The organism is Streptomyces sp. NPDC050145 (assembly GCF_044460245.1).
Classification (GTDB): Bacteria; Actinomycetota; Actinomycetes; order Streptomycetales; family Streptomycetaceae; genus Streptomyces.
Genome location: NZ_JBITJS010000005.1, coordinates 165595 through 221290, shown reverse-complemented (window position 1 = coordinate 221290; position 55696 = coordinate 165595). Strand labels below are relative to the sequence as shown.

52 protein-coding genes (2 of these 52 running past the window's edge) are annotated in these 55696 nt (G+C 72.9%); 18 read left to right on the top strand and 34 right to left on the bottom strand.

Annotated elements, in window-relative coordinates:
• The 3 genes from ACIBTU_RS12525 to ACIBTU_RS12515 form a co-directional block, all read right to left on the bottom strand.
• Positions 1–948, bottom strand: the 5' portion of a protein-coding gene (locus ACIBTU_RS12525) for an AAA family ATPase (protein ID WP_399126017.1). Its footprint begins 54 nt before the window's first position; the window shows 948 of its 1002 coding nt (coding positions 1–948); the start codon lies at positions 946–948; its stop codon lies off the left edge, out of view.
• 90 nt (positions 949–1038) lie between these two features.
• A complete protein-coding gene (locus tag ACIBTU_RS12520; protein ID WP_399126016.1) occupies positions 1039–2691 on the bottom strand; it encodes a trypsin-like peptidase domain-containing protein in 1653 nt (550 codons plus the stop codon).
• A complete protein-coding gene (locus ACIBTU_RS12515) occupies positions 2688–3044 on the bottom strand; it encodes a CU044_2847 family protein (RefSeq protein ID WP_399126015.1) in 357 nt (118 codons plus the stop codon). The genes ACIBTU_RS12520 and ACIBTU_RS12515 overlap by 4 nt, the downstream gene beginning before the upstream one ends.
• Positions 3045–3240: 196 nt before the next feature.
• On the opposite strand from ACIBTU_RS12515, the gene ACIBTU_RS12510 reads away from it, so the two are divergent.
• From ACIBTU_RS12510 to ACIBTU_RS12490, 5 genes are all read left to right on the top strand, one after another.
• Entirely contained in the window at positions 3241–6921 is a 3681-nt protein-coding gene (locus ACIBTU_RS12510; protein WP_399126014.1) for a S8 family serine peptidase, read from the top strand.
• A gap of 412 nt (positions 6922–7333) precedes the next feature.
• On the top strand, positions 7334–8428 hold the full coding sequence (locus tag ACIBTU_RS12505) for an LLM class flavin-dependent oxidoreductase (protein WP_399126013.1): 1095 nt from the start codon (positions 7334–7336) through the stop codon (positions 8426–8428).
• Positions 8425–9279 carry an ABC transporter permease gene (locus ACIBTU_RS12500; RefSeq protein WP_399126012.1) on the top strand — a complete coding sequence of 285 codons (855 nt, stop codon included), beginning with the start codon at positions 8425–8427 and terminating at the stop codon, positions 9277–9279. The genes ACIBTU_RS12505 and ACIBTU_RS12500 overlap by 4 nt, the downstream gene beginning before the upstream one ends.
• Positions 9280–9317: 38 nt before the next feature.
• Positions 9318–10355 carry an ABC transporter substrate-binding protein gene (locus tag ACIBTU_RS12495; protein ID WP_399126010.1) on the top strand — a complete coding sequence of 346 codons (1038 nt, stop codon included), beginning with the start codon at positions 9318–9320 and terminating at the stop codon, positions 10353–10355.
• On the top strand, positions 10342–11109 hold the full coding sequence (locus ACIBTU_RS12490) for an ABC transporter ATP-binding protein (RefSeq protein ID WP_399126009.1): 768 nt from the start codon (positions 10342–10344) through the stop codon (positions 11107–11109). Before ACIBTU_RS12495 ends, ACIBTU_RS12490 begins: the two co-directional genes overlap by 14 nt.
• Before the next feature lie 348 nt (positions 11110–11457).
• On the opposite strand, the gene ACIBTU_RS12485 is transcribed toward ACIBTU_RS12490, so the two are convergent.
• The gene (locus tag ACIBTU_RS12485) at positions 11458–12819 is read right to left on the bottom strand and encodes a carboxyl transferase domain-containing protein (RefSeq protein ID WP_399126008.1); all 1362 of its coding nucleotides are present in this window, start codon (positions 12817–12819) and stop codon (positions 11458–11460) included.
• Positions 12820–12999: 180 nt separating this feature from the next.
• On the opposite strand from ACIBTU_RS12485, the gene ACIBTU_RS12480 reads away from it, so the two are divergent.
• A complete protein-coding gene (locus tag ACIBTU_RS12480; protein ID WP_399126007.1) occupies positions 13000–13881 on the top strand; it encodes a RimK family alpha-L-glutamate ligase in 882 nt (293 codons plus the stop codon).
• Here ACIBTU_RS12480 and ACIBTU_RS12475 read toward each other — a convergent pair.
• The 10 genes from ACIBTU_RS12475 to ACIBTU_RS12430 all read right to left on the bottom strand — a co-directional run bounded on the left by ACIBTU_RS12475 (position 13878) and on the right by ACIBTU_RS12430 (position 26017).
• Positions 13878–14507 carry a hypothetical protein gene (locus tag ACIBTU_RS12475; RefSeq protein ID WP_399126006.1) on the bottom strand — a complete coding sequence of 210 codons (630 nt, stop codon included), beginning with the start codon at positions 14505–14507 and terminating at the stop codon, positions 13878–13880. The two genes, ACIBTU_RS12480 and ACIBTU_RS12475, sit on opposite strands and share 4 nt — an antisense overlap.
• Complete coding sequence (locus ACIBTU_RS12470; protein WP_399126005.1) at positions 14458–15306, bottom strand: FkbM family methyltransferase; 849 nt, start codon at positions 15304–15306, stop codon at positions 14458–14460. The genes ACIBTU_RS12475 and ACIBTU_RS12470 overlap by 50 nt, the downstream gene beginning before the upstream one ends.
• A complete protein-coding gene (locus ACIBTU_RS12465; RefSeq protein WP_399126004.1) occupies positions 15303–15524 on the bottom strand; it encodes a Trm112 family protein in 222 nt (73 codons plus the stop codon). Before ACIBTU_RS12465 ends, ACIBTU_RS12470 begins: the two co-directional genes overlap by 4 nt.
• Entirely contained in the window at positions 15514–16440 is a 927-nt protein-coding gene (locus tag ACIBTU_RS12460) for a hypothetical protein (protein WP_399126220.1), read from the bottom strand. Before ACIBTU_RS12460 ends, ACIBTU_RS12465 begins: the two co-directional genes overlap by 11 nt.
• Positions 16441–16455: 15 nt before the next feature.
• Positions 16456–17226 carry a class I SAM-dependent methyltransferase gene (locus tag ACIBTU_RS12455; protein ID WP_399126003.1) on the bottom strand — a complete coding sequence of 257 codons (771 nt, stop codon included), beginning with the start codon at positions 17224–17226 and terminating at the stop codon, positions 16456–16458.
• Positions 17223–18536 carry a condensation protein gene (locus ACIBTU_RS12450; protein WP_399126002.1) on the bottom strand — a complete coding sequence of 438 codons (1314 nt, stop codon included), beginning with the start codon at positions 18534–18536 and terminating at the stop codon, positions 17223–17225. Before ACIBTU_RS12450 ends, ACIBTU_RS12455 begins: the two co-directional genes overlap by 4 nt.
• A 151-nt stretch (positions 18537–18687) precedes the next feature.
• A complete protein-coding gene (locus tag ACIBTU_RS12445; protein ID WP_399126001.1) occupies positions 18688–22788 on the bottom strand; it encodes an alpha-(1->3)-arabinofuranosyltransferase family protein in 4101 nt (1366 codons plus the stop codon).
• On the bottom strand, positions 22785–23522 hold the full coding sequence (locus ACIBTU_RS12440; RefSeq protein ID WP_399126000.1) for a class I SAM-dependent methyltransferase: 738 nt from the start codon (positions 23520–23522) through the stop codon (positions 22785–22787). The genes ACIBTU_RS12445 and ACIBTU_RS12440 overlap by 4 nt, the downstream gene beginning before the upstream one ends.
• Entirely contained in the window at positions 23519–24673 is a 1155-nt protein-coding gene (locus ACIBTU_RS12435; RefSeq protein ID WP_399125999.1) for a glycosyltransferase family 4 protein, read from the bottom strand. Before ACIBTU_RS12435 ends, ACIBTU_RS12440 begins: the two co-directional genes overlap by 4 nt.
• A gap of 285 nt (positions 24674–24958) precedes the next feature.
• Positions 24959–26017, bottom strand: coding sequence for a DUF3068 domain-containing protein (locus ACIBTU_RS12430; protein WP_399125998.1), 1059 nt, complete (start codon positions 26015–26017; stop codon positions 24959–24961).
• Positions 26018–26199: 182 nt separating this feature from the next.
• Between ACIBTU_RS12430 and ACIBTU_RS12425 the strand changes: the two genes are divergently transcribed.
• From ACIBTU_RS12425 to ACIBTU_RS12410, 4 genes are all read left to right on the top strand, one after another.
• Positions 26200–26352: a DUF2613 family protein gene (locus ACIBTU_RS12425; protein ID WP_188339108.1), complete on the top strand. Its 153-nt coding sequence runs from the start codon at positions 26200–26202 to the stop codon at positions 26350–26352.
• 3 nt (positions 26353–26355) lie between these two features.
• Complete coding sequence (locus ACIBTU_RS12420; protein ID WP_399125997.1) at positions 26356–27600, top strand: helix-turn-helix domain-containing protein; 1245 nt, start codon at positions 26356–26358, stop codon at positions 27598–27600.
• 114 nt (positions 27601–27714) lie between these two features.
• Positions 27715–28488, top strand: coding sequence for an IclR family transcriptional regulator (locus tag ACIBTU_RS12415; RefSeq protein WP_399125996.1), 774 nt, complete (start codon positions 27715–27717; stop codon positions 28486–28488).
• Positions 28485–29330 carry an SMP-30/gluconolactonase/LRE family protein gene (locus ACIBTU_RS12410; protein WP_399125995.1) on the top strand — a complete coding sequence of 282 codons (846 nt, stop codon included), beginning with the start codon at positions 28485–28487 and terminating at the stop codon, positions 29328–29330. Before ACIBTU_RS12415 ends, ACIBTU_RS12410 begins: the two co-directional genes overlap by 4 nt.
• 65 nt (positions 29331–29395) lie before the next feature.
• Here ACIBTU_RS12410 and ACIBTU_RS12405 read toward each other — a convergent pair whose 3' ends face one another.
• The 7 genes from ACIBTU_RS12405 to ACIBTU_RS12375 form a co-directional block, all read right to left on the bottom strand.
• Complete coding sequence (locus ACIBTU_RS12405) at positions 29396–30550, bottom strand: aldose epimerase family protein (RefSeq protein WP_399125994.1); 1155 nt, start codon at positions 30548–30550, stop codon at positions 29396–29398.
• Between the two features lie 30 nt (positions 30551–30580).
• Complete coding sequence (gene mmsB / locus ACIBTU_RS12400) at positions 30581–31813, bottom strand: multiple monosaccharide ABC transporter permease (RefSeq protein ID WP_399125993.1); 1233 nt, start codon at positions 31811–31813, stop codon at positions 30581–30583.
• On the bottom strand, positions 31810–33360 hold the full coding sequence (gene mmsA / locus ACIBTU_RS12395; protein ID WP_399125992.1) for a multiple monosaccharide ABC transporter ATP-binding protein: 1551 nt from the start codon (positions 33358–33360) through the stop codon (positions 31810–31812). The genes mmsB and mmsA overlap by 4 nt, the downstream gene beginning before the upstream one ends.
• 62 nt (positions 33361–33422) lie before the next feature.
• Positions 33423–34529, bottom strand: coding sequence for a multiple monosaccharide ABC transporter substrate-binding protein (gene chvE / locus ACIBTU_RS12390; protein WP_399125991.1), 1107 nt, complete (start codon positions 34527–34529; stop codon positions 33423–33425).
• Positions 34530–34590: 61 nt separating this feature from the next.
• The gene (locus ACIBTU_RS12385; RefSeq protein ID WP_399125989.1) at positions 34591–35547 is read right to left on the bottom strand and encodes a hypothetical protein; all 957 of its coding nucleotides are present in this window, start codon (positions 35545–35547) and stop codon (positions 34591–34593) included.
• A 120-nt stretch (positions 35548–35667) separates the two neighbouring features.
• Positions 35668–36672: a zinc-binding dehydrogenase gene (locus tag ACIBTU_RS12380; protein WP_399125988.1), complete on the bottom strand. Its 1005-nt coding sequence runs from the start codon at positions 36670–36672 to the stop codon at positions 35668–35670.
• Positions 36669–37826 carry a mandelate racemase/muconate lactonizing enzyme family protein gene (locus tag ACIBTU_RS12375; protein ID WP_399125986.1) on the bottom strand — a complete coding sequence of 386 codons (1158 nt, stop codon included), beginning with the start codon at positions 37824–37826 and terminating at the stop codon, positions 36669–36671. Before ACIBTU_RS12375 ends, ACIBTU_RS12380 begins: the two co-directional genes overlap by 4 nt.
• Before the next feature lie 189 nt (positions 37827–38015).
• On the opposite strand from ACIBTU_RS12375, the gene ACIBTU_RS12370 reads away from it, so the two are divergent.
• Positions 38016–38675, top strand: a complete 660-nt coding sequence (locus ACIBTU_RS12370) for a hypothetical protein (protein ID WP_399125985.1) — start codon at positions 38016–38018, stop codon at positions 38673–38675.
• Between the two features lie 201 nt (positions 38676–38876).
• Here the strand turns inward: ACIBTU_RS12370 and ACIBTU_RS12365 are convergent, their stop codons facing one another.
• Positions 38877–39314, bottom strand: coding sequence for a MarR family winged helix-turn-helix transcriptional regulator (locus tag ACIBTU_RS12365; RefSeq protein WP_399125984.1), 438 nt, complete (start codon positions 39312–39314; stop codon positions 38877–38879).
• A gap of 119 nt (positions 39315–39433) precedes the next feature.
• On the opposite strand from ACIBTU_RS12365, the gene ACIBTU_RS12360 reads away from it, so the two are divergent.
• From ACIBTU_RS12360 to ACIBTU_RS12345, 4 genes are all read left to right on the top strand, one after another.
• Positions 39434–40459, top strand: coding sequence for an NADP-dependent oxidoreductase (locus ACIBTU_RS12360; protein ID WP_399125983.1), 1026 nt, complete (start codon positions 39434–39436; stop codon positions 40457–40459).
• A gap of 134 nt (positions 40460–40593) precedes the next feature.
• Positions 40594–41016 carry an organic hydroperoxide resistance protein gene (locus ACIBTU_RS12355; protein WP_399125982.1) on the top strand — a complete coding sequence of 141 codons (423 nt, stop codon included), beginning with the start codon at positions 40594–40596 and terminating at the stop codon, positions 41014–41016.
• Between the two features lie 62 nt (positions 41017–41078).
• Positions 41079–41921, top strand: coding sequence for an EI24 domain-containing protein (locus ACIBTU_RS12350; RefSeq protein ID WP_399125981.1), 843 nt, complete (start codon positions 41079–41081; stop codon positions 41919–41921).
• On the top strand, positions 41918–42247 hold the full coding sequence (locus ACIBTU_RS12345) for a YrdB family protein (protein ID WP_399125980.1): 330 nt from the start codon (positions 41918–41920) through the stop codon (positions 42245–42247). The genes ACIBTU_RS12350 and ACIBTU_RS12345 overlap by 4 nt, the downstream gene beginning before the upstream one ends.
• A 15-nt stretch (positions 42248–42262) precedes the next feature.
• On the opposite strand, the gene ACIBTU_RS12340 is transcribed toward ACIBTU_RS12345, so the two are convergent.
• Positions 42263–43288: an aldose epimerase family protein gene (locus ACIBTU_RS12340; protein WP_399125979.1), complete on the bottom strand. Its 1026-nt coding sequence runs from the start codon at positions 43286–43288 to the stop codon at positions 42263–42265.
• Positions 43289–43318: 30 nt separating this feature from the next.
• The gene (locus tag ACIBTU_RS12335) at positions 43319–44233 is read right to left on the bottom strand and encodes an SGNH/GDSL hydrolase family protein (RefSeq protein ID WP_399125978.1); all 915 of its coding nucleotides are present in this window, start codon (positions 44231–44233) and stop codon (positions 43319–43321) included.
• A gap of 309 nt (positions 44234–44542) precedes the next feature.
• On the opposite strand from ACIBTU_RS12335, the gene ACIBTU_RS12330 reads away from it, so the two are divergent.
• Positions 44543–45037 (top strand): DUF3145 domain-containing protein, encoded by a 495-nt coding sequence (locus ACIBTU_RS12330; protein ID WP_399125977.1) that lies wholly within the window; start codon positions 44543–44545, stop codon positions 45035–45037.
• An 82-nt stretch (positions 45038–45119) separates the two neighbouring features.
• Here ACIBTU_RS12330 and ACIBTU_RS12325 read toward each other — a convergent pair whose 3' ends face one another.
• The 5 genes from ACIBTU_RS12325 to fasR all read right to left on the bottom strand — a co-directional run bounded on the left by ACIBTU_RS12325 (position 45120) and on the right by fasR (position 50029).
• Positions 45120–46391 carry a beta-ketoacyl-[acyl-carrier-protein] synthase family protein gene (locus ACIBTU_RS12325; RefSeq protein ID WP_399125976.1) on the bottom strand — a complete coding sequence of 424 codons (1272 nt, stop codon included), beginning with the start codon at positions 46389–46391 and terminating at the stop codon, positions 45120–45122.
• An 87-nt stretch (positions 46392–46478) separates the two neighbouring features.
• On the bottom strand, positions 46479–46727 hold the full coding sequence (locus ACIBTU_RS12320; RefSeq protein ID WP_018530896.1) for an acyl carrier protein: 249 nt from the start codon (positions 46725–46727) through the stop codon (positions 46479–46481).
• A gap of 74 nt (positions 46728–46801) precedes the next feature.
• Positions 46802–47833 (bottom strand): ketoacyl-ACP synthase III, encoded by a 1032-nt coding sequence (locus ACIBTU_RS12315; RefSeq protein WP_399125975.1) that lies wholly within the window; start codon positions 47831–47833, stop codon positions 46802–46804.
• 18 nt (positions 47834–47851) lie between these two features.
• The gene (locus ACIBTU_RS12310) at positions 47852–48766 is read right to left on the bottom strand and encodes an ACP S-malonyltransferase (RefSeq protein ID WP_399125974.1); all 915 of its coding nucleotides are present in this window, start codon (positions 48764–48766) and stop codon (positions 47852–47854) included.
• 99 nt (positions 48767–48865) lie between these two features.
• A complete protein-coding gene (fasR, locus tag ACIBTU_RS12305) occupies positions 48866–50029 on the bottom strand; it encodes a fatty acid biosynthesis transcriptional regulator FasR (protein WP_399125973.1) in 1164 nt (387 codons plus the stop codon).
• Positions 50030–50190: 161 nt separating this feature from the next.
• On the opposite strand from fasR, the gene ACIBTU_RS12300 reads away from it, so the two are divergent.
• Positions 50191–50847 carry a pirin family protein gene (locus ACIBTU_RS12300; RefSeq protein WP_399125972.1) on the top strand — a complete coding sequence of 219 codons (657 nt, stop codon included), beginning with the start codon at positions 50191–50193 and terminating at the stop codon, positions 50845–50847.
• A 172-nt stretch (positions 50848–51019) separates the two neighbouring features.
• Here the strand turns inward: ACIBTU_RS12300 and ACIBTU_RS12295 are convergent, their stop codons facing one another.
• Positions 51020–51829, bottom strand: coding sequence for a serine hydrolase domain-containing protein (locus ACIBTU_RS12295; protein WP_399125971.1), 810 nt, complete (start codon positions 51827–51829; stop codon positions 51020–51022).
• A gap of 10 nt (positions 51830–51839) precedes the next feature.
• Complete coding sequence (locus tag ACIBTU_RS12290) at positions 51840–52307, bottom strand: GNAT family N-acetyltransferase (RefSeq protein ID WP_399125970.1); 468 nt, start codon at positions 52305–52307, stop codon at positions 51840–51842.
• 71 nt (positions 52308–52378) lie between these two features.
• On the opposite strand from ACIBTU_RS12290, the gene ACIBTU_RS12285 reads away from it, so the two are divergent.
• Complete coding sequence (locus tag ACIBTU_RS12285) at positions 52379–52831, top strand: MerR family transcriptional regulator (protein WP_399125969.1); 453 nt, start codon at positions 52379–52381, stop codon at positions 52829–52831.
• Positions 52832–52837: 6 nt separating this feature from the next.
• On the opposite strand, the gene ACIBTU_RS12280 is transcribed toward ACIBTU_RS12285, so the two are convergent.
• From ACIBTU_RS12280 to ACIBTU_RS12270, 3 genes are all read right to left on the bottom strand, one after another.
• Positions 52838–53695 (bottom strand): DUF4429 domain-containing protein, encoded by an 858-nt coding sequence (locus ACIBTU_RS12280; RefSeq protein ID WP_188341580.1) that lies wholly within the window; start codon positions 53693–53695, stop codon positions 52838–52840.
• Between the two features lie 91 nt (positions 53696–53786).
• Positions 53787–54974, bottom strand: coding sequence for an alpha/beta hydrolase (locus ACIBTU_RS12275; protein WP_399125968.1), 1188 nt, complete (start codon positions 54972–54974; stop codon positions 53787–53789).
• A gap of 130 nt (positions 54975–55104) precedes the next feature.
• Positions 55105–55696 carry the 3' portion of a TetR family transcriptional regulator gene (locus tag ACIBTU_RS12270; RefSeq protein ID WP_399125967.1) on the bottom strand. 56 nt of this gene lie beyond the right edge of the window, so 592 of the gene's 648 nt are visible here — the last part of the coding sequence; the start codon falls outside the window, past its right edge; it ends in the stop codon at positions 55105–55107.

The following is a 55696-nucleotide window of genomic DNA, read 5'->3' as shown; positions in this document are numbered from 1 at the left end:
CTCCTCGCGGGACGCCGTGTCCAGGCCCGCCGCGCCGGTCAGGTACAGCGCGTTGAGCAACTGGTCCGTGGCCAGCTCGCCCGCGTCGGCCCGCCGCAGGAACCGGCCGATCAACTCCTCGGCGTACCCGTCGGTCTCGCCCAGATGCGCGTCGACGATCGCCGCCAGCTGGTCCCGGCCCGGGCGGCGCAGCCGCAGCCGGACGCAGCGGCGCAGGAACGCGGGCGGGAACTCCCGCTCCCCGTTGCTGGTCAGCACCACGAACGGGAACGCGCGGCAGCGCACCCGGCCCGCCGCGACCGGCACCGTCGCGTCCGTGCCGTCGGCCCGCACCCGCGCCTCCGTGCCCGCGCGCAGCAGCTCGGGGATCTCGTACTGGCCCTCCTCCAGCACGTTCAGCAGGTCGTTCGGCAGGTCGAGGTCGCCCTTGTCGATCTCGTCGACGAGCAGCGCGCGCGGCCGCTCGTGCGGAAGGAGCGCGGTGCCGAGGGGGCCGAGCCGCAGATGGTCGGCGACGTCCGCCACGCCTTCCGCGGTCGGGCGCCGCTCGCCGCGGGCCGCGTACAGACGGGAGAGCGGGTCGTAGCGGTACAGGCCGTCCGCGAGCGTCGAGCGGCTCGTCACGTTCCAGCGCAGGACCGGGCCGAGCCGCAGCTCGCGGGCGACGGCGTAGGCGAGGGAGGACTTGCCGGTGCCGGGCGGCCCGGTGACCAGGAGCGGGCGGCGCAGGTACAGCGCCGCGTTCACCAAGTCCACGCTCTCCGGTGTGGGCCGGTAGGTGTGGGCGCGGTGCAGCCGGTCGGGCGAGACGGCCGCCGTGTCCGCGTCCTCCGCCGGCGGCGGCAGCACCGGTCCGCCGTCGAACGTCCGCCAGGGCGGCGGTGCGGGCAGCCCGTCGATGCCGTCGTGCGGCGCGGACGCTCCCGTGTACACGGACCACTGCGGCATGTTCGGCTCGTCTCCGTACGTCGTTCGGTTCGTCGTTCGGTTGGTCGTCGTTCGCGGATGATGCGGGGCGGTGCGGGTCGGTGCGGGTGGTCAGGCGACCGGGCAGTGGCGGTGCAGCGCCTCCCGGTCCGGGGCCGGGAAGCAGCGCGGGGAGTCCCACAGCAGCTGGATGTCGTGCGCCCAGTGCTGCTCCTGCGCGCTCGCCCGCTCCCGCAACGCCATGATGTGCTGCGGGAGTTCGTCGAGCGGCAGGCCGGACACGTACGTGCCGAGAGCGTCGAGGAAGGCCGTGCCCGGGCACGGCGTGCCGTCCTCGTGGCCGCCCGCGCAGCCGGAGCGCGGCCACAGCAGCACCGGGACCGGCTTGGCGAGCGCCGTGTCGAAGTGCGGCCGCGGACCGGGGCCCGGCGGCGCGGCGAACCCCACCACGTCGGCCCGCGCCAGGTCCGACTGGCTGGGCGGCGGCCCGCCGGAGCAGTCGACGCGGTGCACCCCGGACGCGGGCCGGTCCCCGCGCGCCCGCCAGCTCTTCGCGAGCCGGCGCCGCCGCCCGCCCTCGCGCCGGCTGTGCGCGGTGACGACCACCGGGTAGGCGCAGCCGAGCGGTGTCGGGTCGCCGTCTCCCGCGGGCCAGCGGTCCACCGGCCAGTTGAGGAACGGCCGGGGCAGCTCGAAGGCCACCAACTCGTCGGTGTCGTCCGGGAGATGGTCGATCGCGGTGTCGATGACGGACTCGACGTAGCCGGGCACCTCGGAGCTCGGCAGCGTGCGCGGCTCCTCGACCAGATGCGGATGGCCCTCGTGGTACGCGGACACCGTCACCCGCACCTCGTCCTCGCCGGCCCCGCTGTGCTCGACGGTGAACACCACCGGCGTCCAGGCCGCCGGCGCCGCCCGCGGCCGGTCCCGCGCGCTCTCGCCCAGCAGTTCGTCGAGCCGGTCCGCGAACCGCTCGGCGACCTCCGGCTCCGGCGCGTTCAGCGCGTGCCACGCCGCCATCGGCAGGGAACGCAGCTCGTGTGAGGGGACCGGCGGCGCCCAGGGGCCCGCCGCCTGCCGGTACAGCCGCTCGGGGCGGCAGTCGAGGCCGGTCCGCAGCGCCTTCTCCACCAGCGCGTTCAGCCGGGCCGGGCCCGGCAGGTGCAGGACGAGGTCCTCCCAGTACCGGACCATGACGGACAGCGGCATCATGCGGCCCGTCATCGTGCCCGCGTCGCCCGTCACGCTCGTGACGATGCCCACGACCCGGTTCGTGCCCGCGACGGTGAGGGCGGCGCCGCTGAACCCGGAGCGCAGCGGCTGCCCGTGCGCGAGGTCCGCGACCAGCTCCACCCACTCGTCGCGCACCCGGGTCGGGCTCACGGCCCGGTACGCGATCTGCGTGCCCTCGTCGAACTTCTTCGGGAAGCCGTACGCGTGCAGGGTCGGCGCCCGGCCGTCGGCGCCCGCGTAGGCCTCGCTCTCGGCGCCGAAGCGGGCCGGTGTCACGTCGACCTCCCGGGCCAGCTCCAGCACCGCCAGGTCGCCCGGCGCGGTCGCGTCGCCGCGCCAGCCGGCGCCCACCAGGACCCGGGCCTCCACCGGCCGTTCGGCCCGGTCGTTGGGGAACGTCACCGTCAGCGGCGCGCCCTCGCCGGCGACGACGTGCGCGCAGGTCAGCACGGTGCGTCCGGCGATCAGGAAACCGGACCCGAGAACCCGCCCGGCCCGCTCGATGCGGGCCTGCCACTGGCAGTCGTTCATCGGCCGGCCGTGCCCTCCTCCGCCGGGCCGGGCGCGGAGGACCAGCTGAGCTTGACCACCAGATGCCCCTCGGCCGCGCCCTTCGTGATGACGGCCCCGACCTCCGCCGACATCTTCACGCCGAACTCGATCTCCACCGCGTCCGGCTTCAGCGCGCCGTCCCGCAGCACCCGCAGCGCCGACTCGGCCGCCGAGCGCACCGCGCCGAGGGACTGCTCGAAGGTGCGGGACGCCCGGAGCGCGTCGTTGTCCCGGTTCACATGCCGGGCGCCGCCCGGCTCCGCGTCCTCGCCGGCCGCCTCGAACAGCACCGGCGCACCCTCGGTGACCTCGAACTCCACCAACCCGTCCACGAACTGTGGTCCCCCGCCCTGCCCTTGTGCTCGACGTGCCTCGTGCTCCCCGCCATTGTGCTGCCCCCTGGCGGGAAAACGCCAGGGCATCTTCCCGCCAGCCCCTGCCAACTCCCTTGGAGCACAGGGACCGTGACACTCGTCCCAGCACTCGCGCACCACCCCTTTCCGAGGCGTACGACGAGAGGCGACGACGATGACCAGAGGACCAGCCGCGAGACGTGGAGCGGCCCTGCTGTCGGCAGGGCTCACGCTCGCCCTGCTGCCGCTCGCGGGCGCGCACGCCGCACCGGACGACGGGGCAGGACCGCCCGGCCCGGAGCGGCGGACCACGAAGACCGCCCGCGCCACCCACACCGTGACCCTGGTGACCGGCGACAAGGTGACCGTCACCGACATCGGCGGCGGCAGGAAGACCGTCGACGTGAAGCGGCCCGCGGGCGCCGACGGCGCCGTGCGCACCCAGGTGAGCGACGGACGGATCACCGTCATACCCCAGGAGGCCCAGCGGTATCTGGCCGCCGGGACCCTCGACCCCCGGCTCTTCGACGTCAGCGCCCTGATCGAGCAGGGCCTCGCGGACGGCAAGGCCGACGCGACCCCGCTGATCGTGACGTACAAGGGGAAGAGCGCGCGCTCCGCAGCCGTCACCCCCAAGGGCGCCGAGCGCCGCCGGAAGCTGTCCAGTGTCGGTGGCGCCGCACTCGCCGCCGCCAAGGGGCGCACCTTCTGGAACGCGGCCACGGACAAGGGCGCGTTCGCCGACGGCATCGCCAAGGTGTGGCTCGACGGCCGGGTGAAGGCCGACATGGAGCAGTCCAACGCGCAGATCGGGACGCCGAAGGCCTGGGAGGCCGGACTCACCGGCAAGGGCGTCAAGGTCGCCGTCCTCGACACCGGCTACGACACCACGCACCCCGACCTCGCCTCGCGGGTCGGCGAGTCGAAGTCCTTCATCGCCGGGCAGGAGGTCGCCGACCGGGCCGGACACGGCACCCACGTCACCTCGACGGTCGGCGGCTCCGGTGCCGCGTCCGACGGCAAGGAGAAGGGCGTCGCCCCCGACGCCACGCTCGCCGTCGGCAAGGTGCTCAGCGACGAGGGCTTCGGCACCGAGTCCGAGATCATCGCCGGTATGGAGTGGGCCGCCAAGGACATCAAGGCGAAGGTCGTCTCCATGAGCCTCGGCTCGCAGGAGGGCAGCGACGGCACCGATCCGATGGCCGCCGCCGTCAACTCCCTCTCCGCCGAGACCGGCGCCCTGTTCGTCATCGCGGCCGGCAACTCCTACGGCCCCGGCACGATCGGCTCGCCCGGCGCCGCCGACTCCGCCCTCACCGTCGGCGCCGTCGACGACCAGGACGAGCGCGCCTACTTCTCCAGCCAGGGCCCGCGCCTCGGCGACAACGCCCTCAAGCCCGACGTGTCGGCCCCGGGCGTCGACATCCTCGCCGCCCGCTCCTCGCTGGTCGAGGGCTCCGGCTCGTACACCACCATGAGCGGTACGTCGATGGCGACGCCGCACGTCGCCGGTGTCGCCGCACTCCTCGCGCAGGCCCACCCGGACTGGACGGGCGCCCAGCTCAAGGACGCCCTGATGTCGACGTCGAAGCAGCTCGGCGACTCGGCCTACGCGGTCGGCTCGGGCCGCGTCTCCGTGCCCGACGCGATCGCCGCGAAGATCACCGCGACCGGCAGCGCCGACCTGGGCTTCTTCAAGTGGCCCTACGAGAGCAACAAGCCGGTCACCAAGACCGTCACCTACTCCAACTCCTCCGACCAGCCGGTGGAGTTGAAGCTCTCGGCGGAGGGCGCGCCCGACGGCGTCGTCAGCCTCGCCGACAGCACGCTGACCGTGCCCGCGCACGGCACCGCCGCCACCACCGTCACCGGCGACGGCAGCAAGGCGCCCGTCGGCACCGTGAGCGGGCGGATCGTGGCGAGCGCCGCCGGGACCCCCGTCGCGCACACCGCGTTCGGCCTGGTCAAGGAGGAGGAGCGGTACACGCTCACCGTCCACGTCAAGGACCGGGACGGAAAGCCGACCGCCGCGAACCTCGTCATGCAGGAGCTCGCCGAGCGCACCGACCCGGGTGTCGTCGCCGTCGGCGACTCCGGCACCGTCGAGGTGCGCCTGAAGCCGGGCACGTACACCGCCGACACCTTCCTCGACGTGCGCGGCGCCAGCGGCCCCGACTCGCTCGGCCTCGCCTACCTCTCGAACCCGGAGATCACCCTCGACCGGGACCGCGAGATCACCCTCGACGGGCGCACCCTGCGCGAGGCCGGGCTCAAGCTGCCCAAGGACACCGACCCGCGCCAGCGCCTCATGGAGTACGACCGCAAGGCGAACGGCGCCGACGTCCTCGGCATCGTCCAGGTCCCGATCAAGTACGACTCGCTGTTCGTCGCGCCCACGAAGAAGGTCACCGGCGGCAGCTACGAGTACCGCACCGTCTGGCGTCAGGGGCAGCCCCGGGTCGCCGTGGACGGCATCGCCGAGACGTACGAACAGCCCGGATCCACGCTGATCGAGGGCCGCAGCAGGCTCGGCGTGATCGACGCCGGGAACGGCGCGCCCGGCGCCTACGCGGGCCAGGACGCCCGGGGCAAGGCCGTCCTCGTGGACGCCGACGGCACCCTCACCGAGGCGCAGATCGCGCAGGCCGCCCAGGACGCGGGCGCGAAGGCCCTGTTCGTCACCGACGACGCGCCCGGCCGTCTCAACACCCTGTTCTACGACGACGACCACAACGACCGCCCGATCCAGATCGCGAGCGTCACCCGGGCCGACTTCGCCCGACTGAAGGACCGCGCCCGCGACCACCGCTCCCTCGACATGACCGGCACCGACGACGCCTCGTACGTGTACGACGTGTCGAAGGGCTTCGCGGGCGCCGTGCCCGACCGGGGCCTCGCCTACGCGCCGGACACCGACGACCTCGCCACCGTCGACACCACCTACTACGGCGACCGCAAGACCGAGGGCGGCGAGTTCCGTTACTCCCTCACCGACACCTTCAAGATCGGCGTCGGCTTCCAGGAACGCCACACCTTCCCCGGCAAGCGCACCGACTACGTGTCGATGGAGCCGGGCCAGAAGTGGCACGAGTCCGTCAACCTGCCGAGCCTGGAGGAGCGTTCTGGCCTGGTCGGCTACCGGACCGGCCGGCACACGGAGCTGAACTGGTTCAAGCCCGTCTGGCACCCGTGGCTCGGCACCGGGCTCGGCTGGGGCCAGCAGCGGCGCGGCGACCAGATCCAGTTCAACGTGCCCGGCTGGGGCGACTCGGGCCCCGACCACACCGGCTTCGGTGACCCGTACGACTCCGAGAGCGGCATGAAGCAGTACACCGAGGTCTTCGCCGACGGCGTCAGCCAGGGCCGCCGGGTCAGCTCCGCCGGATACGTGTGGCAGGCCGACCCCGCCGAGAAGACGTACAAGGTCGTCACCGACACGGCCCTCGACCCCGCCAAGTGGGGCCTCGGGAGCACCGGGCACACCGAGTGGACCGTCCGCTCGGCGCGGCCCGCGACCGACGAGCAGGTCTTCCTGCCGCTCATCAACCTCGGCTTCGACGTCGACACCGACCTCGCCGGAAAGGTCGCCGCGGGCAGCCGACTGCCCGTCGGTCTGTACGCCGAGTACGTGAAGGGCGCCGTCGGCACCGGAACCCTCGGCGGCGGCAAGCTGGAGGTCTCCTACGACGACGGCAAGACCTGGCAGTCCGTCGCCCTCGACGGCCGCGGCGCGTCCTGGACGGGCGAACTGCGGATCCCGGGGGACGCGGCGTCCGTCTCGCTGCGGGCCTCGGCGAAGGACGACAAGGGTGCGACCGTGACCCAGGAGATCGTCCGGGCGGTCGGCGTGAAGTGACCTGCTGAGAACGGGAGTTCGGGCCGGGGCCCGGCGTGGAGCAGGTCCGCGCCGGGCCCCGGTTGTTCCGTATGCCGATACGGATGTGCCCGGCATGTGGACGTCTCTTGTGGTGGCGGCGTGTTCGCGGCAAGGATGCGTGCATGGCCCCTGTACTCGTCTCGCGTCGTCACGTGGATCTGCTGCGTGTCTCCACGATGCTCTGTCGGGCCACCTGTCTGCGCGCTCCGGCCGGCTGCTGAAGCAGCCCCGTAGGCGGCGTCGCCGGGCCTTCCCTCGCTGAAGGCCCCTTCTTTCTTCCTGTTCTCACCTGTCCGACGTGCTCGCGCGCGCCGCCCGCCCGTACCTCGTGTCCGGGGCCGTCCGGCGGCCTGTCCCGGCACGTCCTCCCGCCATGAGCCCGAGGTGCCCCATGCCCGAAAACCACCCGCTGCTGCACTGGTTCCTGCCCACCGGAGGCGACGGCCGCGACCCCGGCGGTGTCACGTCCGTGCAGGGCAGGACCGGTGCCGCGACCCGGCGGCGGGCCGACATCGGCTACCTCGCGCAGGTGGCGCGCGCCGCCGAGCAGGCCGGGTTCACCTCCCTGCTCACCCCGGTCGGGCTCGGCTGTGTGGACCCGTGGATCCTCACCTCGGCGCTCTCCCAGCACACCGAACGTATCGGCTTCCTCGTCGCCTTCCGGGCCGGCTTCAGCAGCCCCACCCTCCTCGCCCAACAGGCCGACGCCTTCCGCCGGTTCACCGGCGGACGCCTGCGCCTGAACGTCGTCACCGGCGGCGACTCCGTCGAACAGCGCTCCTACGGGGACCAGTTGGCGCACGACCAGCGGTACGGCCGCACCGACGAGGTCATGGCCGTGCTCCGCGACCTCCTCGACGGCAAGCGGATCGACTTCCAGGGCCAGCACGTCCAGGTCGAAGGCGCCCAACTCACCGACCCCGCGGTCGAGTTCAAGGTCCCCCTGTACTTCGGCGGCGCCTCCGCCGCCGCCGAGGACGTCGCCGCCCGCCGCGCCGACGTACAGCTCCTGTGGGGTGAACCGCCCGCCGCGGTCGCCGAGCGCGTCGAGCGGCTCCGCGGCCGCAACCCGTCCCTCCGTTTCGGCCTGCGCCTGCACGTCATCAGCCGCGACACCGCCGACGAGGCCTGGGCCGAGGCCGACCGGATCCTCGCCGGGATGGACCCCGAGGCGGTCCGCGCCAGCCAGGAACGCTTCGCCCGCATGGACTCCACCGGACAGGCCCGGATGACGGCCCTGCACGGCGGCAGCACCGACGGCCTCACCGTCGCGCCCAACCTGTGGGCGGGCATCGGCCTGGTCCGCGAGGGCGCCGGCACCGCCCTCGTCGGCAGCCACGACGAGGTCGCCCGGCGTCTCCACGAGTACACCGAACTGGGCATCTCCGAGTTCATCCTCTCCGGCTACCCGCACCTGGAGGAGGCGTTCCGCGTCGGCGAGGAGGTCGCGCCCCGGCTGCGGCGTCTGGTGGGTGCGGAGGCATGAGCACCGCGCAGCTGAAGACCCGGGCGCCGGACACCGGGCTGCCCGCCCCCGTCGGCGTACGGCGCCCCGCACGGCCGGGCCGGGAGGCCGCACAGTGGCTGGCCCTGCGGCTGATCGCCTTGGCCGTCCTGCTCGCCGCCTGGCAGGCGGCCGTCTCCGCCGAACTGTGGCCCCGGGTCCTCGTCCCGTCCCCCGGCGACGTCGCGCACGCCTTCGCCGTGGGGATGACCGACGGCTACAGCGGGCACCTCATCACCGAGCACCTGGCCGTCAGCCTGCGCCGGATCGGCATCGGCACCGGGTACGCGGCCCTCGTCGGCGTCCCGCTCGGCCTGGTCATCGGCGCGGTGCGGCCCGTCGCCGTCGTCCTCGAACCGGCGGTCACCTTCCTGCGGACGCTGCCGCCGCTCGCGTACCTGTCCCTGCTCGTCATCTGGTTCGGCATCGACGAGTCGCCGAAGATCTGGCTCCTGGTCGTCGCCGCGCTGCCGCCGATCGCCGCCGCGACCGCCGCCGCCGTCCGTGACGTGCCCGGCGATCTCGTCGAGGCCGCACGGGCCCTCGGCTCCGGACCGCTGACCCTGCTGCTCGCCGTACGCCTCCCCGCGGCGCTGCCCGAGATCCTCACCGGGATCAGGATCGCGGTCGGCGTCGCCTACACCTCCGTCGTCGCCGCCGAGACCGTCAACGGCGTGCCCGGCATCGGCGGCATGATCCGCGACGCCCAGCGCTACAACCAGACCGCCGTCGTCATCGCGGGCATCCTCGCCATCGGCGTCTCCGGCATCGTGCTCGACGCGCTGCTGAAGGCCGTCGAACGGTCCGCCGTCCCCTGGCGCGGACGCGGCTGAACTTCCCCTGCCCCGCTGCTCACTTCTGGAGATCCGTCATGCCCTTCCACCGCCGTACGCTTCTCGCGGCCGCCGCCGCGCTCACCCTCGCCGCCACCGCGACCGCCTGCGGCACCGGCGGCTCCGACAGCGCCTCGGGCCGGACCCAGGTGCGCATCGCCTACCAGGCGATCCCCAACGCCGACCTCGTCGTCAAGCACGAGCAGCTCCTCGAGAAGGCGCTGCCGGACGCCGACGTGAAGTGGGTGAGGTTCGACTCCGGCGGCGACGTGAACACCGCCGTGATCTCCGGCGCCGTCGACCTCGGACTCGCCGGCTCCAGCCCCGTCGCCAAGGGCCTGTCCGCCCCGCTCGACATCCCGTACAAGGTGCTCTGGATCCACGACGTCATCGGCGACAACGAGGCCCTCGTCGCGAAGAAGGGCAAGGGCATCGAGACCGTGAAGGACCTCAAGGGCAGGAAGATCGCCACGCCCTTCGGCTCCACCTCCCACTACTCGCTGCTCGCCGCGCTCGACGACGCCGGGCTCAAGGCCTCCGACGTGACGCTCGTCGACCTCCAGCCGCAGGACGCGCTCGCCGCCTGGCAGCGCGGCGACATCGACGCCGCGTACGTGTGGACGCCCACCCTCGGCGAGCTGGAGAAGGACGGCACCGTCCTCACCACCAGCCGGAAGATCGCCGAGTCCGGGAAGCCCACCGCCGACCTGGGCGTCGTCACCGACGACTTCGCGGCCGAGCACCCCGAGATCGTCACCGCCTGGCTCAAGGCCGAGGACCGGGCCGTCGCCCGCGCGAAGAACGAGCCGGACAAGGCCGCCGCGTCGATCGGCGCCGAGCTCGGCATCCCCGCCGGCGAGGCGAAGCGCCAGCTGAAGCAGCTCGTGCTGCTCAGCGCCGAGGAGCAGCGGGGCGCGGAGTACCTGGGCCGGCCGGGCGCGCCCGGCGCCCTCGCCGCGAGCCTGCGGGACGCCGCCGTGTTCCTCAAGGGGCAGAAGGCCGTGGACGCGGTGCCCGCGCGCCCGGTGTTCGAGCGGGCCCTCGCCGTGAAGGAGCTGGACCGTGCCGCGAAGTGAGCCGGTGACGGCGGCGCCGGACATCGCGCTGGACGGGGTCACCGTCCGCCACGGCCGTGGGCCCGAGGCCGTGACCGCCGTCTCCGAGGTGTCCCTGAGGGTCGGCGCGGGCGAGTTCGTGGTCCTGGTCGGCCCCTCGGGGTGCGGGAAGACGACGCTGCTGCGCCTTGTCGCGGGGTTCGAGCGGCCGGCTGAGGGCGAGGTCGACGTACGGCGCACGGTCGGGGTCGTGTTCCAGCAGCCCCGGCTGTTCCCGTGGCGGACGGTCGGCGGGAACCTCTCCTTCGCGCTCGCCCGGCACGGGGTGCCCCGCGCCGAACGGGCCACGCGGGTCGCCGAGTTGCTGGACCGCGTAGGGCTGGCCGGGATGGCGCGGCGGCGGACCTGGGAGCTGTCCGGCGGGCAGCAGCAGCGGGTGGCGATCGCCCGGGCACTGGCCACGGAGCCTCAAGTCCTGCTGATGGACGAGCCGTTCGCGGCGCTCGACGCGCTGACCCGGGAGCGGCTGCAGGAGGAGGTGCGGGCGCTGGCCGACGGCACGGGCACCACCGTGCTGTTCGTGACGCACTCCGTGGAGGAGGCGGTGCTGCTCGGCTCGAGGGTCCTTGTCATGGCGGCGGGCCCGGGCCGGATCGTCGCCGAGGTCCCGGTCGGGCTCGACCGGGGCGCGGCCGACGCGGCGGGGCTGCGGGCGACGCCCGAATTCTCGCGGCTGCGCGGGGAGTTGACGGCCGTCATGCGCGAGGCCGGCTGACGGAGGAGTCTTCCGGTCTCCCGGGAAAGCAGAAGGCGCCGCCTCCCCGTGGGACCGGGGGAGACGGCGCCGCATGCGTGCGCCCGACAGGCGTGTTACACGAGCCAGCCGACGAAGTTGAAGACGCCGGCGAGGATGTCGGTAAGCAGGTTCATGGTGTCGCGTTCTCCTAGAGGTGTTGCATGTGTGTGGGACTTGCACGTGCATCGCGATGCGTTTCGCTACGGTCTGCAGCCCGTTGCTTGCGCTCCGTAAGCATCGTTGTTCACCTGGGTCACATGCAAACTCTGGGGCGACGATCACCTGTTCAAGGGAACAACTGCTCGCCTGTTCGGTTGCGGGGTCATGTCAGGCGATGCCCCGGACCACCCCCAGATCCACCAAGTCCTGGGGGCGAAGCCGCAGTTGAGCGGCGGTCTCGTGCACCTGGTCGGCCGGCCGCTTGAGGATCGCGGCCGCGAGCTCGGGGGCGATCACCGAGAAGTACGCGTCCGGGGTCACCCACGTGTTCCCCGGCGCCGCGAGCGCCAGCGCCCCGCCCGAACCGCCCTCGCCGATCACCAGCGTCGTCACCGGCACCGGGCACTCCGCGACCGCGACGAACAGCTCCGCGATCGCGGGGCCCGCCCCCGCCCGCTCCGCCGCCGCGTCGTTCGCGGCCCCCGGGGTGTCGACCAGGGTCAGCACCGGGATGCCGAGCCGCCCCGCGAGCCGGATCAGCCGGGTCGCGGTCCGGTAGCCCGCCGGGGTCGTCGCCGTGCCGCACTGCGCCACGTACGCGACCGTCCGCCCCGGATCGCCGTACGCCGGCCTGGGCGCCCCGAAGCCGCACAGGATGCCGTCGTCCGCGCCGCCCGTCCGGTCGCCGCGCAGCTCCGCGCGGTACGTGAAGCAGGCGTCCAAGTAGGCGGGCGCGTGCGGCCGTTCGGAAGCCCGGGCGCGCAGCACCGCGTCCCAGCCGGTGGCCGGGAGGTCGGTGAGGCCGAGCGCGGCGGGCACCGGGGCCGGCTCCGGCTCCGGGGCGCGCGCCGTGAGCAGCCGCAGCCGGCGCCCCACGTCCTCGCGCAGCGCGTCCGGCGGCACCACCGCGTCGACCGCGCCCGCCGCGAGCTGGCCCTCCGCCGTGTAAGCCGCCGGGTCCGCGTCCGCCGGGCGCACCCGGGACCCCGCGAAGCCGATCTGCGCGCCGGGCAGCGCCAGCGTGACGTCCGCGCCCGCGCCGAGCGTCGCCCAGCCGCCCCCGGTCGTCGGGTCGCAGGCCACCGCGATCTGCGGCAGCCCGGCGGCCCGGGTCAGCGCCGACTGCCGGGCCGCGCGCTGCAGCTGGGTCAGCGCGAGCATGCCCTCCTGCATCCGGCTGCCGCCCGTCGCGACCAGGGCGACGACCGGCAGGCCGTGCGCGCGGGCGTGCGCGTGCGCGGCCTCGATCCGGTCGCCGGTGGCGCGGCCGAGCGAACCGCCCAGGTGGCCGAAGGCGAAGGCCAGGACGACCGCCGGGACGCCGGACACCGTCGCCGTACCGGCCACCACCGACTCGGGCGACCCGCTGCGCGCGACGGCCCGCGCCTTCGACTCCTCGTAACCGGGCCAGCCCAGCGGATTGGCGTCCGCGGGCGGCTCCGGATCCGGCAGCGCCCGGAAGGAACCGGGATCGCACACGAGCTCGGGGTGAGCGGCGCCCCGCGGGTCGGACTTCGGAAGGGTGGGCACGTGCGCTCCTGAGGGCTGACGGGTCCGGTCCCGGTCCAGCATGCGGGGCGCCGGTCGCGGGGCGGTGGACGGCACGGACATCAGGGTCACCGATGCCTGGGCGGCCGTCGACCGCCCCGGGGCCGCCTTGAGAGGATGAACCCGGGGCCCGACCGGGGCGGACAAGGTGAGGAGAAGGCGTTGGCACGGATAGCACTGGTCACGTATCGGGCCGGCGAGGACGGGGGACCCGTCGACGCGGACCTGCCGCTGCTCGTCGAGGGCGTCGAGCGGCTCGGGGCCCGCGCCGACGTCGTCGTCTGGGACGACACGGACGTCGACTGGAGCGCGTACGACCTCGCCGTCGTCCGCTCGACCTGGGACTACAGCTGGCGCCGCGACGAGTTCCTCGCCTGGACCGAGCGCTGCGCCGCCGCGACCCGCCTCGCCAACCCGCCCGGCGTGATCCGCTGGAGCACCGACAAGCGCTACCTCGGCGAACTCGCCGAGGCCGGCGTGCCCGTCGTCCCGACGACGTACGTGCCGCCGGGCGCCGTCCCCGAGTTGCCCGCCGACCGCGCCTTCGTGATCAAGCCGACCTCCAGCGCGGGCGCCCGCTACGCGGCCCGCTACACCCCGGCCGAACAGGACGTCGCACTGCGGCAGTTGGCGCGGATGCACGAGGAGGGGCTGACCGCCATGGTGCAGCCCTACGTCGACGGGATCGACGTCAGCGGGGAGCGCGCCGTGCTCTTCTACGGCGGGCGGTTCCTGCACGCCATCCGCAAGGGCGCGGTGCTCTCCGCCGGAGTCGCGTTCGACGCGCGCAAGGTCCCGCACCCCTCCCTCGAACCGTGGGAGCCGACCGAAGCCGAGTTCGCAGTCGCCGAACGGGCCCTCGCGGCCGTGCCGGGCGGGCCCGAGCAGCTGCTGTACGCGCGGGTCGACCTCGTCGACGGGGCCGACGGGCAGCCCTGTGTCATGGAGCTGGAGCTCGTCGAGCCGAACCTGTTCCTGAGCGCGGTGCACCCCGGATCCGTCCCGGCCGTCGCCGAGGCCATCGTGAAGGCCGCCGCCGGCTAGGGCTCCCCGGCCGTGGTCACCTCCGTCCAGCGCTGGAGCAGCCCCCATGTGAACTCGGCCCGGATCCGGCGCGGGGTGCCGTCCTCGTCCGGGGCCGTGAACTCCAGGCCCCAGCGGGTCGGGGCCGAGCCCTCCAGGGGGCGGGCCGGAGGGAAGGCGCGGGCCGCCTCGTCGACCGTGCAGGACCACGGAGTCAGGTCGGCGAGGGTGCGCAGGGCGGGGCCCGGGGTGCCCGGGGCGCGGGTCAGCCACTCGTTCCAGACCGCACCCGTGGGCGCGAGCAGCACCTCGAAACGGAGCGTGGGCCACAGCGGCACCGGCCACTGGAGCGCCGTGCAGGTCAGGTCGCCCAGGCGGCGGGGCCGTTCCGACGCGGGGGCGCCGAGCACCGAGCGGTACCGCGACGCCGCCGCGCGGGAACGCGGGGAGTGCAGCATCGCCTGCCAGCGCCGGTTCGCCTCCCGCATGTCCGCCACCGAGACGCCGAGGTCCGCGCGGGCCGTCTCGACCAGCTCCGGATTGTGGTCCGCCATCCGGCGCAGCAGGACGAGCTGGAACTCGAGCGGGCCGAAGGGCTCAGCGGGACCGGTGGGCGGGGTGCGTCGCGCGGGTGCCATGTCTGTCATGGTCGCGCACGGAGCCCGGGGTGCGGCCGTCCGGCAGGAACAGCACCGAGTTGACGTAGCGCGGGCGGCGGGCCGCCGGGGTCAGGGCCCGGCGCAGCAGGCCCTGTGAGGCGATGTACGCGGTGCCGCGCTGGTGCGCCGCCAGGTCGAAGGAGGGCAGCGGCAGCCAGTCGGTGCCGGGCAGCACCCAGCCCTCGTAGCCCCGCTCGCGCAGATGCCGTACGACCGGGGTGATCGGCTGGATACGGGTCTCCAGCTCGATGAAGAGCGCCGGGCGGTCCCGGGTGAGGAGGGCCTCGGCGCCGCGCAGGACGGCGAGTTCCGCCCCGTCCACGTCGATCTTCACGAACTCGACGTCGTCCAGGGCGAGTTCGTCGAGGGTGACACAGTCCACGGCCTGACCGGTCGTGGCGTGCAGGCCGTCCCGGCGGACCAGCGACGACACCCCGCGGTCCCCGCGCGCGTCGTGCGGCGGCTGCCACAGCGGGGCGGTGCCGGGCCGGTCGCTGGCCGCCGCCCGCACCACCCGCACGTTCGCGGGCGTGGTCGCGGCGAGCGTACGGGCCAGGTGCGGTACGGGTTCCAGGGTGACCACGCGCCGGGCGCGGGCGGCGAGGCGGTGGGTCCAGGGCCCGTACCAGCCGCCGACGTCGACCGCGGTGGCGCACCCGGAGCCGTCGGGAACCATGTCGGACAGGCGGGCCAGCTCCGGTTCGAAGCGCGGGTAGAGGGCGCGGGCCGCGGCCGCGGTCAGGCGGGCGGGCAGCCAGGGGGCGAGACGGGCGGCGATCGTGGTCACGTCACACCGCCCCCCTCGAACTGTTTCAGGAGCCGTTCGTGCTCGTCCTCCGCGAGCTGCTCGCCGGACGAGGGCAGCAGTTGCGGCACCCCGTCGACGATCGGATAGCGACGCTGCAACCGGGGGTTGTAGAGCGCGCCGCCGTCGGGCAGGAGGCGCAGCGGCCCCTTGTCGAGCGGACAGGCGAGCAGGGTGAGCAGCGGGTCGTCAGGCTTCATGGGACAGCAACTCCTTAGGGGGTTCCACGGTCTGTGTCGTCGTGGCCGGGGGCGGATCGTGCTTGGGCATGAGCAGCAGGACGGCGACGGCGAGCGCCGTGCCCGCCACCCGCAGCGCGAGCCGCAGCGGCTCGGAGGGCAGTGACTCGCCGAACGCGAGCGTGCCGAGCACGACCGTGAACAGGCAGGTCACCGTCGTGCACACCGGCACGATCAGCGAGGCCCGGCAGCGCTGCAGCGCCGCCTGCGACATGACGAGCCCGCACGCGCCCGTGCACAGCAGCAGGTACGGGTACGGGGAGGCGAGCAGCCGGGGCACGTCCCACAGCAGCCCGGACACCCCCTTGATGGCGAGCGAGCTGACGCCGTAGAGCAGGCCGACCGCGACGCCGTACTCGACGCCCGCGCTCGGCATCCGGTGCCGGCGCCGGGCCCGCCGCTCCGCGCCCGCGTACAGGTACAGGCCGGCGGCGAGCGAGGGCACGCACACGAGGAGGATGAGCGGGGCGGGGGCGGCCCCGCCGACCGCGTCCGGGTCCTGGCCGGTGTCGCGCAGCGAGAGCACGACCATGACGAGGGCGGCCAGGATCGCGCCGATCGCGTACCGCTCGCGGCCCGAGGTGCGTTCGCCGAGCAGCCGCGCGGACAGCAGGAGCAGCAGGACGAGACCCGACACGAAGATGCCCTGGGCCGCCGCGATGGGCAGCGTTCGGTACACGGCGAGCTGGGCGCCGAAGCCACCGGCCAGCGCCAGCGAACCGGCCAGCCACAGCGGGCTGCCCACCAGGTGCCGCAGGAGCCGCGCGGGACGGCGGACGCTGATCGCCGGCAACCGCCCCAGCGCCCGCTTCTCCAGCACGAAGCCGACGCTGTACAGGGTGTTCGCGAGCAGCGCCGAGGCCACGCCCCACACCACGGCCGGCACAGCCGCTCACGCCTTCCGCGCGTGCAGCAGCAGGATCGAGGAGAGCGAGGGGGCCGCGCAGGCCAGCCGGTCGAGCGGGCGCAGCGGCCCCGGCACCCCGTGGAAGGGTGCCCCCGAGACGCCGACCACCCGGTAGCCGGACGCGGCCACGAACGAGCGCAGCGCGCGGGCCGTGTACAGGCGCAGGTGCCCGACGACCTCCCGGCCGGGCCTGCCGTGCACCCCGCGCAGGCTCACCTCGGAGAACACCGGCTGCACCCCGGCGAGCAGCAGCCCGCGGTTGTACCAGGCGGCCAGGTTCGGTGTGGACAGCATCAGATGGCCGCCGGGCCGCAGCACCCGGCGGATCTCGTCCAGCGCGGAGTCCGGGTCCACGAGGTGCTCGATCACCTCGGAGAACAGCACCGCGTCGGCGGCGCCGTCCGCGAACGGCAGCCCGTGGTCGGACAGTTCGCCCCGCACCACGTACGGGATCCGGGCCGCCGCCCGCCGCAGCGCGTCCTGCGACCAGTCGACGCCGACCAGCCGGTGGCCCGGCAGCAGCGCGGCGGCCGTCGCGGCGGCCGAGCCGTCGCCGCAGCCCAGGTCGAGGACGGTCGCGCCCGGGGTGTCCGCGAGGGCCCGCGCGAGGATCCGGGTCTGGCGGACGGTGCGCGGGGTGCCGGAGGCGACCGGCACGTCCGGGTTCTCGTAGAAGTCGCGCAGGCCGGGCGTGCGGGGTTTCGGCGGGGTGAGGTGCGGTGGCGTGAGGTTCGGTCGCGTGGGGGGTGCCGTCATCGTGCCTCCTCGTGGGTCGCGCGCAGATGCTCCTCGAACAGGTCGCGCAGCCGGGCGCCGTCACCGGGGCCCAGCAGCGTCCGCGACCAGCGCAGGGCCAGATGGAGCCGGCCCGCGGTGGACGCCGTGGTGACGGTCAGGCCGCGCGGGGTGCGGGCGGGCGCCGAGAACCAGACGGCGCCCGCGCGGATCCCGTCGCCGAAGTCCAGCGGGTACGGGACGCGCCCGATGTTGCTGAGCAGCGTCGTCGAGGTCCACGGCGCGGCGGCCCGGCGCAGCATCCGGGTGGCGGCGGCCCGCCAGGCGACGGGCGCGTACGGCGCCGTCAACAAGGCGGCGCCGTGGCCGAGTTGGGGGCGCGGCAGGCTCTTGAGGGCGGCGGTGCGTGCCGCGACGACCTGGAGCAGCTCGCCCGTGGGGCGGGCCAACTCGGCGGCGCTGAAGGCGACTTCGACGAGGCGGGTGCCGTTGCCGATCGGCATCGACACGTCCCGGGGGCGGTCGTCGACGGGCATGGTGATGCGCAGCGGGCGGCGCGGATCGTGCGCGCCGCGCGCCGTGTTCCAGTCGACGAGAGTGCGAGCGGTGGCGGCCATCAGCTGGTCGTTCACGGTGTACGGGGCGCCCTTCGGGCGGCGCGGCACGGGTAGCTCGCACACCAGCAGTCCGTTGCCCGGGGACGATTCCGGGCGGACGCCGGGCGCGACCCGTGCGGGGGGCCGCCACGGCGACGGCATGACCGGCTGGGCCGGGGGGTGCGCGGCGGCCGGTGCGGGGGCCGTGACGGTGGGCGGGGTGTTGTCCGGTCCGCCGTACTCCTGCGCGGCGGTGGCGAGCACGCGCAGGCAGGCCGGGCCGTCCAGCGCCGTGTGGTTGACGGTGAGGAACAGCACGGTGTCGCCCGTGACCGGATGCGGGACGGCTTCCAGGCGGACGGGCGGTGAGCTGGTCAGTGGCGGGGCCTGCGCGAGGGAACGGGCGCGGGCCGCCTCCAGCGCGTCGGGGGCCGGGGGCGGGAACGAGACGGGCGGGGCGTCCGGCCCCTCGGTCAGCTCCCACTCGTACCGGCGTGCGTACCAGCGCCGCGGGGTCTCCCGCATCAGCACCCGGGGGTGCCGGGTGAGGGCCCGACCGAACGCGCCGGTGAGCCGCTCGTTGTCCAGGCGTCCGCTCAGGTGCACCTCTATGTGCACGGTTTCCGGTTCGTCGTCCTGGAGGCAGTGCCGGGCGACTTCGTCGACCACGGGGAACGGAATCCGGTGCCCCGTGGGGTTGGCCCGGCCTTGTTGCCGGCCCTCGACTGTCGTCATCGGGTCCCCTTCCGCTGGGGGCGGGGGGCCGCCGTAGGTGTGGGGGTGCGCCGCCGGGTGCTGCGCCGTCGTGGCTGGTCGCGCAGTTCCCCGCGCCCCTTACGGGGCGTATCTGATCCGGCGCCGGTGAGGGGCCGCCTCACTGCCCAGGTCATTGCCGTGCCTCCCCGTCCGGTCCGGGGGACTCTCCGCCCGTTGTCACCAGGGCTGCGAAGACCGCCAGCAGCGCCAGGAGTTGGGCGGTCGCGCTGAACGGGCCCGCGCCCGCTCGGACCGGTTCGCCTGAACCCGTTGCTGCGATCACTCCGGCCGCCGCCATCGCCAGGAACGCCAGGGGGACCAGGAGGGCGCGGCGCCACCTGGCCAGGAGGGCCAGGGCCGGGACGAGGGCCGCCCAGGGGCCCGCGATCACCACGGCGACCAGGGTCAGGGCGAGTGTGCCGAGGATCCAGCCCGGCGCCGGAGGGGTCGGTGACGGCGGTGTGGGGTCGGGGTCGCGTCGGCGCCACAGGGCCAGGCCGATCAGGACGACGATGCCTGCCACGCCCGCGAACAGGCCCGCCTGGTAGGTGGTCGCGGGCGCGTAGGAGAGCTCCACCGTGCCGCTCGCCCCCTGCGGGACCAGCCACGCCTGTTGCCAGCCGTCGAGCCGCAGCGGCGTGAGCTTCTTGCCGTTCAGGGTGGCCTGCCAGCCGTCGTTCGCGTTCTCGTACGTGGTCAGGTACGCGGCCGCGCCCGCCTCGACCCGCACCCTGCGCTGGTCGCCGAGCCAGTCCCGTACGGTCATGCCGCGGGTGGCCGTCTCGGCGGTCGCGGCCGTGTCCGCGCGGGTCAGGGTGACGTCCGTGAGGGTCAGGGCGCCCTTGCCGCTCGCGGTGAGCGTGTGCTCGCCGGCCGGCAGGTCGAGGGGGCCGCACAAGGTGACGTCCAAGGGTCGGCGTTCGGTGAGGTCGGCGACCGTGCCGCGTACGGAGGTGCGGTGGGGGGTGCCGTCGACGGTCACCGTCGGGCCCTTGCCGCAGGGCAGCTTGAACTGCCATTCGGGGTCCGGCTGTTGGAGGCGGTACCGGTCGAGACCGGGGAGGTACGCCTCGGTCAGGCCCACCGGCAGCTGCATGTCCTCGTCGGCGACCGGGTTGTGGACCGTCAGTGGGGCCGTTCGCGTGATCGTGATGTCGAGCCGGTTCGTGGTGATGGTGTCGAAGCGGGCCATGCCGTTGACATCGACGCCCGCGACCGCCGCCCCGTCGGGGCTGCTGATCTCGATCTGCTCGGGCCGGGTGGACAGACCGCCCGCCGGGGCCAGGACGAGCGAGGACACGGGCTGCTTGTCCGGCCAGCGGAGGTGGATCGTGGGGCGGTCGCCCGCGATCCAGGCCGTGGTCAGATCACCGTCGGTGAGATTGCGCGCGGAGGTGTTCGTGCCGAGCGCGGCCGTGGAGTCGGCGGTCGCGGTGATCTTCCGCTTCTGGCTGGGGGCCACGTCGTAGAGGAGCTGGTCGAGGGCGTCGCCCGCGGTGGGGGTCGCCGTCGCCCTGAACGTGTAGCGGCCGGAGCCGGAGCTGGTGAACACCCGGTTCAGGGCCGGCTCGGTGTCGGTGAGCGTGAGCCCGCCGCCGCTCACCGCACGGTGGAAACTGAACCGGTCGGCGCCCGCCGAGTCCGCGGGCAGCCGCAGCGCGCGGTGCGCCCGCACCCCGGGCACGTCGATGTCACGGAACCCGGCACCGGTGAGCCCCGGCTTGGCGCGCTGCGTCTCCAGGATCGTGATCCGCAGCCAACGGGCCTCGCCCGCAGGGGCGTTCACCGTCTGCCGCGTACCGTCCGGCTGGATCTCCGCGGTGGTGCTGCCCCGGTCGGTCTCGATCCGGATCCGGGTCGGCGCGGCCCGCACCCCGTCCTGCGGCAGCGGCGTGAGCCTCAGCCGCCCGGGGAGGTCGGTGGGCCCGGAGAAGTCGATACGCAGCCACTCGCCGCGCGCCGAGTCGGGGGCGCCCTCGGCCCAGGCGGTGTCGGGATCGCCGTCGAAGGCGTTCACGGGGTCGAACTGGGGGAGGTGCAGCAGCCAGTTGCCGCTGGAGGACGCGCTGACCGCGCGGGCCCCCTCGATCCGGGCCGTGGTCTGCCGCTCGACGCCCCGCGTCGGCAGGATCTGCTTGGGTTCCTCGCCCGGGTTCTCGGCCGCCTTGGGGCTGTTGCGCTCCGTCGGCGTGTACGGGTACGAGGTGTTGGTGTTGACCAGGCCGAAGCGTGTGTCGGCGCGGCGCAGCCCGTCCGCCGCGATCCGCAGCGCGGGATCGCCGATCCCCGGATGGTTGTCCCCGGTGAGCACGGCGGGCCGGTCGCGGAACTCCGGATCGGCGGAAAGCCGCAGCAGCGCCTCGGGCCCGCCGCTGACCTCGGCCGTGTTCCGCACCGGCAACAGGCCTGCCTGACCCGGCCGTTCGGCCTTGTCGTCCGGCGCGTAGATCTCGACGGAGCGCTGGCGCGGGTACAGGCCCTCGATGGCGATCGGCGTGTTCTCGGCGATGCGCCCGCCGGTGACGACGGGGCCGAAGCCGGTGACGCGGTGGAAGCCGGACTCGGTCAGGGTGCGCTTCACGGTCGCGGTCGGTACGTAGCCGAACTGGTCGGGGTCGAGATCGTTGCGGACCACGACGTAGTGCAGGCCCGACCGGGAGACGAAGTCCTGGAGGCCCGGGACCCGGCCGCCCGACATGAGGGCCTGCTCGACGGCGTCGAGGGCCCGCCGGTTGCCGGCGGTGCCGAAGGGCACGTAGTCGCGCTGCGCCCACCGGGACTCGGCGAGCACGTCGAGCGGCTGGTCGATGGGGGAGCCCCAGGTGTAGACGCCGTGCGCGGTCGCGGGCACGACCAGGGCGCGGGAGTCGGGGGAGTACTTGTGCAGCCAGTCGGCGGTCGCCTGCCAGTACGTGGGCAGCTTCTGGAAGGAGCCCGGCTGGAGGATCGAGCCGTTCAGGTAGGGCCAGGCGAGGCCCGGCAGCACCAGCACGGCCGCGAGCAGCGGCGCGTATCGGCGGACCTTCAGCGGCCGGGCGCCGCGCGGGTCGGAGGCCACGCCCACGAGATGGGTGAGGCCGAGCGCGAGCGCGAGGGCGAGCCCGGTCTGGAACTTGTAGATGTTGCGGAACGGCGCGAGCCCCCCGTCCAGCCAGCCCTGCACGGTGCCCGCGAAGGGGGCGCCGAGCGCCCCGCCGTACCCGGCGAGCGTGACGAGCAGCGCCGCGAGCACGGTGAGCAGCAGCCAGCGCCGCTCGGGCAGATCGCGCCGGGCCAGGCCCGCGAGGCCGAGGCCCGCGGCGAGCGCCGAGCCGACGACGGCGACCGCGGCCGTCGCCACGGTCCAGCCCGCGGGCAGCCAGGCCTCGCCGAGATGCAGGTACGCGACCCAGTTCCCGGCGCCGCGCAGCACCTCCGTCGCCGCCATCGGATCGGTCGTGGTCCGTGAACTCTCCACGTAGGGAAGGAAGTTCTCGCCGTACGCCCCGAGCAGGAGCAGCGGCACGATCCACCAGGCCGTGGCCAGCACGACACCCGGGATCCACCAGGCGATCTGGCGCCGCTTGCGCGGACCGGCGGGCCGGGACAGCAGATACAGGCCCACGGGCAGCAGCGAGGCGAGCGTGGACGCCGCGTTGACCCCGCCCATGAACGGGATCAGCAGCGCCGAGCGCACCGCCGAGGCCCGCGCCGAGACGCGCGGGTTCGCGAGCGGCAGCAGCACCCAGGGCAGGAACGCGCCGGGCAGCGCCGCCGCCGACGTCGACCCGACGACGATGGTGAACGTCGGCCACAGCGCGTACACCGCCGCGCCGAGCAGCCGGCTGCGCGGGCCGCCGACGCCGAGCCGCTCGGCGAGCCGCAGCGCGCCCCAGAAGGCGACGCTCACCACGATCGACATCCACAGCCGCTCCGCCAGCCACACCGGGACGTGCAGCAGGTCGGTCAGGCCGTAGTACGGCAGCATCGGGAAGGCGTAGCCGATGTACTGGTCGGCGATGCCGCCGAAGCCCGCCCGGTCGTGCCACAGCTGCCCGAGGTCGGCGAGGAACTGCCACGGGTCCTGGGCCACGCCGAGCTTCGTCTCGAACGTGGCCCGGCCCGGCTGCACCGCGCAGAACGCGACGAACAGCACGGCCCAGAAGGTCAGCAGCCAGCGGCGCGGACGCGGGCCCGGTTCGGGCTCGGGGGGCGCCGGAGCGGCCGGTGGGGCCTGGACCGTGGTCGTCATGGGGCACACCGCCTGAGAATGAGGAGAAGGTTCCACGTGGCGAACTCGCGCAGGCCCGGCACCCGCGTCACCGTCTCGCTGAGGAACGGCCAGTACCGCGAGCGCGCGGTCAGGACCGAGACGTCGTCGCGGGCCCGCACATGGCGCAGAGTGGACCCGACGTGGTGCTGGAAGAGGTTCTCGCCGAGAGTGTGCTTGGGCGGCCGGCCGGTGCGCCGCCGGTAGCGCTCCGTGGCGCGGTCCGCGCCCAGGTAGTGCCAGGGCGCCCACTCGTGACCGCCCCACGGGGACAGCCAGTTGGTGAACGAGACGTAGACGAGGCCGCCGGGCCGGGTGACCCGGACCAGCTCGCTCAGGAACGTGTCGCGGTCGGCGACATGCTCCAGGACGTTCGACGTGAACGTCACGTCGGCGCAGCCGTCGGGCAGCGGCAGCAGATAGCCGTCCGCGACGACGGTGGAGCCCGGCGGCGCGTCGCCGAGCTCCCGGGTGTCCGGCTCGAACAGGACGCCCTGGGCGCCGCGCGCCCGGAACTCCCGCGTGAAGTGCCCGCTGCCGCCGCCCACGTCCACGACGACCTTGCCCGCGACCTTCCCGTACGCCTCGACCTGGTCGGCGGCGTCCCGGGCGAGCAGCCGGTAGCAGGCCTCCGGGTCGCGCTGCTCGCCCATGAACGCCTTGAAGAGGGCGAGCGAGCGGCGCGGCGACGGATCCCTGAATCCCGTACCCGTCATGGCGTCCAGCCCCGCACCGCCTCCGCCGCGACCGACTGGAAGCGGCGGACGGAGTGCGCCCAGCGGTAGCCGGCGGCCCGTTCCTCGGCGGCCTTGCCCATCAGTTCGCGGCGCCGGGCGGACAGGGCGAGCGTGCACCAGGCGGCGGCGAACGAGGACGGGCCGTGGGCGAGCAGCCCGGTCACCCCGTCCTCGACGGAGTCGCGCACCCCGGGCACGTCGAAGCCGACGGCGGGCGTCCCGCGCGCGGCCGCCTCCGTGATCACCAGGCCCCAGCCCTCGACGGCCGAGGGATGCAGCAGCATCCACGCCTCGCACAGCAGCCGGTGCTTGTCGGCCTCGGAGACGTGCCCGGCGAACTCGACGCCCGGCCCCGCGAGTTCGCGCAGTCGCGGGGCCTCGGGTCCGTCGCCGACGATGACGAGGCGGCCGCCGGTCACCGGCCGCACCCGCTCCCACAGGCGCAGGAGCATGTCGATCCGCTTGTACTCCACGAGCCGGCCCATCGCGAGGAACAGCGGCTCGGGGGAGCGGTCGGCGCGCGGGCCCGGCTCCTCGACCCCGTTGGGGACGAGACGGATCCGCGCCGGGTCGACGCCGATCCCGTGCAGGGCCTGCGCCGTCGAGGGCGAGACCGCGACGAGCAGGTTGCGGCGCTGGGCGACTCCGGACAGGGCCCAGTGCTCCAGCCTGCGGCCCAGGTGGGCGGCGGGCGCGAGCGGGCCGCGCAGCCGCATCCGCCACAGGTCGGTGTGCACGTGGTTGACGAGGCAGAGCGTGGGCCCGTCGTGCCACAGCGGCGCCAGGTACGGCATGCCGTTGCAGACCTCGACGAGCAGGTCGCAGTCGCCGACCTGACGGGCGAACGCCGAGCGGGCGCGCAGGTAGTGGGCGGTCTGGCCGCCCGCGGAGACGACCCGGTAGTCGCGCTCGGCGGCGGGGCCGCCGCACAGCAGGGTCACCTCGTGGCCCGCGCGGGTGAGCCCGTCGGCGAGCCGGTCGATGAGGAGTTCGGAGCCGCCCGCGTTCGGATTGCCGAGGTCGCGGTGGGCGAGGAACACGATCCGGCGTGGTGCGGGCGGTGCGGCCGGAGGGTGCTGCGCGCCCGGTGGGGACGCGACGCGCAGGGGGGACGGCACGTGCTGGGGCATCCTTGCTCCAACTCGTCTCGGGGTGCGGAGCTCTGTGGGGGCACTTGCGAGAGGTGCGCGGCGCTGGTCGGGCGCCGCGACCGGTCCGTACGGGAGGTGTGCTGGGCCCGTACGGGGTGCGTGCTGGGTCCGTACTCGGTTCGGTACGGGTCCGTACCGGTGGGTACTGTGCCGGGGCTGTGCGGGGACTGTGCACGGGGTGGGGTGGCACAGTTTTCGCCGCGGCGTTCGCCGCGGCTACTCACCCGCGTGACAACTTTCGGGCTTTCCTGGTCTGACGTACCGTCACATCGTGGACGTTTCCAGGGCTGTCGGGGACGTATCGGGATCAGGGCGCCGAAGCCCCTCGGGCCGCTCCCGGCCCCCCGCGCCCCGCCCGCCCCGCACCGCGAGGAGCACCGCGCCGGCCGCCAGGACCAGGACCCCCGCACCGCCCGCGACCAGCGGGACCGTCGTGCCGAGCAGCGTCAGCCGGTCGTTGTCGTCCTGCGCCAGCGCCACCTGCGCGCGCTGCGTCGCCGGGGTGAACGCGATCTTCCGGCTGTCCAGGAGCACCGCCGCGTCCCGGTCCGTGCCCGGTGCGCGCAGCGTCTTGCGCGGGCCGATCGCCGCGTACAGGACGCGGCCCGTGAGCCGGTCGGCGACCAGCTCGACGCCGTGGTTGGCGTACCACTCCTCGGCGAGGACCTGGCCCCGCTTCGGCTGCCCGACGAGCTTTCCGGGGACCAGGCGGGAACCCGTCCTGGCCGGGGCGACCGTGCCGGTGAACCGGTAGCCCTCGTAGCCCTGGACCTTCGTCGTGCCGCGGAAGCGGAGCGGGATCGTCGCGCCCAGCGTGTTGTCCCACCAGGTGTACGTCCGCCGCTCCACCCGGAACGGGAACTTCAGGTAGGCCTCACCCCGGAACGCGGGGCTCTCGCCACAGCAGTGCACCGGGAGGTTCGTCTTCCGGTCCGTGACCCAGCGCTCCTGGGTCCACTGCAACGCGTCGTGCGGATCCGCGGCCGGCAGCGAGGCGTCCGTGTCGACCGAGGTCGTCACGTCCCACACCGCCGTCCCGCCGCGCTCGCCGTCCGCGACGTCGCCGCGCACCTGACGGGTGATCGTGATCCGTTTGTCGTGCACGGTCCGGATCTTTCCGGTGTCGAAATAGCTGCCGGTTCCGGTGAACACCGTCGTGGTGTCGGTGTTCAGCGGAGTGCGTTCGGCGCGTGGTTCGACGTACCACGCGAGCAGCCCGGCGAGCACCAGAAGGAACGCGCCCACACCTATGGCCACCAGCGGAAACGTCCGGGACGCGGCCCGGGTCGAGGTCGGGGAAGCATGCGAGGCACTGCGACTCATGGGGCGCTCCTGGGGGGTAGGGCGCCACGGCATGGCCGTGGTCGGCCGGTCATGGGCCGGGAACCGTAGACCGGCTCTTGACGCAGTGTCAATCTCCTGACCACACTGGGGACTTGCCGGAACACACAGGGTGGGGACCGACCTCAGAACTCCGAGATCTTGGACGAGAGGCTGACCCTGCGATGAACCGACTGCTTGCCGCGGCGCTGTCCGTGGCCGCCGGTGCGGCCCTCGCCGTCGCCGCGGCCTTCGGCGTGCTCGCGCTGATCGACGCGACCCCCGAGCAGCCCAACACGCCGCTGCTCACCTATGAGACACCCGGATCGGGGCGCTGACCCGTGCCCACGACCACCACCCGCTCCGCCTGGTGCGACGTGCCGCGCCCGCAGGTGCGGCAGTTCTCGGCGCTCTCCCTGGAGGAGGCGCCGCGGCTCGCCGAGGACATCCTGCGGGAGATCCGCCACGAGTTCCCCCAGTTACCCCTCGTCATCGACGCGTCGGGCGAACCCATGGCGCTCGTCGGCATCCGGCGCGCCATCGAGGGCTTCGTCCGGCACCTGGCCACCGTCTCCGGCGCCCTCGGCGACACCGACGGGACGACCGACCAACTCCCCTCCATGTTCCAGGAGTTCGGACGCGGCCAGAGCCTGCACGGGCAGAGCCTCGACGCCCTCCAGGCCATGTACCGGCTCGGCGTCAAACTCGCCTGGCGCCGCCTCGCCGACATCGGCCAGCGCCTGCGCATCCCGCCCCCCGCCATGTACGAACTCGCCGAGTCCGGCTACGAGTACCTCGACAGCCTCGTCGACCAGTCCGTCCGCGGCTACGCCGAGGCCGCCGCCCGGCAGGCCGGAGAACGCCTGCGCCAGCAGCGCAAACTCATGGACCTGCTGCTCGACGGGCACGCCGTCGCCCCGCCCGACCCCGTCAAGGCCCTCACCGAACGCGCCGCCCGCATCGGCTGGCCCGTCCCCGACCAGGTCGCCGTCGGCGTCCTGCTACGCCCCGCGCGCGACGCGGTCGCCCCCGCCGTCGGCCCCGACGTCCTCCTCGACATGGAGACCGAACGGCCCCGGCTCGTCGTCCCCGACCCCGACACGGGCGGCCGGCCCGACCTGCTGCGCCGCGCCCTCACCGGCTGGTCCGGCGCGATCGGCCCGCCCGTCGCACCGGCCGACGCCGCGAAGTCGCTGCGCTGGGCCGAGTCCGCCGTCGCCCTCATGGAACGCGGCCTGCTCCCCGCCACCGACGTCCTGCGCTGCACCGAACACACCCAGGCCCTCGTCCTCCTCCAGCCCGAGGAGCTCGTCGACGACCTCGCCCGCCGCGCCCTGGCCCCCCTCACCCACTGCGGCCCCGCCCACTCCCGCCGCCTCGCCGAGACCCTCCTCGCCTGGCTGGAGACGCGAGGAGGCGCCCCCGAAGTGGCCGCCCGCCTCGGCGTCCACCCCCAGACCGTCCGCTACCGCCTGCGCCAGATCCGCGAACTGTGGGGCGACGAGGTCGACGACCCGGACCGCCGCTTCGAACTCGAACTGGTCCTGAGGGCCCGTCGCTTACGAGGAGAACTCGGGCCCCCGTAGACCCCGCTCCGGACCGGCGGCGGCGATCCATTGCCCCCGGGGAGAGCCTGTACGTACCCTGTGTTCGCGATGCCGAATGACGGTTGAAATTTCGAACAAGGGAGGGGGTCGGTGATGGGACGCCTCGTGCCGGCCGTGACCCGGGCTCTGGACATCCTCGAGCTCTTCCTCGACGGGGACGGGACGCTGACCGCCCCCGACATCGTCCGCAAGCTGCAACTGCCCCGCACCACCGTGCACGAGCTGGTCTCCACGCTCGCCGCCCGGCAGTACCTCGTGCAGGAGCCAGGTCAGCCCGGCCGTTACCGCCTGGGCGTGCGGCCCTACCAGCTCGGCAGCCGCTACGCGGAGCAGCTCGACCTCGCCGCCGAGGGCCGGGAGGTGGCCCGCACCGTCGCCGAGACCTGCGACGAGACCGTCCACGTCGCGATCCTCGAGGACACCGACGTCATCTACATCGCCAAGGTCGACTCCACGCACGCCGTGCGCATGGTCTCCGCCGCCGGCCGCCGGCTGCCCGCCCACTGCACCTCCGTCGGCAAGATGCTGCTCGCCTCGCTGCCCGAGCGGGAGCTCGACGCCCGGATCCCGGACGACGCCGAGCTGACCGGCATGACGGAGAACTCGATCACCGACCCGGCCGCCCTGCGCACCCACCTCGCCGCGATCCGCGAGCGCGGGGTCGCCCTCGAGAGCCGCGAGTCCAACCCGGACGTGTCCTGCGTCGCCGCGCCCGTGCGCGACCGCACCAACCGGGTCGTCGCCGCGCTCTCCATCTCCGTACCGATGATCCGCTGGAGCGACGACCGCGAGGCCGAGCTCGCCGAGCTGGTCGTGAAGGGCGCCGCCGACCTCTCGGAGCGGCTCGGCCACCGGGGCCGGCCGTGAGGGCCGAGCAGGCCGTCGCGGCCTGTGCCGAGCTGGGCGAGGGGCCGACCTGGGACCCGGCGGCGGGCCGGCTGATCTGGGTCGACATCCTCGGCTCCCGCGTCCACACCTACGAGCCCGCCACCGGCCGCCGCACGGTCCGCGCGACCGAGCAGCACGTCGGCGCCGCCAAGCCGCGCACAGACGGCGGCCTGGTGCTCAACCTCCGTGACGGCGTGGGAAGTTGGGCACCCGACGGCGCCTTCTCCTGGCTGCACCGGGACCCGGTCCCGGGCCGACGCGGCAACGACGCGGCCGTCGCCCCCGACGGCGCGCTCTGGGCCGGCTCCATGCACTACGACGAGGCGCCCGGCGGCGGTCACCTGATCCGCGTCGGCCCCGACGGCACGACCACCGAGATCCTGCCCGCCGTCACCGTCTCCAACGGCACCGGCTGGAGCCCCGACGGCCGCCTCATGTACTACGTGGACTCCCCGACCCGCCGCATCGACGTCTTCGACGTATGGGGCGAACGCCTCGGCGAGCGGCGGGAGTTCGCACGGATCCAGGAAGGTTCCGGTTTCCCGGACGGCCTCACCGTGGACGCCGACGGCTGTGTCTGGGTCGCCCTGTGGGACGGCGGCGCCCTCCACCGCTACACCCCCTCCGGCACCCTCGACCGCACCGTCCCCCTCCCGGTCCGCCGCCCCACCGCCTGCGCCTTCGGCGGCCCCGACCTCACCGACCTGTACGTGACCACGGCCCGCGTCGGCCTCGACGCGCCGGCCCCCCTGGAGGGCTCCCTCCTCGTAATCCCGGACGCCGGGCAGGGCCTCCCGCAACCCGCGTACGGCGAGCGGTAGTTCGCCGACGACACCGGCCCCGCCCGTGGTGGACACAGGCGGGGCCGGGGCTCGCGGGGCGGGACTCAGGCGCTGAAGGAGTGCACCGTCGTGCTCCGGTACGTCTCGCCGGGACGCAGCACCGTGGACGGGAACGACGGCTGGTTCGGGGAGTCCGGGAAGTGCTGGGTCTCCAGGCAGAGCCCGTCGCCCTGCCGGTAGGTCCGGCCGGAGGGGCCGGCGAGGGTGCCGTCGAGGAAGTTGCCGGAGTAGAACTGCACGCCCGGCTGGTCGGTGGCGATTTTCAGGGTGCGGCCGGAGCCCGGGTCGCGCAGCGTCGCGAAGGGCACCGGCCGGTCCGTGACGCCCTTGTCCAGGACCCAGTTGTGGTCGAAGCCCTTCGCGGTGACCAGCTGCGGGTGCGCGGTGCGGATGTCCCGGCCGATGGGCTTGGCGCGGCGGAAGTCGAAGGGCGTGCCCGCGACCTTCGCCAGCTCACCGGTCGGGATGAGCCCGGAGTCGGTGGGCGTGAACCGGGAGGCTTCCAGGGCGAGTTCGTGGTCGTAGATGCCGCCGCTGCCCTCGCCCGCGAGGTTGTAGTACGTGTGGTTGGTGAGGTTCACGACGGTCGCCTTGTCCGTCACCGCCGCGTAGTCGATGCGCCAGTCGCCGCGCGCGGTCAGGGTGTAGGTGACCCGCACCCGCAGCGTGCCCGGGTAACCCATCTCGCCGTCGGGCGACGTGTAGTGGAGGCGCAGACCCACATCGGGGCCGGCGACGAAGCCTTCCACGTCCCAGACCCGGGTGTTGAAGCCCATGGCGCCGCCGTGCAGGGAGTTGTCCCCGTCGTTCACGGACAGTTGGTAGGTCCTGCCGTCGAGCGTGAACCGGCCCTTCGCGATGCGGTTGCCGTAGCGTCCGATCGTGGCGCCGAAGAACGTGGTCCCGGTGACGTAGCCCTCGATGTGGTCGTAGCCGAGGGACACGTTGGCGTACCGGCCGTGCCGGTCCGGGAGTTCGAGGGACTGGACGATGCCGCCGTAGGACAGGACCTTGAGACGCGTCCCGCCGTTCTCCAGGGACCAGCGGTGGATCTTCGTGCCGTCGGCGAGCGTGCCGAAGGGTTCCTTGTGCGGCGTGCGACCACCGCTGCCGGTGGCGTGTGCCGTACCACCGAGGGCGGTGGCGGCGACCCCCGCCGCGGCCGCCGATGCCAGGACTGTGCGTCTGCTCAGTTCCATACGTGACTCTCCCTAAGGTCAACTGTGCTGTCAGGAACCGGACCTGCGCTTGTTCCACACGTCGAAGCCGACCGCCGCCAGCAGGGCGAGGCCCTTGATCACCTGTTGCCAGTCGGTGCCGACGCTCAGGAGGTTCATGCCGTTGTTCAGGACGCCGAGGACCAGGCCGCCGATGATCGCGCCGAGGACCGTGCCGACGCCGCCGCTCATCGACGCGCCGCCGATGAACGACGAGGCGATGGCCTCGAGTTCGAAGTTCAGGCCCGCCTTCGGCGACGCCGCGTTCAGGCGGGCCGCGACCACCAGACCGGCCAGCGCCGCGAGGACGCCCATGTTGAGGAAGACCAGGAAGGTGACCTTCTTGTCCTTGACGCCGGACAGCTTCGCCGCGGGCAGGTTGCCGCCGATCGCGTAGATGTGGCGGCCGAACACGGCGTTGCGCATCACATAGCCGTAGCCGACGATCAGCGCGCCCAGGATGAGCAGCACGATCGGTGCGCCCTTGTAGCTGGCGAGCAGCAGCGTGACGACGAGGATCGCCGCGACGATCGCGACCAGCTTCAGCAGGAAGATGTTGCGCGGCAGCACCTGGAGCGAGAACTCCTGCTCCCGCCTGCGGTCACGGACCTCCTGGAGCACCGCGAACACGACGAGGGCGAGCCCGAGCAGCAGGGTGATGTTGTGGTAGTTGGTCTCCGGGCCGGTCTCCGGCAGGAAGCCGTTGCCCATCTTCTGCAGGCCGTCGGGGAACGGTCCGAGCGTCTGCCCCTTCAGCAGGATCTCGGTGAGCCCGCGGAAGAGCAGCATGCCCGCGAGCGTCACGATGAAGGAGGGGATGCCGAGTTGGGCGATGAGGAACCCCTGAAGGGCTCCGGCCGCCGCGCCGACCATCAGGCACAGGACGAGCGCCAGCGGCCAGGACATGCCGTGCTGCACCGTGAGCACGGCGGCGAACGCGCCGGTGAACGCGGTGAGCGAGCCGACCGACAGGTCGATGTGGCCCGCGATGATCACCAGCATCATGCCGATGGCGAGGATCAGGATGTAGCTGTTCTGGAGGACCAGGTTGGAGACGTTGCGCGGCAGCAGCAGGTCCCCGTCGGTCCACACGGCGAAGAGCGCGATGATCAGGCCGAGCGCGATCAGCATGCCGTACTGGCGCATGTTGCGGCGCAGGCCGTCGAGCACGAGAGGCAGCAGCCCGCCGGCCGAGGCCCCCGGCGGCGCGGCCGCCGGGCTCTTGTCGGTCACTTCGGTGCTCATCGCGTTACCTCTTTGTCCTTCGTCATCTGGCGCATCAGCACTTCCTGCGTGGCCTCGGCCCGCGCGAACTCACCGGTCAGCCGACCGGCGGCCATGGTGTAGATCCGGTCGCACATGCCCAGCAGTTCGGGCAGTTCGGAGGAGATGAAGACGACCGCCCTGCCCTCGGCGGCCAGCCGGTCGATGACCGTGTAGATCTCGTACTTGGCGCCGACGTCGATGCCGCGGGTCGGCTCGTCGAGAATCAGCACCTCGGGCCCCGCGAAGATCCACTTGCTGAGGACGACCTTCTGCTGGTTGCCGCCCGACAGCTTGCCGACCGGCTCGAACACGGTGGGCGCCTTGATGTTCATCGACGTGCGGTACCCCTCGGCGACCTGCCGCTCGTCGTGCTCGTCGACGATCCCGTGCCGGGCCACCTTGCCGAGCGCGGTCAGCGAGATGTTCCGGTTGATCGTGTCGATGAGGTTGAGGCCGTAGTGCTTGCGGTCCTCGGTGACGTACGCGATCCCGTGCCCGATCGCCTCCGCGACCGTCTTCGTACGGATCTCCCGGCCGTCCTTGAGGACCGTGCCGCTCGCGTGCCGCCCGTACGTGCGGCCGAACACGCTCATCGCGAGCTCGGTGCGGCCCGCGCCCATCAGCCCGGCGATCCCGACGATCTCCCCGCGCCGCACCTGCACCGACACGTCGTCGACGACCTTGCGCTGCTGGTCGATCGGGTGGTGCACGGTCCAGCCGCGGATCTCCAGGGCGGGCGCGACCCCCTCCTCGGGCTGGTGCGGGGTGCGCTCGGGGAAGCGGTGGTCGAGGTCGCGCCCGACCATGCCCGAGATGATCCGGTCCTCGGTCGTCCCCGGGTCCTTGACGTCGAGCGTCTCGATGGACCGGCCGTCGCGGATGATCGTCACCGAGTCGGCGACCTTGCGGATCTCGCCCAGCTTGTGGGAGATGATGATCGAGGTGATGCCCTGCTGCTTCAACTCCAGGATGAGATCCAGGAGTTTGCCGCTGTCCTCGTCGTTGAGCGCCGCCGTCGGCTCGTCGAGGATGAGCAGCTTCACCTCCTTGGAGAGCGCCTTGGCGATCTCCACGAGCTGCTGCTTGCCGACCCCGATGTCGCACACCCGGGTCTCCGGGTGGTCGTCGAGGCCGACCCGCCGCAGCAGCGCGCTGGCGTGCCGCAGCGTCTCCCGCCAGTCGACGAGCCCGCGCCGCGCGTGCTCGTTGCCGAGGAAGATGTTCTCGGCGAGGGAGAGGAACGGCACGAGCGCCAGCTCCTGGTGGATGATCACGACGCCGTGCTGCTCGCTCGCGCGGATGTCCTTGAAGCGGCAGACCTCTCCGTCGAAGAGGATCTCGCCTCCGTACGTGCCGTGCGGGTGGACGCCGGAGAGCACCTTCATCAGGGTCGACTTGCCGGCGCCGTTCTCCCCGCAGACGGCGTGGACCTCGCCCCGGCGGACGGACAGGCTGACGTCCGACAGCGCCTTGACGCCGGGAAAGGTCTTGACGATCGAGCGCATTTCCAGGACGGGTCCCGCCATGGTCCTGCCTTCCGGTGAGAGTGGGGTGGGGCGGTCGGTGGGTCCGGTCGGACCGCCGCGCGCTACTTGAGCTGGCCCTCGGTGTAGTAGCCGCCGTCCACCAGGACCGACTGGTAGTTCGCCTTGTCCACGCTCACCGGCTGGAGCAGATAGGCCGGGACGACCTTCGTGCCGTTGTCGTACGACTTGGTGTCGTTGACCTCGGGCTTCTTGCCCTTGAGGGCGTCGTCCACCATGTTCGTGGCGACCTCGGCGAGCTTGCGGAGGTCCTTGTAGACGGTCATCGTCTGCTGGCCCGCGATGATCGACTTCACGGACGCCAGCTCGGCGTCCTGACCGGTGATCACCGGGAGCGGCTTGGACGAGGAGCCGTAGTTGTCGGACTTCAGCGCCGACAGGATGCCGATCGAGATGCCGTCGTACGGGGACAGGACCGCGTCGACCTTGGCGCTCTTGTACGACTTGGTGAGAATGTCGTCCATGCGCTTCTGCGCGGTCGCCCCGTCCCAGCGCAGGGTGGTGACCTTGTTGAGCGCGGTCTGGCCGGAGCGGACGACGAGCTTCTTGTCGTCGATGTACGGCTTGAGCACGCTCATCGCGCCGTCGAAGAAGTACCGGGTGTTGTTGTCGTCGTTCGACCCGGCGAACAGCTCGATGTTGAAGGGGCCCTTGCCCTTCTTCAGGCCCAGCCGGTCGACGATGTAGTTCGCCTGGAGCTCGCCGACCTTCGCGTTGTCGAACGAGGCGTAGTAGTCGACGTTCTCGGTGCCGAGGATCAGGCGGTCGTAGGAGATGACGGGGATCTTCGCGTCGGCGGCCTGTTGCAGCACGTTGCCGAGGGACTTGTTGTCGATCGCCGCGACGATGAGGGCCTTGACGCCCTGCGTGATGAGGTTCTCGATCTGCGAGACCTGCTGGTCGGGGTCGTCCTCGCCGAAGACGAGCTTGGTCTTGTACCCCTTCGCCTTGAGGTCCTTCTCGACGTTCTTGCCGTCGGTGATCCAGCGCTCGGAGGACTTGGTCGGCATCGCGATGCCGATCGTGCCGCCCTCGGATCCGCCCGCCTTCTCCTCGCTGCCGCCCTCGCCGCTCTGGCCACAGGCGGTGAGGGTGAGGGCGAGGGCCGCTCCTGCGGCGGTCGCGACGAATGCGGCTCGGCGGTGTGCCATGGTCATCATCCTTGGGGTCGGGGGGTACGGGTTCGGTCGGGCTGAGCGCGGGGTGGGAGCGTCAGGAGGCCATGTCGAACCGGCGGAGGTCGCCGGGCAGCCGGGTGCCCAGGGGCGACATGCCGCCCCCGGCGCCGTGCCGTTCGAGCAGGTCGAGGGCGAGCCGGCCGCGCCGCACCCGCTCCCGGGCGGTGGCCAGCGTGACGTCCCGCAGCTGGGCGCCGTACGGGTAGATCGACGGCGCCTTGGCGAGGCCGAACTTCAGGTACAACGGGGCGCCGCGGCGCACCAGTTCGGCGATCTCGTACATCCGGACGTACCCGCCGAGGTCGTCCGGGGCTTCCACGTACAGGTCCATCGGGGCGGCCGAGACCCGGCGGATCTCGGTCAGATGGGCGAGGGTCAGATCGCTCGGCACGTTGAGGGAGTCGGCGCCGAGCCGCTCGTAGACGGCGTACGCGGCCGGGTTCACGGGGCCGATGAGCGCGGAGACCTTGAGCGTGGTGTCGGCGGGGATGACGCCCGTGGCGCGCGCCCGGTGCAGGGTCCACAGCACGCCCTCGTCGGCGACGAGCAGGCACTTGACGCCCAGCTCCGTGGCGCGGACGGCGTCCTCGACGCATCCGGCGACGGCGTCGTGGCCCCGGGAGCGCAGCCCGGCGCCGCCCGAGTCGGTGCGCACCGAGGCGCCGGTGTCCCAGGTGCCGCGGGGGCCGGTGAACAGGCAGAGCTCGATGCCGCGTCCGGCGGTCGCGTCGACCATCTCGGTGATCTCGGCGTCCCGCAGCATCCAGACGCCGCTGCCCTGGCTGACGCGGTGCACGGGCACGTCCAGGCGGGCCGACTCGGCCAGCACGGTGGCGAGGGCCTCCGGGCCTTCCACGGACGGGATCTCGACGCGCCAGGTGCCGCCGTCGGGGAAGGTATGGGGGCTGGTGTCGCCGGGGTCGGCGGGAGGGGCGTGCAGGCCCAGGGCGGACAGTGCGGGTTCGCCGGGGCGGCGGGGTGTGTCGGTCACGCGGGGCCCTTCCGGTGCGGTTCGGCGTTTCTGTTGTTCGGTATCTCGAACGTGGTTCGGATCGGTGAGCGGACTTCGGGCCGTGACGGGGTGCGCCGGTAGAGCGCCGGCCCGGACCGGCTAGGGGCGCAGCAGCACCTTGCCCACCTTCGGGTCGCCGGAGGCGGTCAGGTCCATCGCCTCCTCGAAGCCGCCCAGGGGGAGTTCATGGGTCACCAGGGGGCGCGGCCGGAGCAGGCCCGCGGCGAACAGGCGGACCGCGTGCGCCCAGGCGGCCGGTGTCGCGCCGAACACGGTGCGCACCTCCAGCTGCCGTACGACCAGATCCGTCGGGTCGAGGCCCTGCGCACCCGGAGCCGGGATCCCGGTGAGCACGAGCCGCCCGCCGCGCCGGAGCAGCGAGGCCGCGGTGCGGGCGGCCGAGACGGATCCGGCGGCCTCGATCACGACATCACGGTCGTCCGGCAGCGGCTCGTCGCACAGCCGGAAGTCCGTCGCCCCGAACTCCCGGGCCAGGCCCTCCCGTTCACGGTCCAGGCCGACGACGAGCAGGTCCGCCGGCGAGCCCGCCGCGAGGATCTGCACAGCCAGCAGCCCGAGCGTCCCCGCCCCCACGACGGCCACGCGCGCGCCCGGCGAGGCGCCGGCCTTCAGCGCGGCGGCGGCGACGCAGGCCGCCGGTTCCAGAAGTGCCGCGGCGGTCAGGTCGGCGTCGTCGGGCAGTACGTGGAGCAGCCGGGCCGGCAGCGTCAGCGTCGCGGCCATCGCCCCGGGCCGGGTGAAGCCCGTCTCCTCGTACCCGGCGGTGCACAGCGTCGTGTCCCCGGCGTGGCACCGCTCGCAGACCTGGCAGTTCCGGAAACCTTCGCCGACGGCGCCGCGTTCCACGAGCGCCTCCGGCACGCCCTCGCCCACGGCCTCGACGACCCCGGACCACTCGTGCCCCGGCGTCACCGGGTACCGCACGTACTCGGCGGGCCGGTTGCCCCGGAAGAGCTCGCGGTCGCTGCCGCACACGCCCACCGCGTGCACCCGCACCCGCGCCTCCCCGGGCCCGGGCGCGGCGGGCGCGTGCGGGACCAGCCGGTGGCGGCCCGGCTCCTCTACGACGACGGCGTGGCTCACGCGCTGCCCTTCGGGTCGCGCTTCTCCCAGCCCTCGGCCCACAGGTCGAACCGGGCCTGCTGCTGCGGGAACTCGGCCGCCGCGTCCACGTCGAGCTCCACACCGAGCCCGGGTGCGTGCGACAGCTCGAAGTAGCCGTCCACGACCTCCGGCGCGCCCTTGACGAGGTGCTTGATCCCGGCGTCCGCGAAGTCGTTGAAGTGCTCCAGGACCTTGAAGTTCGGTGTCGTGAAGCCCACTTGGAGCGAGGCGGCGGTCAGCACCGGGCCGCCCACGTTGTGCGGCGCGACCAGCATGTAGTGGGTCTCGGCGGTGGCGGCCAGCTTCCGGGTCTCCCAGATGCCGCCGATGTGGCCGACGTCGGGCTGCAGGATGTCCGCCGCCTGGCTCTCGAACAGCTCGCGGAACTCGATCCGGTCGTGGATCCGCTCGCCCGTCGCCACCGGGATCTCCACCTTGGCCGCGACCTTCTCCAGCGCCTTCAGGTTCTCCGGCGGCACCGGCTCCTCCAGCCACGCCGGCTTGAAGGGCGCGAGGTCCCGGGCGAGCCGGATCGCGGTCGCGGGGGAGAAGCGGCCGTGCATCTCCAGCATCAGCTCGGCGTCCGGACCGATGGCGTCCCGCACGGCCTCGATGAGCGAGACCGCGTACAGCGACTCCTCGTGGCCCAGCTCGAAGTGCCCGGTCCCGAACGGGTCGATCTTCAGTGCCCGGTACCCGCGCTCCATGACCCGCTTCGCCGCGTCGTGGTACGCCTCGGGGGTCCGCTCCGTCGTGTACCAGCCGTTCGCGTAGGCCTTCACGCGGTCGGTGACCTTGCCGCCGAGCAGCTGCCAGACGGGGACGCCGAGCGCCTTGCCCTTGATGTCCCAGCAGGCCATCTCGATCACGGCGATGCCGGACATCACGATCTCCCCGGCCCGCCCGTAGTCCCCGTACTTCATCCGGCGGACGAGATCCTCGATCGCGAACGGGTCGGAGCCCAGGATGTGGTTGGCCTGAGCCTCCTTCAGATAGCCGACCAGCGCGTCCGTGCGGCCCAGCATCCGGGTCTCGCCGACACCCGTGAGTCCCTCGTCGGTGTGCACCTGGACATAGGTCAGGTTCCGCCACGGTGTGCCGACCACATGTGTGCTGATTCCCGTGATGCGCAAGGCTGTTGCCCCCAGTGATGTTCGATATTTCGTCACGCGTTCGAAATCGTGGCGTGACAGTAAGGACGGCCCTGTGGAGGTGTCAATGGGTCTGCGTGGATCCGCTCACGTCGGAAGGGCGTGTTCCGCACAGAAGATTCACAGTGTCGTCGTCTTGCCTCACCGCGTGGCGCCTAGCCTCCCTACGTCATGGACTACTGCCACCCCTGCCGACGCCACCTCAACGGCGCTGTGACCTGCCCCGGTTGCGGCACGCCCGCCGAGGCCGTGCACGCCTACGCCGAGGCGCTCGCCGCGCAGGAGGCGGTCGAGGAGACCGCGGCGGAACCCGAGGAGGCGCCGCTCCGCCCGCGCGGCCGGCGGCGCCGCTCCACCCGGGCCCGGACCCAGCGGCGCAGGCGCCGTCGCGTGCTGTTCGTGGCGGCGGGGCTCGCCCTCGCGGCGGGCGGACTCGGCGTCGCCGAACTCTCCGACTCCGGTCCGCCGGCCGACACCCAGGCCGCCCCCGACGTCACCGGCGCGGAGGAGACCGGCACCGGCTCCACGCGTCCCGCCGAGCCGAGCCAGGGCTCGACGCCGCCCGCCTCCGCCACCGGCGGCCCGACGGCCTCCGCGTCCCCGAGCGCGAGCCGCGCTCACCCCGACGCCGAGAAGTCCCCGTCGAAGGAGCCGGAGAAGAAGGAGAGCCGGAGCCCGGCCGGCGCGGACACCCCGGCCACGAGCACACCGCCGCAGGCCCCCTCGACCGCCCGGCCGACGACGAGCGCCCCGCGCCCCACGTCCGCGCCGCCCGCCCCGGCCCCGGCACCGACCGAGACCTGCGACCGCTTCCTGTGGTGGTGCACCTGACGGCTGCCGGGGCATCTGGGCGAGCGGCCAGGCGGTGTCTCTGACGGTTGCCGGGGTGTCAGAGCGAGCCGTCGGGTGGTGCGGCTGACGGCTGCCGAGGTGTCTGAGCGCGCCGTCGGGTGGTGCGTCTGACGGCAGCCGAGGTACCTGGGCGAACTGTCAGGCGGTGCGCCTGACGGCCTGCCCGGTGCGGCCGGCGGCTCAGGCCGTGCCGATCATCCGCCGCAGCATGTCCCGGAACACGAGCCGCTCCTCGTGCGACAGTCCGGCCAGCGGCTCCCGGGCGAAGTCCAGCGAGTCCCGCAGGCTCCGTGCCACCCGGACGCCCTCCTCGGTCGGCGCGGCCACCTTCACCCGCCGGTCCCCGGGCGAGGGCTGCCGCTCCACCAGGCCCCGGGTCTCCAGCCGGTCCACGATCCCCGTGATGTTCGACGGCTCGCACTTCAGGCGGTGGGCGATCTGCCGCATCGGCAGCGGGTCGAGCGAGAGCAGCCCGAGGACCCGCGCCTGCGCCCCCGTGAGGCGGTGCCGCGCGGCGGCCTCCTCGTACTCCTGGTGGTAGCGCGCGACGACGGCCCCGATCAGCTCGACGACTTCGAGCGTGAGGGGGTCGGTGCGGCGCGAACGGGTGGCGGTCATGCCATCCAGGGTACCCAGATACTTGACATTCTGAAATATTCAGACGCATGGTTGTTTCAGGTAGTGAAACAATCGGACCCACGGTCCGAGCCGTACCCCCAGCCGCGAAGGATCAGCGCATGTCCGCCGACACCCCTCAGATTCCCGCCACCGGCCGCGAGTGGGCCCTGATCAGCCGCCCCGTGGGCTGGCCGAAGCCCGAGGACTTCGAGCTGCGCGAGGCCCCGGTGACCGCCCCGGAGGCCGGCCAGGTCCTGGTCAAGAACCTGTACCTCTCGGTCGACCCGTACATGCGCGGCCGGATGAGCGCCGCGAAGTCCTACGTCGCCCCGTACGAGCTGGGCAAGGCCATGCAGGGTGGCGCGGTCGGCGTCGTCATCGCCTCGAACGACGAGGGCGTCGCGGTCGGCGACCACGTCCTGCACTTCCTCGGCTGGCGCGAGTACGCGACCTTCGACGCCAAGCAGGCCGTCAAGGTCGACCCGGACGCCGCGCCCCTGTCCACCTACCTCGGCGTCCTCGGCATGACCGGCCTCACCGCCTACGCGGGCCTGCTGCGCACCCTCTCCTTCAAGGAGGGCGACAGCGTCTTCGTGTCCGGCGCGGCGGGCGCGGTCGGCAGCCAGGTCGGCCAGATCGCCAAGCTCAAGGGCGCCTCGCGCGTCATCGGCTCGGCGGGCTCCGACGAGAAGGTCAAGCTGCTCCTGGAGGAGTACGGCTTCGACGCGGCCTTCAACTACAAGACGGGCGAGGTCCACACCCTCCTGAAGGAGGCGGCCCCCGACGGCATCGACACCTACTTCGACAACGTCGGCGGTGACCACCTCGAGGCCGCCATCGCCCGCCTGAACCGCGACGGCCGCGTCGCCATCTGCGGCGCGATCTCCGTGTACAACAGCACGGAGCCCGCCCCCGGCCCGCGCAACCTCTCCCGCCTGATCCAGACCCGCGGCCGCATCGAGGGCTTCCTCGTCGGCGACCACTACGACCTGCAGCCGCAGTTCGTGCAGGAGGTCGGCGCCTGGATCCGCTCCGGCGAGCTCAAGTACCGCGAGACCTTCGTCGACGGCATCGAGAACAACCTGGAGGCGTTCATGGGCGTCCTCCGCGGCGACAACACCGGAAAGATGATCGTCAAGCTCTGACCTCCGCCGCCCCCGGCGCATTGTGGCCCCCGTCTGTGACGGGGGCCACTTTCGTTCTGCGCGCCATTCGCTACTCTCTTTCCGTAATACGGATCTAACTTTCCGCTTAATGGATTGATCAAGGGAGTACGGGCATGGCCATCACGCAGTCCGACGTCGTCTACACCGCCGTAGCCACCGCCGAGAACGGCCGCGACGGCCGCGTCGCCACCCACGACGGCAAGCTCGACGTCGTCGTGAACCCGCCGAAGGAGCAGGGCGGCTCGGGCGAGGGCACCAACCCGGAGCAGCTCTTCGCCGCCGGCTACAGCGCCTGCTTCCAGGGCGCCCTCGCGGTCGTCGGCCGCCAGGAGAACGCCGACGTGTCCGGCTCGACCGTCACCGCCCACGTCGGCATCGGCAAGAACGACGAGGGCTTCGGCATCATCGTCGACATCAAGGCGTCGATCCCGAACGTGGACGCGGCCACCGCCAAGGACCTCGTCGAGAAGGCCCACCAGGTCTGCCCGTACTCCAAGGCGACCCGCGGCAACATCACGGTGACGCTCTCCGCCTGACCCGCACACGGGCCCGCACGGGCCCGCGGAGGCTGTCGGACCCGTCCCGTAAGGTGTGCGCCATGCGTGATCTCGGGGCGGGCTTCGGCTATCTGATGAAGGGGCAACGATGGGTTGCCCAGCACGGCAAGCAGTACGGCTGGAGCCTGCTGCCGGGTCTGATCACCCTGGTCCTGTACGCGGCGGCGCTGGTCTGCCTCGCCGTCTGGGGCGCCGACTTCGTCGGGTGGGCCACCCCGTTCGCCGACGACTGGTCCTCCCCGTGGCTCGGCCTCTTCCGCGGCTTCCTCACCGTCGTCCTCTTCGCCCTCGCGCTGCTCCTGTCGGTGCTGACCTTCACCGCGGTCACGCTCCTGATCGGCCAGCCCTTCTACGAGTCCCTCTCCGAGCAGGTCGACCTCGCCGAGGGCGGCCACGCCCCCGAGTCCGGCCTGCCGCTCTGGCGCGAGCTGTGGATCTCGGCGCGTGACAGCCTCCGGGTCCTGCTCCGCGCGGGCCTGTGGGGCGTGCTCCTCTTCGCCTGCGGCTTCCTCCCCTTCGTCGGCCAGACGGTCGTCCCCGTCATCGGCTTCTTCGTCACGGGCTTCTTCCTGACGGAGGAACTGACGGCGGTGGCCCTCCAGCGCCGCGAGGTCCAACTCCGTGACCGCCTCGCCCTGTTGCGCTCCCGCAAGTCCCTCGTCTGGGGCTTCGGCACGCCCCTGGCGGTGGCCTTCCTGATCCCGTTCGTCGCGGTCTTCCTGATGCCGGGCGCGGTGGCCGGGGCCACGCTGATGGTCCGCGACCTGGAATCCCCGCCCGACGACAGCGCGGCGCCGGGAGTGCGCCCCGCCGCCGCCCACCCGCACCAGCACCCGCACCTGGCGGCGAACCCGTACACGGCCGACGGCAGCACCCCGCGATGAAGACAGCGAACCTCGCCGTCCTCTTCGCCGTCGAGCTGATCGCCCTCGGCGCGGTGGGCGCCTACGGCTTCACCCGGGACGTCTCCACCCCCCTGGCCTGGCTCTACGGCCTCCTGGGCCTTGCGGTGATGATCGCCACCTGGTCTCTCTTCGGCTCCCCGAAGGCCCGCTGGAAGACCCGCGGATCCGCACGCGTGGCCTTCGAACTGGCCTGGTTCGGCGCCGGAGTCGCCGCCCTCGCCCTGCCCGGCGCGTACGCCTGGGCGGCCCTGTTCGCCGCCGTCTGCGCCCTGAGCAAGGCACTGGCCGCGGCCTGGGACCAGTAGGAAGAAGCTCAGGCGTCAGGCGTCCGTGCCGAACGTGTAGACCGTCCGCGAGCGGAACACCTCGCCGGGCCGCAGCACCGTGGACGGGAACTCCGGCCGGTTGGGCGAGTCGGGGAAGTGCTGGGTCTCCAGCGCGATCCCGGCTCCCGGCTCGAACGGCAGCGCCGCGTCGAAATGATCCGCCGTGTAGAGCTGCAGCCCCGGCTCGGTCGTCGCGACGCTCAGCGTCCGCCCCGACACCGGGTCGTGCAGCCCGGCGACCTCCACCGCCTCGGCCGTGACGCCCTTGTCCAGTACGTAGTTGTGGTCGTACCCGGGCCCGGCCGCCCGCGCCGCGCGGAAGTCGAAGCGGGTCCCGGTCACGTCGAGCAGCTCGCCGGTCGGCACGAGATCGCCGTCCGCCACGGTCACCCACCCGCCGTCGATCCGCACCGCGTGCCCGGCCGCACTCCCCGCCTTCTCGTCCGTACCGCCCAGGTTCCAGTACGTGTGGTTGGTCAGGTTCACCACCGTCGGCGCGTCGGTGACCGCCTCGTACGCGATGCTCAACGCCCCACCCGGCTCCAGCGCGTACGTCGCCGAGACCTCCAGGCGCCCCGGGAAGCCCTCCTCGCCGTCCGGTGACACCCGGCTCAGGCGCACCGCGTGCGGCCCGACGGCCTCCGCCGCCCACACCCGCTTGTCGAAGCCGCGCTCGCCCCCGTGCAGGGAGTTGGGCCCGTTGTTCCGCGCCAGCGGGTACGTGCGGCCGTCCAGGGTGAAGCGGCCCTCGGCGATCCGGTTCGCGTACCGGCCGACCAGCGCCCCGAAGTACGGCCCCGTGTGCGCCAGATACCCGTCCAGGTCCGGGAACCCGAGCACCACGTCGGCCGGCGCGCCCGCCCGGTCGGGCACCTCCACCGATTGCACGATCCCGCCGTACGTCAGGACGCGCACCCGCACCCCGTCGCGTTCGAGGACCCAGCGGTGGACATCCTGCGGACCGTGTTCGCCCGTGTCGGAAGGTGTGCCGGAAAGCGTGCCGAAGAGTTCGCTGCGCATGATCGGGACCCTACGCCGGGCCCCGCCCCCTCAGGCCCCGGGTGTGCGCACCGGGTTCCGATCCGTCACCCCGCGGTACGCGAGCGCCGCGAGCCGCGCCTGTCCGTCCCGGCTCGGATGGAACCAGTCCCAGTGGCTCAACTGCCGCTGCCCGAACCGGTAGTCGAAGACCGCGCCGCCGTCGTACCGGCACCGCTCGTCCTTCGCGCACACGTCCTCGAGCACCTCGTTGTACGCGATCACCCGCTCCTGCACCCGGTCCCGCCGCGCCCCCGCGACCGAGTCCAGGGCGTCCGGATCGGCCAGCATCGACGAACAGATCCCGAGCTTCCACACCTGCTTGCCCAGATCGCTGGCGCGGCCCTCGGACCACAGCCGCTTCAGGTCCGGCACACTCATCACGTAGACCTGTGCCTTCGGCGCCGCCTCGCGCAGCCGCCGCAGCGACTTCTCGAAGTCGTCCCGGAACGCGCTGACCGGCGTCATCGACGTGGCGGTCGGCCGGCACGCGTCGTTGGACCCCGCCATCACCGTCACCAGCTCCGGCGTGCGGGCCCCCGCCCGCGCCATCTGCGCCGGCAGATCCTCCATCCGGGCACCGGTCCGCGCGTAGTTCCAACTGTGCGTCCGCGCCCGGCTCGTGCCCAGGAGTCGTACGGCCAGACTGCGCACCTGCGCGTCCGAACCCGTCGCCCACGACACCTCGGGGCAGTCCGACAGCACGCTGCACGCGTCGAAGCCGCGCGTGATCGAGTCGCCCACCGCGGCGACCGACTCCGGGCTCGTGTCCCAGGCCGGCGTGGGCGAGGGGGACGGCGAGGGCGAGGAGCGGGTGCCGCGCGCGCCCTGCGAGGTGTCGGCCGAACCCGAACAGGCCGTCAGCGCCGAGAGACCGAGGACGCCCGCCACCACACCGGCCACCGCCCGGTGACTCCGCGTCCGCATCCGTGGTCCTCTCCGTCCGTCGCCGTCAATCGCCGTCGTCAAGCTTCGTCCGCCGTCCGTACACCCTGCCGCCCCGTCTGACGCCGTACGCGGGGCCTGGGTTGCGCCCCGCCGGGTGAAAGGTCGGAGTTTGCGCGCCCCGGGACCGACAGTACGACACACTCCTTGCACCGCTCCGCGATAGCCTCGCCCCGGGGTCCCCGGTCGACCTGGTGAGATCTCGCTGTACCGGTTCCGCTAAATTACAACACGTTAAATTTGTCCCTTTTTGTCGGAGTCTTTTCGATCCGGTCGACACGGGAGGTCCCGGTGACGACACGTGGAGTTCTCTACGTGCACTCCGCGCCACGCGCGCTGTGCCCGCATGTCGAGTGGGCGGTCGCGGGCGTGCTCGGTGCGCGCGTCAGTCTCGACTGGATCAGACAGCCCGCGGCCCCCGGCACCTGGAGATCCGAGTTCTCCTGGCGGGGCGAGGCCGGCAGCGCCGCCAAACTGGCCTCCGCGCTGCGCGGCTGGCAGCTGCTGCGCTTCGAGGTCACGGCCGAGCCCTGCGCGGCGGCCGAGGGCGAGCGCTACAGCGCCACGCCCGAACTCGGCATCTTCCACGCGGTCACCGGCGTGCACGGCGACATCCTGATCCCGGAGGACCGTCTGCGCGCCGCCCTGACCCGCTCCCAGCGCGGCGAGACCGACCTGGAGTCCGAGGTCGCCCGCCTCCTCGGCAAGCCCTGGGACGACGAACTGGAACCCTTCCGCTACGCGGGCGAGGGCGCCCCGGTGAGATGGCTCCACCAGGTCGTCTAGGCAGTCGTTCAGGATGCGTACGCACGTGAAGGGGCCCGCCGGGATCGAATCCCGGCGGGCCCCTTCACAGCTGAGCGTCAGGTCAGACGGACCTGAAGGCCAGCACCACGTTGTGTCCGCCGAAGCCGAACGAGTCGTTCAGCGCGGCGATCCGGCCCTCGACCGGCAGCTTGCGCGCCTCTCCGCGGACGATGTCCGCCGCGGCCGCGGCCTCGGGGTCCAGGTTCTCCACGTTGATCGTCGGCGGAGCCACCCGGTGGTACAGGGCGAGGACCGACGCGACGGACTCGATGCCGCCGGCGCCGCCGAGCAGATGCCCGGTCATCGACTTCGTCGCGGAGACCGCGAAGTGGTCCGTGTCGTCGCCGAAGACCTTGCGCAGCGCCTTCAGCTCGGCCACGTCACCGGCCGGCGTCGAGGTCGCGTGCGCGTTCACGTGCACGATCTCGGCCGGGTTCAGGTCGGTGTTGTCCAGCAGGTTCTGCAGGGCCTGCGCGATACCGCGGCCCTCCGGCTCCGGCTGCACGATGTCGTGGCTGTCGGCCGAGATGCCCTGGCCGACCGCCTCCGCGTAGACGCGGGCGCCACGCGCGGCGGCGTGCTCGGCGGACTCCAGGACGATGACACCGGCACCCTCACCGAGGACGAAGCCGTCCCGGGCGGTGTCGTAGGGGCGCGAGGCACCCTGCGGGTCGTCGTTGTTCTTCGACATCGCCATCATGTTGCCGAACGCGGCGATGGGGAGCGGGTGGATGGCCGCCTCCGTGCCACCGCAGACGACGACGTCGGCGCGGCCGGTGCGGATCATCTCGATGCCGTAGCCGATGGCCTCGGCGCCCGACGCACAGGCGGAGACCGGCGTGTGGACACCCGCGCGGGCGTTCACGGCCAGGCCCACGTTGGCCGACGGGCCGTTGGGCATCAGCATCGGAACGGTGTGCGGGGAGACGCGGCGGACGCCCTTCTCCTTCAGCACGTCGTACTGGTCGAGCAGCGTGGTCACGCCGCCGATGCCGGACGCGATGACGGCGCCCAGACGGTCGGGGTCCACGCTCTCGTCCTCGCCGGCCTTGGCGGTGAAGCCGGCGTCGGCCCACGCCTCCTTGGCGGCGATCAGAGCGAACTGGGCGGAACGATCCAGCTTGCGGGCCTGGGGGCGGGGGATGACCTCGCCCGGCTCCACGGCGACCGGAGCCGCGATGCGGACCGCCTGCTCGGCGGCCCACTCCTGTTCGAGGGGCTTGACGCCGGAACGTCCGGCGACCAGGCCCTCCCAGGTGGACGTCGCGTCGCCACCCAGCGGTGTGGTTGCGCCGATACCGGTGACGACCACGGTGCGATTGGTCGAGCTCACAGGAATTCTTTCTCCAACAGATACGAGGGATTCAGCGGCGCCACCGCCGGGTGGCGGAGCGACCGACCTCAAGGTCTAGAGCTGGGCTCAGGCCTGGTGGTCGAGGATGTACTTCGTGGCGTCGCCGACGGTCTTGAGGTTCTTGACGTCGTCGTCCGGGATCTTGACGTCGAAGCGCTCTTCGGCGGCGACGACGACCTCGACCATGGACAGCGAGTCGACGTCCAGGTCGTCCGTGAAGGACTTGTCCAGCTGGACGTCCTCGGTGGGGATGCCGGCGATCTCGTTCACGATCTCGGCGAGACCCGCGACGATCTCTTCCTGAGTGGCGGCCATGATGGCGCTCCTTCGGTGTGTATCCAGAGGTGGGGCGGTGTGCCGTCCGGACCTGATGATCCGGTACGGGACACCTAGGGGAGGGTAACGACCGTGGCGGCGTACACGAGACCCGCCCCGAAGCCGATGACGAGCGCGGTGTCGCCGCTCTTCGCCTCGCCGGTCGCCAGGAGCCGCTCCATAGCGAGCGGGATCGAGGCGGCCGAGGTGTTGCCGGTGGTGCGCACGTCGCGGGCGACCGTGACGTGCTCCGGCAGCTTGAGAGTCTTCACCATCGAGTCGATGATCCGCTCGTTGGCCTGGTGAGGAATGAAGACATCCAGGTCGTCCGGGGTGATTCCGGCCGCGTCCAGCGCCTGCTGGGCGACCTTCGCCATCTCGAACACGGCCCAGCGGAAGACCGCCTGGCCCTCCTGCGTGATCGCAGGGAACTTGACGTTGCCCGACTCGTCGAGGGGCAGCTGCGCGACGTCGCCGACGCGGAACTTGTCCCACGGCAGCGTCTGCTTGATCGTGGCGGCCTTGTCGCCCTCGGAACCCCACACGGTGGGGCCGATCGCGGGCTCGTCGGCGGGGCCGACGATCACGGCACCGGCGCCGTCACCGAACAGGAAGGCCGTCGCGCGGTCCTCCAGGTCGGTCAGGTCCGAGAGCCGCTCCACACCGATGACCAGGACGTACTCCGCCGAGCCCTCGACGATCATGCCCTTGGCGAGCGTCAGGCCGTAGCCGAAACCGGCACAGCCCGCGGAGATGTCGAACGCGGCGGCCTTCTGCGTGCCCAGCTTGTCCGCGATCTCCGTCGCGATGGCCGGGGTCTGCGCGAAGTGCGACACCGTCGAGACGACCACGGCGCCGATCTGCTCGGGGCGGATGCCCGCGTCGGCGATGGCCTTGCCGGACGCCTCGACCGACATCATCGAGACGGTCTCTTCGTCGTTCGCCCAGTGCCGCGTGGAGATGCCGGAGCGCGAACGGATCCACTCGTCGGACGAGTCGATCTTCTCGAGGATCACCTCGTTGGGCACGACCCGCGTCGGGCGGTAACCGCCGACGCCGAGGATCCGCGCGTACGGAGCGCCCTTGCTGGGCTTGATCTTCGCCATGCTGCTCGGATCTCCTTCTCAGGCCGTCACGTCGGCGATCAGGGCGCGGGCCGCGTCGAGGTCGTCGGGGGTCTTCAGGGCGAGGGTCTTCACGCCGGGCAGGGCGCGCTTGGCGATGCCGGTGAGCGTGCCACCGGGGCACACCTCGATCAGCGCCGTGACGCCGAGCTCCTGGAACGTCTCCATGCACAGGTCCCAGCGGACCGGGTTCGCGACCTGGCCGACGAGCCGGGACACGACCTCGGCGCCGGTCGCGACGGCCTTGCCGTCCTTGTTCGACACGTACGTGACCGTGGGGTCGGCCGGGGCCAGCGCCTTGGCGGCCTCCTCCAGCGTCGCCACGGCCGGGGCCATGTGCTCGGTGTGGAACGCGCCGGCCACCTTCAGCGGCACCACGCGGCGCACACCCTCGGGCTTGTCCTCGGCGAGCGCGGCCAGCTGCTCCAGCGTGCCGGCGGCCACGATCTGGCCCGCGCCGTTCACGTTCGCCGCGGTCAGGCCCAGCTTCTCCAGATGCGGGACGGTCACCTCGGGGTCGCCGCCGAGCAGCGCCGACATGCCCGTCTCGGTGATCGCGGCGGCCTCGGCCATTGCCAGACCGCGCGAGCGCACGAGCTTCAGCGCGGCCGTGTCGTCGAGGACACCGGCGAACGCGGCGGCGGTGAACTCACCGACGCTGTGACCGGCGACGGCGCCGGGCGTCACATCGCCGAGCGCGGACGCCGAGAGGATTCCGGCCGCGACGAGCAGCGGCTGGGCGACGGCCGTGTCACGGATCGCGTCCGCGTCGGCCTGCGTGCCGTAGTGGGCGAGGTCGAGTCCGATGGCGTCGGACCACGCCGCGACGCGGTCCGCTGCGCCGGGGAGGTCGAGCCAGGGTGTCAGGAAGCCGGGCGTCTGAGCGCCTTGGCCGGGAGCGACGAGTACGAGCACTCTCACACTCTCTCTTGGGGACGGGTCGGGCCGCCCGTGGGGACAGGGACGAAGAACCGAAGGGGGAATTGTAGACCCCCGACAAACGGCCGTGCCTGACTACGACTGAGGTTCGGCGTCGGCGAGCCGTCCGAGAATCAGCGCGATGCGCAGGGTGAACGCCGAGCGGACGTCCGAGGGCGACCACCCGGTGACGTCGGTCACACGTCGGAGCCGGTAGCGAACGGTGTTGGGGTGCACGAACAGCATCCGCGCCGCGCCCTCCAGACTGCTCGCCTGTTCCAGATAGACGCTGAGCGTCTCCAGGAGCGCCGAGCCCGCCTCCTCCAGCGGTCTGTAGATCTCCTCCACCAGTTGCTCGCGCGCCGCCGGGTCTCCGGCGATCGCGCGCTCCGGCAGCAGATCGTCCGCGAGGACCGGCCTCGGCGCGTCCTGCCAGGCCCCGCACGCCTTGAGGCCGGCGGCCGCGGCCTGCGCGGACCGGGTGGCCGCCAGCAGGTCGGGCACCACGGGCCCGGCGACCACCGCGCCGGCCGCGAACGGGCCGATCAGTGACTTGGCGACGGCCAGCGGATTGTCGCTGCCCCCCGCGATGACGACGAGCCGGTCGCCGAGCACCCCGGTCAGGACCTGCAGCTTCGCGTGCCGGGAGGCCCGCCGGATCGCCTCCACGGTCAGCTCACTGTCCCCGTCGGGGGCGGTGCCGAGGATGACGCACACGTGCTCCGGGGAGTTCCAGCCGAGCGCCGCGGCGCGGCTGACGGCGCCCTCGTCGGCCTCGCCGGACAGCACCGCGTTCACCACGAGGGACTCCAGGCGCGCGTCCCACGCGCCCCGGGCCTCCGCCGCCTGCGCGTACACCTGGGCGGTCGCGAACGCGATCTCGCGCGCGTAGACGAGCAGCGCCTCGCGCAGCACGCTCTCGTCGCCCGGCGCGGCCACCTCGTCGATGGCCGACTCCATGACCTCGATGGTGGTGCGCACCATCTCCACGGTCTGGCGCAGGGTGATCGCCCGGGTCAGCTCGCGCGGCGCCGTGCCGAACACGTCGGTCGAGATGGCCTGCGGGGCGTCCGGGTGCCGGAACCACTCGGTGAACGCGGCGATACCGGCCTGGGCGACCAGACCGATCCACGACCGGTTCTCCGGCGGCATGGCCCGGTACCAGGGCAGCATCTCGTCCATGCGCGTGATCGCCTGCGCGGCGAGCGCTCCGGACGACCTCTCCAGACGCTTCAGGGTGGCCTCGTGCGAGTGAGGCACCGCAGGGGCTGCCGGGTGATGGTCCGCCGGTTCGTTCGATGAGGGCTGCGCTGATTCCGATTGGGGCACGGGACAAGACTGCCTTATCAGGGCGGCCCGGCGGAGTGGCGGGTCCTGCCGGACTTCGCTACGGGCCGCGGGCGCCGGGCTACCGTGGAGGCGTGAGAGACATACGCAGGGCGGGCGAGCGCTACCCGGGAGGCGAGCCCGAGGCCGGAATCGAGTCCCGCCACGCGTTCTCCTTCGGCCCGCACTACGACCCGGACAATCTGCGCTTCGGCGCGATCCTGGCCTGCAACGAGGAGCGGCTCGGACCCGGTGCCGGTTTCTCCGAGCACCCGCACAGCCACACCGAGATCGTCACCTGGGTCGTGCGCGGCGAGCTCACCCACCGCGACTCGGCGGGCCACGAGACGGTCGTGCGGCCCGGCGACGTGCAGCACCTCAGCTCCGGCGGCGGCGTCCGGCACGTCGAGCGCAACGACTCGACCACGGCGCCCCTCACCTTCCTGCAGATGTGGCTGGCGCCCCGCGACCCCGGCGGCGAGCCCCGCTACGAGGTGGTGCGCGGCATCGCCGACTCCACCCCGTACGACGTGCCGGAGGCGGGCGCGCTGCTGCACGTGCGCCGTCTGGCCGCGGGCGAGCGGACCCGGCTGCCCGCCGCCCCGTACGTCTACGTCCACGTGGTGGACGGCGAAGTGGTGCTCGGGGACGCGGAGTTGGCGCCGGGCGACGCCGCGCGCCTCACGGACGAGAACGGCCCGGAGGTACTCGCGACGACGCCGGCGCAGCTGCTGGTCTGGGAGATGACCTAGGGTCTTTCGTTTGGATCAGGCTGGGCTCGCGGGGCGTGGCACGCACATCTGCGGCGTTGTCGTCACTCGCCGACGCTCCGCGTCGACTCCCTCCTCCGCCTTGCAGCTGCACGCACCACGCCCCGCTCCCTGATCCAGCCAGATCCAAACGAAAGACCCTAGCCGCCCTGACTCAGAGCTCGGCGAGCACCGCGTCCGTGAAGGGCGGCCACACCTCGGCCGCCCACGGGCCGAACGCGCGGTCCGTCAGCGCGACACACGCCGCGCCCGCCGCGGGGTCGACCCACAGGAACGTGCCGGACTGGCCGAAGTGCCCGAAGGTGCGCGGCGAGGACGAACCGCCGGTCCAGTGCGGCGACTTGTGGTCCCGGATCTCGAACCCGAGCCCCCAGTCGTTGGGGTCCTGGTGCCCGTATCCCGGCAGGACGCCCTTCGTGCCCGGGTACTGCACGGTCATCGCCTCGGCGACCGTGCGCGGGTCGAGCAGGCGCGGCGCCTGCACCTCGGCGGCGAAGCGCACGAGGTCGGCCACGGTCGAGACGCCGTCCTTGGCGGGCGACCCCTCCAGCGAGCTGTCCTTCATCCCCAGCGGCTCGAACACGGCCTGCCGCAGATAGTCCGCGAACGGGATCTCGGTCGCCTTCGCGATGTGGTCCCCGAGCACCTCGAACCCGGCGTTCGAGTACAGCCGCCGGGTGCCCGGCGCCGAGGTCACCCGGTGTTCGTCGAAGGCGAGCCCGCTGGTGTGCGCGAGCAGATGCCGCACGGTCGACCCCTCGGGCCCGGCCGGCTCGTCCAGCTCCACGGCCCCCTCCTCGTACGCGACGAGGGCGGCGTAGGCGGCGAGCGGCTTGGTCACCGAGGCCAGCGGAAACCGGTGCTCCGTCGGACCGTGACGGCCGAGGACGGTCCCGTCGGCACGGACGACGGCCGCGGCGGCGGTGGGCACCGGCCAGTTCTCGATCAAGGCAAGGCTCTGCATGCCCACGAGCCTAGAGCGTGAGCCGCATGGCGGGTGCGGGGGTCCGCTCGAAGCCGAGGGAGGCGTACAGCGGCTCGCCGGACGCGGTCGCGAGCAGGTCGATCCGGGGCACGCCGCGCTCGCGGTACCAGCCGAGCAGCGCTTCCAGGCAGTGGCGGGAGTAGCCGCGGCGGCGGTGCCGGGGGTCCGTGCAGACGTTGAAGACGTGACCCGAGAGGCCCGCGTGATTCCCGGGACCGCCCAGGCCCTCGTGCACACTGCCCGCCGCGCAGGCGGCGAGCGTCCCGGAGCCGTCCGGCGCGTCCACGACGAACGCCGCCAGTTCCCCGTCGGGGGAGGCGAGAAGGCGGCGCAGGGTCGCGACGGCGGCCGGCTGCCAGCCCACGTCGTGGCTCGGGCTCATCGCGTCGAGCATGATCTTGCGGAGCCGGACGAGTTCTTCGGCGTCCTCGGGGACGGCGCGGCGGACGAGAGACATGACCGGCACGGTATCGGCGCGTGTCCCGGGATGCTTGCCTGGAGTGCGCTCGAAGGTTCTAGCGTGGGGTCATGACGGTGATGGAGACCACGCCCGTATCCACTCAGACCAAGGTCGACGTCTGTGCCTCGGCGCCGGAGGGGCATCCGCGGCCCGACGGCCAGGACCGCTACACCATCAGCGAGGTCGTCGCCTGTACGGGACTGACCGCGCACACCCTGCGCTGGTACGAGCGGATCGGGCTGCTGCCCGACGTCGACCGCTCGCACACCGGACAGCGCCGCTACAACAACCGCGACCTGGACTGGCTCGCCTTCGTCGGCAAGCTGCGGCTCACGGGGATGCCGGTGGCCCACATGGTCCGGTACGCGGAGCTCGTGCGGCTCGGCGAGCACACCTTCGACGAGCGCCGGGAGCTGCTGGAGTCGACCCGCCGCGACGTGCTGAACCGGATCGCCGAGCTCCGGGACACCCTCGCCGTCCTCGACTTCAAGATCGACCTGTACGGAAAGGGAAACGGCTGACGCGGGTCACAGCTCCGCGAGGAGCTCCGCCTTCTTCGAGGAGAACTCGGCGTCGGTGACGAGCCCCGCCTGGTGCAGCTCGCCCAGATGCCGGATCCGGTCGGCGATGTCCGCCGGGTCGCGCCGGGCCGGCGGCGCCCCGGACGGGCTCGCCGAGCGGACGGCGGCCAGCACGGACGCGGCGAACGGCAGCGACTCGTGCACCGGCCCGTACCCGAGCCCGAAGACGACCGCGGCCGGGTCCTGGTCGGCCTGCCCGGGCCGCTCGTCGAGCCCCGCGTCCCGCGGCACGAGCCGCAGATGCCCCTCGAACAGCTCGGGGGAGCGCCACTCGACCCCGCTCAGCTCACTGACCGGGAAGGTCTTGTCGCCGGCCTTCCACTTCGCGGAGGACGCGCCCGTCCAGAACCAGCGGAACGACACCGCCGCACCGTCGAAGGTGGCCTTGCCGTCGTACGCCTTGAAGTGCAGCGGCGCCTTCGGCGGGTCGACCAGGAAGTCGGCCGCGGCCGACCCGTCGTCGAGGAGCCGGGCCCGCAGCTCGTCCGCGTAGTACTCGGCGAGCGTCTCGCGCTCCGCGGGCAGCACGAGGCGATAGGGGTCGCACCCCTCCTTGAGCTGCCCGGCCGCCGCGTCCATCAGCGGGTCGGCGCCAGGTCGTGGCACCGCCTGCAGCACGACGGTGCCGCGCTTGCCCGGCGTCAGCGTCACCCCCGTGATCGCTTCCAGCGGGATACGGCGCTCACCGAGTGCCTGGAGCAGCCTCGGCGTGCGGATCCCCCGTTCGAAGCGGATGAGCACGGAGTCGGACGCGAACTCCCAGGCGGCATGAAATCCGGCCAGTACGTCACCCATGCGGCTCATCGTATGCGGCACGCGTCCCTCCGTCGCCTGTCGCGTCGGACCACTGTTCCACCGCTCTCTACGCGCGTCGGAAGGCGCCGCCACCGGAAAATCACTTCCGGCAGCCCTGATTCCCGTCGGCACAGCTCACCGATCGGTACGCGCCGGTCCCGATCTCGGCGAAGTTCCGCAGGCTCTCCGTGCCGGGCACGAAGTAGCCGGTGTGCCCCTCGGCGTCACCGGCCGCGAAGACCCGCGCGCCGAAGCCCGACGCGACCGGGTCGGCGCCGTGGCCGAGGCCGCCGAGCTCCATGTTCGGGACGTCCGCGATCCAGTCGTCCTTGTCGCGGGTGGCCCAGACGCGGGCCTTGGTGCCGAGCCCCGAGGCGTGCGCGGCGCGCATCCCGGGGCTGCCCGCCACCGCGATGTCGCTGACCCGTGAGGGCAGGTCGTGCGCGGCGACCCCGCAGACGACGGAGCCGTAGCTGTGGCAGTACAGGGCGACCGGCGCACTCCCGGGCAGCCCGCGCAGCATCGCGTTGAGTCGCACCGCCCCGTCGTCCGCCCGCATCGAGGTCGCGGCGTCGACGCCGAGTCCGGCCGGGGCCGTGTAGTCGGCCCAGGCGATGACCGCGGTCCGCGCCCCGGGGTCGGCCTCGTGCTCGGCCGCGTACAGCGAGCGGGCCATGCCCACGGGGGCGGAGTACTTGCGGGCGGTGCGCTGGAAGGTCAGCACCGTCGTGTCGACGCCGGGCACGACGACGGAGACCCGACGGGCCGTGTCGAGGTCGCCGAAGACCTCGGCGACCCGGCCGGAGCCCATGGGGTCGAAGGCGAGGATCTTGCGGTCGGGCCGGGACAGCAGCGCGAAGCGCTTCATGCGCTCCTTGGCGTCGGCGTGACCGACCGCGGACAGGCGGTTGTCGTGGATGCGGCCGCGCTCGACCTCGCGCGCCTTGTCGAGCGCGATCCGGTTGGCGCGGTAGCGCAGGGAGACGGGCGCGCCGTTCATGTTGCCGACCGCGAGGGGGTAGCGGTCGGCGAGCAGGCCGCGCTGGTGGGGGGTGAGCGTGGCGAAGAAGTGCGCGAGGCGGGTGGGGGAGCCGTCGGGCGCGGGCAGGGCGTGTCCGTTCAGCCGGCCGTGCTCCCAGGAGGAGAGCGCGGTCCGCAGCGGGGAGTCGGCTCCCCGGTGGTGACGCACCGCCGTCCAGCCGGTGGTCGCCAGCATGATGAACACGACGGCCAGAGCGAGCAGCGCGCGCCAGACGTTGAGTTGGGGGGAGGAGTCGAAGGAAGTCACTGCGGGACACCCTAGGAGAAGCGCGTCGCGCTCCGTGCAGCGGGTGAGGCAGATCACGTTTCCCGGGGTGTATTTGGGTAAAACCGGGCGTAGTTGCTGTCAGAGCCTCACCCTGCGTGAGGCTCTCGCGTCACGCGTCGTCACCGCGCCATCGCGCGCCGAGCGCGGGACCGAGCTGGTCGAGGCAGGACTCGGTGAGCGCCCTGATCGCCTCCACGCTCATGTCCTCGCCGGCGCCCCACAGCCGCCCGGTGAGCCGCATCACGCCACTGAACGCGGCCACCGCCACGCGCGGCCGGGGATCGGTGTCGACGTCGAGGCCCTCGCGCTCGGCGATCACCCGCGCCACCTCCTCCTCCAGCTCGACGGAGCGGCGCAGATGCGCGGCGAGCAGGGCGGGGGTCGACTCGATCATCCGGTAGGCGCGCATGTGGAGTTCGACCGGGATGACCTCCGCGATCGAGCGGTTCAGGTCGTCCCAGGTGCCGAGGACCGTGCCGCGCAGGGCCTCCAAGGGGCCCTCGTGCGCGGGCCGTTCGCGCAGGGCGGCGACGTAGCGGGACTCCACCATCTCCTGGACGGCGAAGGCGGCCTCCTCCTTGTTCGCGAAGTAGCGGAAGAAGGTGCGCTGGGACACCTCGCAGGCCTCGGCGATCTCGTCGACCGTCGTCCGCTCGTACCCCTGGGTCGTGTAGAGCTCGAGCGCGGCCCGCAGCAGCGCG

What these genes read in the sequence shown, in the direction of transcription:
- ACIBTU_RS12520 (WP_399126016.1), bottom strand. Translation starts at nt 2,691, where the DNA reads ATGAACGACTGCCAGTGGCAGGCCCGCATCGAGCGGGCCGGGCGGGTT.
- ACIBTU_RS12510 (WP_399126014.1), top strand. Translation starts at nt 3,241, where the DNA reads ATGACCAGAGGACCAGCCGCGAGACGTGGAGCGGCCCTGCTGTCGGCA.
- ACIBTU_RS12505 (WP_399126013.1), top strand. Translation starts at nt 7,334, where the DNA reads ATGCCCGAAAACCACCCGCTGCTGCACTGGTTCCTGCCCACCGGAGGC.
- ACIBTU_RS12500 (WP_399126012.1), top strand. Translation starts at nt 8,425, where the DNA reads ATGAGCACCGCGCAGCTGAAGACCCGGGCGCCGGACACCGGGCTGCCC.
- ACIBTU_RS12495 (WP_399126010.1), top strand. Translation starts at nt 9,318, where the DNA reads ATGCCCTTCCACCGCCGTACGCTTCTCGCGGCCGCCGCCGCGCTCACC.
- ACIBTU_RS12475 (WP_399126006.1), bottom strand. Translation starts at nt 14,507, where the DNA reads ATGACAGACATGGCACCCGCGCGACGCACCCCGCCCACCGGTCCCGCT.
- ACIBTU_RS12465 (WP_399126004.1), bottom strand. Translation starts at nt 15,524, where the DNA reads ATGAAGCCTGACGACCCGCTGCTCACCCTGCTCGCCTGTCCGCTCGAC.
- ACIBTU_RS12455 (WP_399126003.1), bottom strand. Translation starts at nt 17,226, where the DNA reads ATGACGGCACCCCCCACGCGACCGAACCTCACGCCACCGCACCTCACC.
- ACIBTU_RS12450 (WP_399126002.1), bottom strand. Translation starts at nt 18,536, where the DNA reads ATGACGACAGTCGAGGGCCGGCAACAAGGCCGGGCCAACCCCACGGGG.
- ACIBTU_RS12445 (WP_399126001.1), bottom strand. Translation starts at nt 22,788, where the DNA reads ATGACGACCACGGTCCAGGCCCCACCGGCCGCTCCGGCGCCCCCCGAG.
- ACIBTU_RS12440 (WP_399126000.1), bottom strand. Translation starts at nt 23,522, where the DNA reads ATGACGGGTACGGGATTCAGGGATCCGTCGCCGCGCCGCTCGCTCGCC.
- ACIBTU_RS12435 (WP_399125999.1), bottom strand. Translation starts at nt 24,673, where the DNA reads ATGCCCCAGCACGTGCCGTCCCCCCTGCGCGTCGCGTCCCCACCGGGC.
- ACIBTU_RS12430 (WP_399125998.1), bottom strand. Translation starts at nt 26,017, where the DNA reads ATGAGTCGCAGTGCCTCGCATGCTTCCCCGACCTCGACCCGGGCCGCG.
- ACIBTU_RS12425 (WP_188339108.1), top strand. Translation starts at nt 26,200, where the DNA reads ATGAACCGACTGCTTGCCGCGGCGCTGTCCGTGGCCGCCGGTGCGGCC.
- ACIBTU_RS12415 (WP_399125996.1), top strand. Translation starts at nt 27,715, where the DNA reads ATGGGACGCCTCGTGCCGGCCGTGACCCGGGCTCTGGACATCCTCGAG.
- ACIBTU_RS12405 (WP_399125994.1), bottom strand. Translation starts at nt 30,550, where the DNA reads ATGGAACTGAGCAGACGCACAGTCCTGGCATCGGCGGCCGCGGCGGGG.
- mmsB (WP_399125993.1), bottom strand. Translation starts at nt 31,813, where the DNA reads ATGAGCACCGAAGTGACCGACAAGAGCCCGGCGGCCGCGCCGCCGGGG.
- mmsA (WP_399125992.1), bottom strand. Translation starts at nt 33,360, where the DNA reads ATGGCGGGACCCGTCCTGGAAATGCGCTCGATCGTCAAGACCTTTCCC.
- chvE (WP_399125991.1), bottom strand. Translation starts at nt 34,529, where the DNA reads ATGGCACACCGCCGAGCCGCATTCGTCGCGACCGCCGCAGGAGCGGCC.
- ACIBTU_RS12370 (WP_399125985.1), top strand. Translation starts at nt 38,016, where the DNA reads ATGGACTACTGCCACCCCTGCCGACGCCACCTCAACGGCGCTGTGACC.
- ACIBTU_RS12365 (WP_399125984.1), bottom strand. Translation starts at nt 39,314, where the DNA reads ATGACCGCCACCCGTTCGCGCCGCACCGACCCCCTCACGCTCGAAGTC.
- ACIBTU_RS12360 (WP_399125983.1), top strand. Translation starts at nt 39,434, where the DNA reads ATGTCCGCCGACACCCCTCAGATTCCCGCCACCGGCCGCGAGTGGGCC.
- ACIBTU_RS12355 (WP_399125982.1), top strand. Translation starts at nt 40,594, where the DNA reads ATGGCCATCACGCAGTCCGACGTCGTCTACACCGCCGTAGCCACCGCC.
- ACIBTU_RS12350 (WP_399125981.1), top strand. Translation starts at nt 41,079, where the DNA reads ATGCGTGATCTCGGGGCGGGCTTCGGCTATCTGATGAAGGGGCAACGA.
- ACIBTU_RS12345 (WP_399125980.1), top strand. Translation starts at nt 41,918, where the DNA reads ATGAAGACAGCGAACCTCGCCGTCCTCTTCGCCGTCGAGCTGATCGCC.
- ACIBTU_RS12340 (WP_399125979.1), bottom strand. Translation starts at nt 43,288, where the DNA reads ATGCGCAGCGAACTCTTCGGCACGCTTTCCGGCACACCTTCCGACACG.
- ACIBTU_RS12335 (WP_399125978.1), bottom strand. Translation starts at nt 44,233, where the DNA reads ATGCGGACGCGGAGTCACCGGGCGGTGGCCGGTGTGGTGGCGGGCGTC.
- ACIBTU_RS12320 (WP_018530896.1), bottom strand. Translation starts at nt 46,727, where the DNA reads ATGGCCGCCACTCAGGAAGAGATCGTCGCGGGTCTCGCCGAGATCGTG.
- ACIBTU_RS12315 (WP_399125975.1), bottom strand. Translation starts at nt 47,833, where the DNA reads ATGGCGAAGATCAAGCCCAGCAAGGGCGCTCCGTACGCGCGGATCCTC.
- ACIBTU_RS12295 (WP_399125971.1), bottom strand. Translation starts at nt 51,829, where the DNA reads ATGCAGAGCCTTGCCTTGATCGAGAACTGGCCGGTGCCCACCGCCGCC.
- ACIBTU_RS12290 (WP_399125970.1), bottom strand. Translation starts at nt 52,307, where the DNA reads ATGTCTCTCGTCCGCCGCGCCGTCCCCGAGGACGCCGAAGAACTCGTC.
- ACIBTU_RS12285 (WP_399125969.1), top strand. Translation starts at nt 52,379, where the DNA reads ATGACGGTGATGGAGACCACGCCCGTATCCACTCAGACCAAGGTCGAC.
- ACIBTU_RS12280 (WP_188341580.1), bottom strand. Translation starts at nt 53,695, where the DNA reads ATGAGCCGCATGGGTGACGTACTGGCCGGATTTCATGCCGCCTGGGAG.